The sequence below is a fragment of the Microcoleus sp. Pol12A5 genome (assembly GCF_036701435.1).
In the GTDB taxonomy this organism is placed as follows: Bacteria; Cyanobacteriota; Cyanobacteriia; order Cyanobacteriales; family Microcoleaceae; genus Microcoleus.
On sequence record NZ_JAUBQU010000032.1, the window covers coordinates 1 to 57,671 of the forward strand.

Here is a 57,671-nt window from a genome sequence, read left to right on the forward strand (position 1 = left end):
ACTCATTACCTAGCTATAACTGTTGCCTCGTTTACCTATCTTTACATACTTCAGTCTTTTCAGCCCGACCTACTTAATTAGCCCGTGTTTGTACTTAGGATTTTTGTTTTCTCTCGATGGATGAATCAGGACGGTACCTCCTGACACAGCCCCAAAATGGATCGCTGCGAAGCATAACAGTCGGGGAGAGATAACAATTTGAGACTAAAGTTCAAGCTTCCAGATTCATCTGTAAAGTAAATCTCAAATCTCATATCGACTGAAGAAGAATTTAATTATGGTTGTATAACCAGACATCATATTATCCACTTTATTAATTCACTGGCTTAGTGGAATTCGCGCAAAACTTTTCATCTACAATTGCCGAAGTAATACTGACAGGGTGCATTGATGATGACGGAATAATCAGGTCTTGCGGAACTACCACTGTCTTTTTACAAACCAGCTCGCTACTGCCTACAGAGGCAAAGTTCCAAGCATAAAATTCGGGAGTGCTGACTGTTGCATTGGCCGGATGTAAACCTAGTGCAGTCACTAATACTAATCCCAAAGTCACTAAAGCTACGATCGCGAATCTCAGCATATTCTTTGTTTGAACCCGACAACTTATCTGATTGGTATTACCTTATTATTGCCTGGGTGGATCGAGAGCGTCAACCGATTTGAGATTTTAGATTTTAGATTTTGGATTTTAGCATTGAGCCCACGGATAAATTCGGGGAATCCTTTATCGGATACAGGTTTTTTATTTCTGGACGGATGAATCCGGGGGCTTGTATCCTGGATGCTTTCGGTCAATAGCAGTTATTCCGCCGTCAGGTTCAACTCGTAAGCGATCGGCTCAGATGCTTGAGAAACTACCACGAATTCATAATAACCAGCATCATCCAGCAATCCAGACCAACTAAGCCCCTCTGCATCTTCCAGCAAAGCTCGCGCGCCCTTTGTCCGCCCCGGAGTATAAATTGACAGTAGAGTAGATTTGGGCGGTGCTTGCAAATTCACGCGCAAAGTTTGATTTTGAGCGAACCTGGCAATGTAAGCTTTCCCTTCTCCGGGTTTGAGATTGCCTGTGAGGCGTTTGCTCTTCGATAGGCGGTCAAATTCAACGCTTTCGATAGTTGCTCCAGCTTGTAAGGCTTCGAGTTCGTCGGCGGTAATTGCTTGCCAAATTTGTCCGATCGGCAAACCGATGAGATTGCGATCGCGCGGCTGTTCTGGAAACCAATAAAAGAACCTAGCATCGGCCAAATCGTACAAAGCCCGACTGCTCAAATTCAGCTTGTTAACCTCAGTTTTCCAGCGATCGATATCGGCGGTGTCGTAAGTACCCAACCGCGCTCTAGCATTGCTGCTGAGATTTTCCAGCTTATCGAGCAACTCGTCGCCGATTTTTTGCCACCTTTCGCGCCACTGGCGATCTTCCTCGCCTTCTTTTAACAATCGTCCCCCCAATTCCGGGTATTTGGCATAAAAAGTCTCGTCCACAAGGTTGACGTAACCGCTATAGAATCGATCGTCAATTTTGAGCTTGACAAAGCGATCTTGCAAAGCATCTTCTTGCTGCTGCTTCGGGTTGGGAGGCTGGGGAACTTTCTGTACTTTTGATTGCAGATTTAACAAAGAATTGCCCGCAAACCAGCCAACTCCCCCCATAGTTGAGAGCACCGCCACCACCAACAAAACCATTTTCCAAGCAGGCATTTTTTGCTGATTGCCAATAGCTGCAACTCGCACCGGAGTTCCCGGCAGTTTTGGCGCGGGGGCGGGCACGGGTATAGGGGAGAGATCCGGCGGCTGCGCGATCCCAAAATCCGGGGCGGGTGGCAAAGGTGGCTGTAAAGGCGGATTGCCGGAGAGAGCGAGCATTACCTCGCGAGCCGAGGAGTAACGCTGGCTCGGCTGTTGAGCAAGCATTTTATCCAGCACCAGGGACAAATTCGGAGACAGAGAACATTCCGCCCGCCAGTTCCAATTCAGCGTCTGACTGTCGAGCAACTGATGCGGTTCCTTCCCAGTCAGCAACACCAAAACCGTGGCCGCCAGAGCGTACAAATCGCTGTGGGGATAGACGATTCCCATCTGCATCTGTTCGACGGGAGCGTAGCCGAGCTTGCCGATGCGAGTCGCGGGGGCGGGAGCGCCGTTAGCCTCAGCGAAAAGAGACTCTACGGTAGCGGCGACTTGTTTTACTCCGCCGAAGTCGATTAGCACGGGCATCCCGTCAGAACTCCGCAGAATCAGGTTGTCCGGGGAGATGTCGCGGTGAATCACTCCCAAAGAGTGAATGTATTCGAGCAGGGGCAAAATCTGCAGCAGCAGTTGATTGATTTCTGCTTCTATAAACCGCAAACCCTGACGCTTGCGGGCGTCGAGCAAAAAGCGGTAGGTTTGACCGGGAACGTAGTCTTGGACGAGAAATAGGTAGCCTCGATCGCTGATACTGACGCGGAAGAGTTCGCGAAAGCGGGGGATTTGATTGTGTTGCAGCTTGTAGAGCACTCCCGCTTCCCGCTCGAACAGTTCCTCGGATTTTTGTAAAGCGTAACTTCCATGTACTTGGGGCGCAAATTCTTTTAAAACGCAGGGTTCGTTAAATCGGTGGGCATCTTCAGCGAGGTAGGTGCGCCCGAAGCCTCCGTGTCCCAATTCGCGGACGATGCGGTAGTGGTTGTTGAGAGTTATGCCGGGGTAGATGGGATTGTTCATTGGAACTTGCTGCGTCGGATTTTCACGCTTGACTGAGACTGAGGATTTTGGGCGATCGCTGAATTAATCTTGCCATAGTGTGTCAGTGTTTATTAGTCGATCGGCAGCTTGGCTATCCCCTGTGGTTATTGTGAAAACAGCGGTTTCGTGCTATGGAAGTTTATCCACTGCGCCATATTTTCGATCGACCTCAAAATGTGTTCAAATTTTGAGTGTCCAGCCCAATGTGCCATCCGGTCGCGCCGCGCTACTAATGGAATCTTGAGCGATCGAGGTGCAAAATACGCATTTTAAGGAGCAAATCATGCAGCCAGAACAGCGTCAGCGAGCAATTGGGGCGTTTGAAGAGTTTTTGAGGGCGCCGCTTGAGGAACGATTGCAACACCAGCAGAATCGAGTTGCCGAAGCCGGGGCGATCGCGCTTTTCCAAAAAGTCGCTGCCACAGTACCAGCTTACCAGACTTTCCTAGCTGAACATAACATCAATCCCGCCTCAATTCAAACCTTTGAAGACTTCCAAAAATTGCCCCTAATTACCAAAGAGAATTATTTACGCTGTCACCCACTACCTCAGTTGTGCCACCAAGGCAAATTAGAAACTTGCGATTTCATTGCTGTTTCATCGGGTTCGACAGGAAACCCGACATTTTGGCCGCGTTTTATCAGCGACGAGTTGCAAATTGCAACTCGTTTTGAACAAATATTTCACGACAGTTTTTACGCCGACAATTGCTCAACTTTAGCTGTCATTTGCTTTGCGTTGGGAACTTGGGTAGGCGGAATGTACACGGCAAATTGCTGCCGCTATATAGCGAGTAAGGGCTATCCCGTTACAGTTGTGACGCCTGGGAATAATAAGACTGAAATATTCAGAGTTGTGCAGGAACTTGGGGAGCATTTTGAGCAAGTAGTTTTGTTGGGATATCCGCCATTTATCAAGGATGTGATTGATAGCGGAATTTCTGGGGGTGTGGAGTGGCAAAAATACCGAATTAAGATGGTGTTTGCGGGGGAAGTGTTTAGCGAAGAATGGCGGAGTTTGGTGAGCGATCGCACTAATTCTGACAATCTATATTACAACTCTGCGAGCCTTTACGGTACTGCGGATGCCGGCGTTTTGGGCAACGAGACACCGCTGAGCATTTGCATCCGCCGCTTTTTAGCCAACAACCCGGAAGCAGCACGCAATTTATTCGGGGAATCGCGGTTGCCAACGCTGGTGCAGTACGATCCGAAAAGCCGCTTTTTTGAAGTGAATAATGACGGCACGCTGTTATTTTCTGGCGACAACGGCATCCCGCTAATACGCTATCACATCTCGGATAACGGCGGTTTAATTTGTTACGAAGCAATGCTCAATTTTTTGGCAGAATGGGGATTTAACCCTGTGGCACGTTTGCAGCAAGAAGCAGGTATGAAAGTTTCTGAGTTCCCCAGAGGAATTCGCTGCTTGCCCTTTGTCTATGTATTCGGGCGATCGCACTTTACCGTTTCCTACTTCGGTGCCAACATTTACCCGGAAAATGTCACCGTAGGTTTAGAAGTTCCCACCATTCGGGAATGGGTGACGGGAAAATTTGTACTGCAAGTCAAGGAAGATGCGGATCAAAATCGGTTTTTATCGGTGGTTGTGGAATTAGCAGCGGGGGTGGAGGGCGACGAGGAGATGCAGCAGGCGATCGCATCTTCAATTCTCGCGCAATTGCGGCGGCTAAACAGCGAATTTGCTAATTACGTTCCGCCAGAATATCAGTTACCTGTGGTGACATTAACGGAGATGGGCGATGCAGAGTATTTTCCGATTGGGGTGAAGCACCGATACACGCGGCAATAAGTAGTTTGAATTGATGAGCTATCAGTTTTCAAAAGTCTTGTGTTATTCTATAATTAGGGTAAGATTTGATGGTTAAGCTTAGAATATGCCAGCAAAAGACATCTACCACAATACTGTCAGAACAGCTCTAGAAAAAGACGGTTGGACGATAACAAACGATCCGCTAACCCTAGAAATTGGCGCTCGTTCCCTCTACGTCGATTTGGGTGCAGAAAAAATACTTGCTGCCGAAAAGCAAGGTCGCAAAATTGCTGTATAAGTAAAAAGTTTTTTGAGTATTTCACCCGTTCATGACTTAGAAGAAGCTTTGGGACAGTATATTGTCTACGAAGATATCTTAGAGCTTTCGGAACCAGAACGGAATATATATCTGGCTGTTCGGGAAGAAGTTTATCTAGATATTTTCTCTGAGCCACTGGGGCAACTTTTGTTGAAAAAAAAGACTAAAATTAATTGTTTTTGATTCATCAAAGTAGATAATTGTCAGATGGATAAACTAGATGAATATCGCCAATTTATTGAGAACATATTAGATAGTTATGCCCAGATTCCTTACCCATACGGGCAAGTAAAAAACAGCGTTATTGTTGACCGCGAACAAAACAATTTTTTACTGATACATGAAGGTTGGCAAGGGCCTCAAAGAATTCATGGGTGTATCGTTCATGTGGAAATTAGGGACGGCAAAATTTGGATTCAACAAGATGGTATAGAAACTGGAATTACCGCAGAACTTGTAGAATTAGGAGTGCCTAAAGACAAGATTGTTTTGGGGTTTCATCCCTATCACGTTCGGCAGCATACGGGATATGCGATCGCCTAAACCAGCTTACAATACAGGAAAATTGAATGAAAGGGCGATCGCTAGATTGTATCGGGATCAATATTTAATTCTCGCAGTTTCGCGGCCAGGCGATCGGCTCTTTGAGCTTCTTGTCCGGCTCGTTGAGCCTCTTCGTCGGCTCGTTCAGTCTCCCTTTCTGCAACCTCTTCAGGAGTAGAAACAAGCTCTCCTTCTGCTGTAAAGAAACGCAATTTTTCGCCACAAATTCCGAGACTCAAATCGAGCTGCTGACTCCGCAGATGCCCGAATTCGTTCGGTGCAATTGGTTCATATTCCCCGTCAACTAAATGAAACCCAGCTAATTCTAAAGTTTCTGGGTCAAACCAAAAGTAGTCGTGAGTGCGAAAAGTATCTTGATAGAGTTGTCTTTTAAAGTTTTTGTCTATATCCGCTGTTTTGGGCGACAAGATTTCAACGATGATATTGGGGTACTTTCCCTCTTCATCCCAAACTACCCAGCTTTTCCGAGTTTTACGTTCACTTCCGAGTGCCACAAAAAAGTCTGAGCCTCAGAAGTCCTTCGATTTGAGTTGCTTGGAACAGTAATAAAGGGTGAGGTTTCCAGCAGCATAGAAATCATTTCTATCTCGCCACAGCCATTCTAGACAGTTGAGGAGTAGGATTATTTGTCGGAGATCCAGTTCTGTTTCCACGGGAGGTTCGTCACTGTATAAATCGCCGGGCGGAAAGATAACATTTTCTGGTATTTCTTGTTCTAGTATCTCTTGGGTAGTAGCTAATTCTGCGGTTGCGGACATGGCTGCTGGGTGAGGAGTAAGAGGTTGTGTGTCTATTTTAGCAAGCTTTTCATATCTCTGCCCAAGACTATCATGAAACCCCGATCGCGCTTTTTGCCCAAAAACGCGATCTAGCACTCAATAATTAGTTTTTAACTATTAGCAATTAGCGTTTTATTGACCGTCAGTTTGTCTGAGAGCCGCCAGAATTTCCGGTCGCTTCATGCGCGCGTAGCCCCGCACTTTCCTGTCTTTGCCGATCGCCTTCAACCGTCTCAGCGAAAGACTTTCGTAGTCTTCTTCTGGGGACGGGGACGGAAACGGCAACTCCAACTGCAACTGCGGTAACTGAGGTTTCTGCTGTGCTTTCGACTGCTTCTTCGGCTGCGTTTTTGGCTGCTTCTTCGGCTGTGCCTCCGGCTGTCTTTCTGAGTGAGTCGCTGCGGCTCCCAGTTGGCTGCGGAGCGTTTCAATTTGATTTTTCAGGTCATTTTCTACATCTTCAATGGCGTCGGAAACAAACTGATTAATTGTTTGGACTGTGCGTTCTAGTTTTCTTGACAGCAGTTTTTCCAATTCATCCAACTGTCTCAAAGCACCTTCAAGATTTACCTCAGAAATAACAGCAGATGTCGGCGGACGGTTGCTGCTCGATTGTTCAATTTTTTTAGCCAATTTATCTACCTTTTCATGAAATGTTTTTTCAACTTGTTCAAGCAAATGCTTGATCTGTTCTATTTGGTTACGCTCAAAATTCTGCTCAGTTAGAGCTTTTATTTGCTTTTTTAGTAAATCTTCATTTTTTTTAACAGATTGTTCTATTTGTTTTGTTAGACTCTCTACCTTTTTTTGAAATGATAGCTCAAATTCTTGCAGTAGAGTCTCAATTTGTGCAGGTTTCTGAGTCGGTTGCGGAGCTAAATGTTCCATTTCTGTTTGAGCAACAGCTACCTCCTCGTCGCTCATTTCAAATACCCACGCCCACATTTGCTCGGTGCCGAGTTCTTTAGCAACAATACACCAATCTGAGCCGCAGACCACTTCATATTCTTCTTCGTTGCTGTAAGCTTCTGTAGGGCGTACAATTAAAGGAATCAAGTTGCTGCCTTGCTCGATCAAACTTCTCCTGAGAGCTTCGCGGCGTTCGCGAGGAATTTCGCCACGATGAGACTCTGGTATTGCAATTTGGGAAGTGTAAATCTGACTGTGACTAATGGGCTTAATCCGCAAATATTCAACTATTCGGTTTTGATCGGACGATCGATCCATCTTGTTACAAGTCCCCTTTTGTCATTAAAATCTGCTGTGTAGGTATTTATGTATGTTTGCACTTTACAGCCGGCGTTTTAAGGGATGCAGGACTAACCCAAGAACTCTAATTGTAGGGTGCGAGACAAACACCTTACTCAGACTCTGGTAAGTTAAAGGGTTTCTTGGGCTGAGTCTTCCCAGTCTGCGATCTAACTCGGTTATCTGGGGGAGATATGGCGTTGCTGCTGTAACTGTGCGGCTGGCTGTGCGGTGACAGCCCGGGCGATGGCGTCCCGCCCCGAAAGCTACGGCAAAAGTTACAGCAATTCCTAAAAAAAGCCACTGTGATGAGTTTAACTGCCTGCGGGACACCAAGGATACACAGCTTTACTCATCTTTACTTTTTTTGGCGTCAGGGCGATCGGGCTGGGGTTGCGAGTGGTCGCAGGAGTTGCGATTTATACGAAAGCCAGCTTTAATATCCCCTTTATTCTTTAGTCTCCAGCGAGAGGGACGGAAGTTCGTGTAGGATGGGTTTTAACCGCCGAGTCATATCGGGTTTTTCAACTTTTTTCGGGCGGGCTTTGAGCGCCCCAAAAATGCAATTGAGATGGCTGAAAGCTTATAAATATTTTTGCCACTTGTCAATAAGCTTAATCATTGTTTTCTCGCCTAACCCTTTACCTTTCATGCGTTCCAACACATTTTCAAAAGATGCAAACTGCTGCAAATCTCGCTCTTTGATGATTTGTTCTATTGTTTGAGCTTTTATGCCAGCATTTTTCAAATTTGTAGCCAATTTGAATTTATCTTGAGTGTTGAGTGCTTCCAACAGCGGAACAGGTTTGGGAATCCGACTTTCAACATCTTTAACCCTCTCTATCAACGCCTGTTTTTCCCGCGTATACTCGGCTTTCAATTCATTAATTCTGTTTTCCAATCGAGTTTCAATATTGGTCAGCCGCTGTTCAAAACTGGAGGACGGTTGCGGAACCACAGTTACACTTGGATTGTCAATGATTGCGGTTTTTCTGAGAATCTCAAGTTGTTCGAGGAGAAGTTCTTCATTTTCTTCTTCCAGGATGAATGCTCCGATTGTCTCGCCTTTGAGAGGTTCTATTTCCTTTGCTCTCGCCGCTGCGTAGTATTCAAAATTTCCGTCTACTATTTCGTAGGCATCCATACCGTTGCGGCGGACAATTATCGGATTAATCAATCCTCCTGACTCTAAAATCAGTCTCGCTAGTTTCTCCAAATCAGGCTCTGCAAAATTGGAACGGGGAACTGCGGATGTTATTTTTTTAACTGCAACCAGTGACGGAGATAATTTTTTCATTAGTTTTTACCTATTTTTTCCAAAACTTCGAGTGCTAGCATTTCAAATTCTTGGGATGCGATGCAATCAGGCTTAAAGTCTAGCACTGAAATGGGATCGGAGATTTCCATATTTCCCACGATTTGAAATTGTTCTGCACACTTTGCTAAATCGTCTCTCTCGTAAATTACGCTGTCCATGATTTCAAAGCCGTAGCGTTTGGGAATTGCCTCCCTCCGTTTGGGCAAACTGTACTGTACAAATTTACTATTAGTTGAGATTTTGCAAGAGAGTACGCCTAAAACTTCTAGAGGTTTCTTGCCAATTTGTTTTTTGAATCCATTAACTTTTTTAATAAAATCCTTGACATTAATCAGTCCTTGATTCGCAAAAGGTTTTAAGTCAGAAGGAATAATTAAATAATCAGCCGCAATTAGGGCAACTCTAGCATAAAAATTTAACGATGGTGGCGTATCGATCAGTACAATATCATATTTATCCTGTACTTCGGCTAGTTTTTGAATTAAAATCATTCGGCTGTAATCTAGTTGATTGAGTTCCGTTTCATATTGCATTAAATCAATATGGGAAGGAATCACATCAATTTCGGGATTGCAAAAATTAGACTTGCGAGCTACTTCTTCGATCGAGAAAAAGTCTTCTGATTGCAAAACTTGAAGAATATTATTATCTTTCAAATCGTCTTGTTCTTCATCCTCAAATTTTACTAAACCAGTCGCAAAGGTTGTATTTGCCTGACTGTCTAAGTCGATGACTAATACTCTGTTACCTTTCTTGCTCAGCGCTGCTGCTAAGTTGACTACTGTTGTAGTTTTACCCACGCCGCCTTTGTTATGGTAAACTGCAATGATTTTCATAGTATTTTGGCTTTTTTGGGGAACGGTTACATCGGATTTAACTTGAGGCTTAACTGGATAATTTTCAGGTATTTGTTCCGGTTCAGAGATTTGACTTGGCTCAGGTTCTGCGGGGGCGGGATTGTTGGGCTGTACTGGGACTTCGCTAACTAACTCAGGACTAACCAAACTAATTTTACTATCTTCCAGTTTGAGATTATCGGGATTTTTTATAAATTTTAAACTATCTCTGCCAATTAAAGCGATAATTTCATCAATTCTATTTTCAAGGTCTTTTCCAGCACACTTAAAGACTAGCTGAATATCATCGGCAACTCTTTGGTAAATTCTAATTTCTTTACCGTTAGTTATGAGTCCGTAGCGGATGCTCAAACTTGTTAAATAGCGATGGAGTTTTCGCAGGTGGCGGTCTAAATTTTCCTTCGGATGTTTAGCCTCCATAACTACACTCATCGGCGACTCTGCATCGACAAGTATGGGGATAACTTGGGTGGCAAATGAGAGGAAGTCTAAACGAATATTCCCAAATGCTATTTCTTGGTGCCAAGTGTCCGGCGTATAGCCTAACTTTGGTAGCAGATAGCTGACAATCAGTTTGCTTTCTACTTCGCTTTCGTTGCGACAGTTATTGGGATTGAAAGTCATTCGATTTTAGATTTTAGATTTTAGATTTTAGATTGGAAATGACTGATTTAATAATGGTAGGGATTATGATATTGACAGTAGGGCGCGCATTCCTCCCTTTACAAAGGCTACGGATTGTAATATCGAAAAACCCGGTTGTGTTTTACAAACCGGGTTTTTCTGGCCTTTATCGCGTTTAAAACTTACTTGGTTTTAGCGTTAAATTCCTGCAATGTTTGATAGCCACCAGCGGGATTGTATAGGTGACAGTTGTCGGCAATCCGCTTCATTAAAGACCAAGAAAATTCTGTTTCGTAGAGATGATCTTGCCAATTTTCCTTTAAGCTGCTGTGGGCGAGGCGCAAATTGTACCAGGGAATAGCAGTTGAAAGGTGGTGGGGAACGTGCACGTTAATGTCGTGGCACAGAAACTCTACCCAGCGGGGATAATCGCAGTGAACTGTTCCCGATAGTTGCGCTTGGGCTTCGTTCCATTCTTCGGGTTCTTTAAATGAAATGTCTGGTGCTGTGTGATGAACGATCGTAAAAGTGCTCATCCAGAAATGGTAAACCAGCCAGGGCATCAACCAAAATTTGACAAATCCCCAAATGCCTGTGGTTGCAATTAAAATCGGAAATCCGATCGCAGCACCGATTAAAACCACTAAGACAGAAAACCGCACTTGTTCTTGTTTCTGTTTTCCTGTGAACCGCCACCACATAAAGTGTACTTTTGCCCAGTGGGCGATCGAGCCGATCCACCACATCCAACCGAATATTAAACTATAAGCTACTTGTAAAGCCTTGGGCGCGCCAGCGTAGTCTGCTGCTGTCATCGGGTGCCAAGCATTATCCTCACCAAGTTTGTTGGTGTGTTTGTGGTGATAATTGTGTCCGTGCCGCCATGCGTGAAACGGATAAATTAACGGCAAGAATGCGAGATGTCCGACTAAATCGTTTACCCAGCGGCGGTTAGCAAATGACCGGTGTCCGCAGTCGTGTCCGATCACAAAAAAACCGGTTAATCCGGTGCCTGTGAAAATCCACATTAGGGGTAGTAGAAACCAAGGCGATACTGCTATGCCCCAGTAACCGACAGCAACTAAAAGAACGTTGACGATTACTTTTGTCCAAGCTTTGCGGGGATTTTTGACGAATACTTCCCGCGGCAGGGTTTTGAGAATATCTTTGAGGCGCAGGTTGGAAGTGTCACTTGCGGATGTCAAATTTAGTGGTTTTTCGATCGATGCTGTCATAAACTGATTTCGATTCTCCGTATGCCATGAGGATGGCTTAACAAATTAGCGCAATAAAAAAGCGCCATAAAATGTCAGCTCGTTGCCAGCAAGCAGCAGACGAGTTGAGCTGTAGGCAAGCGCGTTTTAGCAAAAGCTAGCGATCGCTATCCGCAGTTAGGAATTTCTAGCACTTTCGGCAAAAAACACTGCGGGTAGCAAAACCTTTGTTTTTATAACACAGGGGCAGGACAATTAGCATTAGCGACTGTTGTCTGCTAATTGCTGTTGCTGCCAGAAATGGGGTCGAGAGCCGGCAAGCCAGCGATCGAGCGTTGCTGTTTGAGGCTTTGCACTTCCAGCAGCAAGGATTCGATTTCCGCTTGCAAGTGCAGGAACTTAACTTGCTGATCGGCTTGGTAGGGGCACTTCACCGAATTTACTTTGCGGGCTAAACTGGTCGATAGCGTAGAAGAACTAGCCATTTCGGGATTGCTCGCGGTGACTTGAGGCCGGGAAAGAGTCGATGAATTATTTGACATCAGTAATTGAGTAGACATATCTACACATTCACACCATTAAGTTACTTTAACCTGAACCGATCGTATTAAACATCAAATTAACCGATCGAGCTAAAATTAGTGTAAATTCTTCGGCCATTGCCTAAAACCATTGACACCGTGACCCTGATTCTACCTGCTACTGACTCTGCTGCTAACTCCGCTGCCCGCGCAGCCGAGCCGAAACGCTACGGCTGGCCCGGCTTGATCGAAGCTTATCGCCCCTACCTGCCGGTGACGGAAACCACGCCGGTAGTGACCCTCCAAGAAGGCAATACTCCCCTGATTCCAGCACCTGCGATCGCTTCTCTCATCGGTAGAGACGTGCGCGTCTTGGTCAAATACGACGGCCTCAACCCCACTGGTAGTTTCAAAGACCGGGGGATGACAATGGCGATTTCCAAGGCGAAGGAAGCTGGTGCGGAGGCAGTAATTTGCGCCAGTACCGGCAATACTTCGGCCGCCGCCGCCGCCTACGCCCGACGCGGGGGGATGCGAGCTTTCGTGTTGATTCCCGAGGGTTACGTGGCTTTGGGCAAGTTGGCGCAAGCTTTGCTTTACGGTGCGGAAGTCATTTCGATTGGCGGAAATTTCGATCGAGCCTTAGAAATTGTCCGCGAAATGGCTGTTAACTACCCCGTGACTTTGGTAAATTCGGTGAATCCTTACCGCTTGGAAGGTCAGAAAACCGGAGCTTTTGAAGTCGTTGACGCCTTGGGCGACGCCCCCGACTGGCTGTGCATTCCCGTCGGAAATGCGGGAAATATCACAGCATACTGGATGGGTTTTTGTCAATACCACCAAGCAAAAAAATGTTCGCGCTTGCCGCAGATGATGGGATTTCAAGCCGCGGGGGCTGCGCCGTTGGTGACGGGAGAACCGGTGGCGCACCCGGACACCCTGGCGACGGCAATTCGGATTGGGAATCCGGCTAGCTGGAAACAGGCGATCGCAGCTTCCGAAGCCAGCCGCGGCAGTTTTGCCGCTGTCACCGACGCCGAAATTCTGGACGCTTACCGTTTGTTAGCATCGCAGGAAGGGATTTTCTGCGAACCGGCGAGTGCAGCTTCTGTGGCCGGCTTGCTGAAGGTAAAAGACCAAGTTCCCACTGGGGCGACGGTGGTTTGCGTGCTGACTGGTAACGGTTTGAAAGACCCGGATACCGCAATTAATCACAGCAACAATCTGTTTAAAAGCGGCATTGCTCCGACTTTGGATGCGGTAGCTGGGGCGATGGGATTTTAGAAGAAGGAAGAAGGAACAGGGAAGAAGGAAGAAGGAAGATAGAAACAGGCAAGATGCCTGTTCCACTCTTAGTTAAAATCTCTTGTGGGGAGTAGGGGTTGGGCATCTTGCCCGCCCGTAAGCCCATCGAAACAGGCAAGATGCCTGTTCCACTCTTAGTTAAAATCTCTTATGAGGTGGACTAAAATTACTCAAAGTCCCCCTTCTTAAGGGGAATTTAGGGGGATCTAGGCTCGGCGACAAGCGATATCTACAGAGGGTTTTATATAACAAGCGAGCGAGTAAAACTTTTGAATTCTAATCAAAGGAAGGGTCTGTATACCATTTCTTGACATTCTCGTACCATTGACTCGCCTGCTTGTATTCCTCAACTATCTCAGCCGGAGTATTGTCATCTAATTCCCAAGGACACAAATCACTATGCTGAAATTCACAACTAACGTAATAGCCTCGCGGTAAAGTCTTCCAATAAGTTGCTTTCCAGGGTTCCAGTACATTCCATTTTTCGGTTCCTGGGATATGTTCATACATGAAAAGCAAACGATCTAAAGCCAGTAATTGCTCTATTATTTCTCGTTGAGTACCGAGAAATCCTTCTTCATAAGGAAACTGACCAAGAAAATTTACAATGGAAAACTTATTCCAATCAGGATCAGCCATTGCTTCCCATCTAGCACCACCTTGAGGAGTTAAATAGTAGCTAGCTAGAAGTCTCCCGTCTAAGTGGTCTTGAATGCCAGCTCTTGTTAAGATAACATTTGAAGTTCCCTCGGTGTCATCTTCATCGGCAAAAACCTTTGCTTTAATGTCCCCTCTCTGAAATAAGGAATCCGCTGCAAGTGCTGTTTCAGCATGAGATAAGTGCATTGAGTATGCAACTCTTCTTAGTTCGTAGTAGTTGTCTATTACAGCAAACTCAAGAATCAAGTATTCGATTTTTGGATTCGGAGTTTGTGCTAATGCTGGGTAAGAGTTGAGATATTCATCTCCAAACAAACTTGATGGGTTTGTATCTAATTCTGGCTCCGTATACCAATGCAAAATTTCTGAGTTCCACTGCCTTGCTTGTCGATCTTTGTCAATCCACTCTTAGGGTGTATTTGAGTTGATGCACCATTCAAAATGTCGATACTGGTAAGTAACTTTGTAAGCTTTGGGTAAAGTTTTCCAGTACGTTGCCTCCCAGCACTCTATTTTCTCCCAAACACAAGTTTCTAGAAGAATAGTTTGGCTTTCTAAATGTTCGCTAAGATTTATGATTTTTTCGATTATCTGCCGAGAACAACAGGTTATTTGTGATTTAATTAAGCCAGTTATTTCATCACGTCTATAACCCATATACCATTGTCTATAATGGTTCCAATTGGGATGAGTTAAGCTTTCCCACCTTGCTCCCCCTTGAGGAGTTAAGTAGTAAAAAGCGTTGATTTTTCCATCCAAGTGTGCCTGAATTTGAGAGCGATTTAAGGTAATATCTTCAATTAATTTTTCCGTTTCAGTGCAAAATGCAGCTAAAATGTAACCTTTATGAAATAAGCGCTCGGCTGCTACTGCCACCTCAGTATGAGAGAGTCTCCAATCCGATGCCACATTTTTGAGAGTTTCATAATGTTCTATAACCGAAGAAAGAATCAGGTACTCTATTCTATGGATAGTCATATTGTGTATTCGCGAATGACCTTCGGCGATGAAAGATGATTCAAACTTCTATTTACCCCTAACCGATGCAGGCTTTCAGAAACTCAGTCGATCGCAAAAACTGGCTTTCTCTGTTTTCACTAACGATCGGCGATCGCCCGCTCGACGATAAACCCGATCCGATCGCCTAAAATAACACTTAACACTTTTGCTATTCTACCATGACTAAGCCTACTGCAACCCTGTTAATTGCCTGTCCCGATCGCAAAGGACTCGTCGCCTTACTTGCCAATTTTATAGCCTCCCACAACGGCAATATCATCCACGCAGATCACCATACAGATTTTACCGCCGGATTATTTCTGAGCCGACTCGAATGGCAATTAGATGATTTTGACTTAACCACCGAACAAATAACACCTGCTTTTAGTGAAATTGCCAAGGACTTACAAGCCAATTGGCAATTGCATTTCTCTCATAAAATTCGACGCATCGCAATCTGGGTAAGCCGTCAAGATCACTGTTTATTAGACTTGATTTGGCGACAGCGAGCGCAAGAAATCAGAGGTGAAATTCCGCTGATTATCAGCAACCATGAAAATTTAAAGCCCATTGCCACACAATACGGTATCGACTTTGAGTATATTCCCATTACTAAAGACAATAAAGCTATTCAAGAAGCACAACAGTTAGAAATCCTTAAAAAATATAAGATTGATTTAGTAGTTTTGGCTAAATATATGCAAATCTTGAGCCAAGACTTTATCATAAAGTTTCCCAATGTGATTAATATTCACCATTCATTTTTACCCGCGTTTGTGGGTGCAAATCCTTACGAAAGAGCTTATGAAAGAGGAGTAAAAATTATCGGTGCAACAGCTCACTATGTTACACCTGATTTAGATGCTGGCCCGATTATCGAACAAGATGTTGTGCGGGTGAGTCACCGCGATGAAGTGTCTGATTTGATTCGCAAAGGTAAAGATTTAGAAAGAGTTGTGTTAGCAAGAGCCGTGCGATATCATTTACAAAATCGTGTTTTAGTTTATGGCAATCGGACTGTGGTTTTTGCTTGAAAATTAGGCATCATATCAATCGGGTTTGTTACTCTTTTGATAACTCGGTGATTAATATAAATTGCAGTTGCACGATCGCAGTGCAGCGAATCCCAAAGTTTGCTCAATTTGACATTTTGCATGACTTGTGATGCGGCTAAGATTGTCCGTTGCCGTCAAGTTGCGATCGCCCAAAGGCCTGTTTTCCCACAGAGCCCCCAATAGGGCGAGGTTTCGGAACCTTGCTTTTACCCGCAGGCCATCCTTCACGCTGCTGGGAGCGATCGCCATCGGTTTCTTCTGTTTGGTCGTGAAACAAAATTTGTCGCGTGGGATAAGGCAAATCGATGCCGTTTTCCACAAGCTTTTTTTTAATAGCACAAATTACCTTGTCGCGCGATCGCATATCGTCAATTCGGCGCGGCGGAGCAATCCACCATCGAACGCGAATATTGACGGTACTTTCTGCTAGCTCAACCACCAGCACATCGGGTGCAGGATCTTTCAACACCTCATTTACGGTGTACAATCCTTCCAGCATTAACTTCTTGGCGCGGTCAATATCGTCGTTGTAACCAATACCAAAATCGTATTCCGTGCGGCGTTTATCGAAAGCGGTATTCACCGTCACCGAATTCGTAAACAATTCGGCATTGGGAATGACAATCCGGCGACCATCATAAGTTAGGATTGTTGTAGCGCGGGTCTCAATATTTTCTACCGTTCCCTCAAAGTTTTTAAACACAATTTGGTCATCGATTCGGAACGGTTCCGTCAACAGAATTAAGATACCGGCTAAGAAGTTTTGCAAGATATCCCGAAAGGCAAAACCAATCGCCACCCCGCTAATTCCCAGCAGTTGAATCAAATCCCCAGCTTTAAATGTGGGAATTACAATCGAAAGCGCAACAAACAGACCAACTAGAACGATCGCACTCTGGGTTAACCGTCCTAACACCAGCCCCAAATTTCGAGCTTGGTGGTGGTTGCGAGTAAGCCGCCTGACCACTCTCTTAATTTTCCCCCCCACAAAGTAAAAAAATGCAAAGACAATTAAGGCCAGCACAATATTAGGCAGCATGATCGTAAAGCTGTCGATCATGCTCTGAATCTTTTTCCAGACTATGGATATCTCTGCGTTCATGAAGTTTCCTCGCGCATCAGTCGTTGTCGATAGTAGTAAAATTTAGCTCGATTAAGTTCTATCTAAAGACTGTAGGTTGGTACGATGCGAGGAATATTTTTTGGATGTTTTAAAAATTTTGAATGCAGATTATAGGTTGGGATATAGTACAGTTAGATCGATTAGTAAACCATCTGTAGATGGGGAATAATAAAGAAGCGGATGAATTAATGCCCTCTAATAGCAGGAACAGCAAAAACAACGCATCGCTGACTAAATCCCACCTGCTAAGGGGACTCGCCATGCCGACAATTCCTGAATTTTTAACTCTTAATTCCCAAAGGGCGGTAAGTCGAGTAACTGATTTTTAGAAGGTGGAAGCTGGGCGGGATTTTTGCCTGGGGCGGAAGTTTGGCGGATTTCCAGGGCAGTTTCGCCAGGATTTGCAGTGCGAGTAGGTACTATCTCCAAAGAATATACTGTCTCGGTTTTTGCAGGAGCGGGATTTTGGGCTTTCGCGAGCAAGTCAACAGCATCTCCGAGGGCGCTAGTTAAATTTTTGCTAGTTTCGGCGTGACGGGCTTCTTCTTGTTTGAGGGCTTGAGTGAGTTGTTTAACTTGTTCGATCGCCCGATCGCGCTCTTCGAGAACTTCTGCTAACTTAGCTTTAAGTTCGCCTACTGTGTGCAGTTGTGCGATTTCTTGCTGGCGAGCAACCCCAGCATCATCGCCTTCGGGCACAAGGGGGGAAAAATTTTGTAATTGCTCTATTTGTGCTTCCAGAGAAGCGATGATTTGCTGAGTTAATTTAGCATCATTCCGCCGCTGCTCGGCTTCGGTATTGTAGAGTTGGCGCCACTGAGCGGCACTTTCACCGGCCTCATCGCGATCGCGCGAAACTTCTGTTAACTGCTGTTGCAGCCGCTTGATTTCATCTAACCACTGTCTGACATCCTGAGCCATATTGATTTTAGATTTTAGATTTTAGATTTTAGATTAGCAATGGCTTAATTAAGTAACGCTCCTTATTTCCAGTTGCGCGATCGTCCTGCATCCATTTTCCATTTTCGAGTTCCCCCTCTCCTGTGCGCTATGAACATTTATTACTGGTTGCGCTACCTGATTTTAGCTTTGTTTAAGGCGCTTTTAAGCTTGCTTCGAGCTCTCAAACGGAAATTTGGGGGTTTTTGGCTGTTTTGTCGGTGTTTGACTTGGGGCACGCTCAAGGAAGTCGGGGCGAAGGCGGGAGAACAGCGCTTGCCGGGGCTGTCTGCGGAAATGGCCTACAATTCTATGCTGGCGCTGTTTCCGGGGCTGTTGGCTATTTTATCTGCGATCGCTATCTTTGAACCTTTGCAGTTAACACTTTATCAAATCGCCCGTCTTTTGGGCGAAGTTATACCCGATGACGTGCGGAATTTGATTGGTGGCTTAATCAAAGAAATTATGTTAACTCGGAGTAAAGGGCTGTTTTCGGTAAGCTTTCTTGGGGCGATTTGGGCATTTTCTGGAGTAATGAGCGCGGCGATGGCTGCACTAGATCGCATCCATGAAACCCCGATCGATCGAACTAGACCATTTTGGAAAGCCAAACTTATTTCTCTGGCGCTCAGTATCGGTACAATTGTGCTGTTAATTCTAGCATCGGGAGTAGTATTTGTCAGCGACTTAATTGTACAAGCTATTGCCCGCCAGAGTTGCCTGCTGGAGTCCGTCGCCAATTGCGATTTAAAAGATGTCCAAAATTGCTTGCTCCTCGCCGGCAATTGCCCTTTAGAGTCGCAACTGTTAGGTGCTTGGCGGCTGTGGAGGTGGCCGATTTCTTTGGGAATTGTATCGCTGGCTTTTGCATTTATTTACCGCTACGGGCCTAGTCGCCGTCAACCAGATATTCCTATTGTATCAGGAGCTGTTTTTGCTGCTATTTTGTGGGCGCTATTTTCAGCTTTATTTCGGTTTTATGTTTTGCATTTGGGCAATTACACTTGGACTTACGGCACAATCGGAAGTTTTATTGTGTTGCTGCTGTGGCTGGATATTTCTTCTTTGGTAATGCTGATAGGCGCTCAGTTGAATGTGACGGTGGGAAAGGCTATAAAACAATCAAAATTAAAATAATTTGTTAATTTTGAATAGTTAATTGTTATTTGCCGGATGCTGGCTTACCTACGGAGTACAGTGCTGAGGATGCCCGCAACAAAAGACAGAAAAATCAGTATCCAAATGACACCACCGGGAATAAATGTCAAGAGGCCAACACCTCTGAGAATCCAAACTAGGAGGGTGAGGCCCAGGATAGTCAAAAAGATGCGGGTAGATAGTCGCATTTGAAATCTAGGAGAATTAGTCATGTTGAATGTTAAAGTTTTGTCTGGATCAATGATAGCTGCTTTGCTGGCGATCGGCAGTTATCTCACCTTAATTTCCACTCCCGGTTCCACTGTTGCGCTTAGGGCTACAAATGTGCTGGGAGGAGCGGCAAATGCTGCTCAAAAAACACCTTCTGCCAGTTTAACAATTTCCGATCGCACAATTGGAGCGGCGAAGGTGGGGATGACTTTCGGAGGATTGAAAAAGGCTCTCGGTTCCACAGCGCAGTTTAAAGTTCAGTCTCCTTTTATGGTAGACTTTGATGCTGTGGCTGTCAGCCAGTCGGGAAAAGTGCAATATCGGATTATCTACGCTGCGGGTACAAAGCTAAAAGATACCGATATCATTGAACTTTTGATGACTGAAAATGCTAATTATAAAACAGTTCAGGGCGTCGGGCCGGGAATGACTCTGAAACAAGCAGAGGCAATTTACGGCAAGGCGACTTTATCTTATAACGTAGATAATGAAATGAGAGAAGGGGTTGTATTTGCCAAGCAACCCACTAGAAAAATTATGTTTGTTCCCAAAGCTGAAGGGAAACAATTTGCGGGAGTTTATGGCGCTGGTCAAGGGGGATTTTATCAGACTAATAAGTATCGGCCAAATGCTGTGATTCGATCTGTTATGGTGCGGAAGTAGCCTTCAGATAATTCCCAGAAACCGGGTTTCTTCCGAGATATCTCGCCACCCAACCTAAATCATCCGAGAAACCCGGTTTCTTAGCCTAAAATTAAGGATTACCTGTAGTTACGTCCAAATACTCTTGATTGTCAAGATAAGTTTTAATATTCTCCAGTATTTGACGTAGGTATTCTATGACTTCCTCCTTAATCTCTAAAAGTTCCTCAATAGTCTGATCTCGCCCCACTTCCTCAAAAGACTTAACTCCGTGCGCTAAGTCATTCCTGTTGCGTTTAATAACTAAAAGATTTTGCCCGTCTTTTGTCTTAGTAGGTTCTGTTTTACATGAAAAGCCATATTTTTCGGCTATTTCTTTAATCAACCTAGCATCCACATTCCCGGAAAATAGTTCTTCGCGTTCAAATGTAGCTGTGATGATGTCTATAGATATTTGGTTAATTTGTAAATGAATTTTTTTAGGAGAACGGTTTTTAAGATTTTGAAGAACAATCATTTTGATTTCTGGTTTGAGTTGATCGAAGGAGATTGCTTGATTTTTAAGCTCATCAAATATGGCTTCAATGGCATTTCGCATAGTGGATTCAACTAAGTTATACAATAACAAAAAGCCAATGGCTTTAAGAGTTTTTGCCAACTCAGGATTAAGACTTTGTATTTGATATTGTCCAGCACTATCGGCGACAGCTAACTTAGTGGTTTGTTTGATTAAGCCATGTAAAAAGATGAAGTAATCATCTACCTCTTGAGCGCGTGTATTGAAATCTAAGAGTACAGTATTCATCTTTAGCCTAGCAGTCGATCGCGGACATACTCAATGCGTGAAACTACTTTATTTTTAGAACTGCTAGCATCAGATTTTGTGAAATCCTTAAATTGTTGTGAATTGAGCCATTCTGTTGACTTTGGCTCAAGATTGCTGTTTTTTCTCAAAGCAAGAGCAACACCGACAGCCAGAGACTCGAATTTAATGCGAGTTGTTGTTCTGGCGCCATTTTTACCTTGGCGAAATCCTTGAGGAAAATATTTTTCTACAAAATTCAGCATTGACTCGAATTCTTCCCGCATTTTTTCGCGATCGAATTTCGGATCTTCATTTACTTGCTTCAGATACTCATCAAGGAATATGTTTATCTTACTATTAAACTTCTCATAGTTATTTAAAAATGCAAAAAAACGCAACACAAATTCTTGCGGTTCGCGTCTGCGAATAGTAGACTCAGAAAAAGCGCATAATTTGCGGAACTTGTCATGTTTCGATAGTTCCTCAATCAGTTTGAGAAACGGGCCGGGCAGTATGCCTCGGCGCTTTTCCATCTCGTTTAGCTGGACGCTACCTGTATTAATGCGTTCAAATAAATCTCTTCGCGCTTCCTCATTTGCACTTTCAGTTAGTTGAATCATCCGAAGTGTAGTGCGGTTGAAGCGCCTCTGACGGGCCAGGGGCAAATCAGCAAATTTAAATCCATTTAAACTCTGTAATTTCTTTAATTCGATCAAGGTTAATTCGTTATTGATAAATCTACTTAAAGTCCGAATGCGTTGTGTACCATCTATTATTTCTAAACGGGCTTCATCGTTTTCGTCCTCATGGATGTCAGCAACAAAAATATAAGGTATTGGCAGACCCAAAAATATAGACTCAATCAACTTTGACTGCGTTGCTTCATCCCAAGCATCGTCACGTTGGTAGTCGGGGATGAACAACTCATTGGTATCATCATCCTTTCCTTCCATATATTTTTGAACGAGTATTTCGACTGGATACTCTTTGGTATCGTAATTAACTAGCTGCTGCTTGTCGCGGATTTCGGCTTCAGCAGCATCAACCTTTTTGTGTTGCTCGGTAATTTCTAGTTTCGATCGCATATTCTTAAATAATAATCGGAAATTGCGGAGTGAATAGACTTATCGGTACTATGATTTTACCATAAAAATTTGGGACTTACTTCGTAAAAGCGATCGCACTTATCAAAAAAAGTGCGATCCCCCAAATTAAATCAACTCAAAACAGCCGGAAAATTACAATTTATAACCGGCTGGCGAGGGAATTGGCACAGCGGCCCAACGCCGATAAACGGTTGCTGTCCCCGCTTAAATCGAACACAACCTCAAACTTAACGTGAGGTATAGTTTGTCGCAGAAACTGAAAATGCCCGTCTGCATCTGAACGACTGCGGAAGCGGGCGACAATCATCCATTGATGAGAAGGTAACAAACGGGCGATCGCCCAACAACACAAGCGGTCTTTGTATGTCAACATAGAACTCGTCTCCATTGATATTTTTGGAGCCAGAGCCAGCCCGGAACCTTGGACAGTGAGGGGCTGGCTTCTGACGTTTTAAGGCCTGAGCCTTATATACACTAATAGCATAATTTGATGCTATTGACATCAAATGACACAAAAATATATCAAATGGTGTTGGAGTGTAAAATTGAAGACAATTGAAGTAAAACCATGCCAGCCCATGCCTTCACGAATGCGAGTCACAGTTACCCTGCCAGAAGACGTTCATCAAGCCTTGTCCGAATGGGCTGAAGAAGAAGATAGAACCCTTGCAAACCTGCTATCCCATGTGGCAGCTAAAGCAGTCAGAGAGCGCCAAGAGCAGAAAAAGGAAGAATCAGAAAGCGATCGCCCTTAAGCGATGACCACGGCGTAAGATGGAGTTTGTTGAAATGTTTTGCAGTACAACGAATGGCTTCACGGGGACGAGTTACCGCATATTTGCCAGAAGAGATTCAAAAAGCTCTCGAAGAATGGGCAGAAGACGACAGCAGATCCGTTAGCAGTTTGGCAACGTACCTGCTGACGAAATCTGTTCGAGAACGCCAACAACAGAAAAAAGATAAATCAGAAAGCGATCGCCCTTAAGAACGATCGCCCGCAATCCCATCCGCCTATATCTGCAGTCAAAAAAAGAACCACCGCCTCAAAAAAATAAGGTGGGCCGCAGCCCACCCTACCCAAATTATTTCGCAGTCACCAACTGTGCCGGCAGCCGCTTAAACGCCAACCTTTCATTCTCGATATCCACAAAAATGGTATCGCCGTCAGCAAAATCTCCCCGCAAAATACCCTTCGCCATTTGCGTTTCCAACTCCCGCTGGATTCCCCGCTTCAATGGCCGTGCACCGTAAACCGGATCGTAACCAATTTCTGCTAAGAAGTCGATCGCAGATTCCGACAATTTGAGAGACATTTTGCGATCTGCTAACCGTTTTTCCAAGCGCTTAACTTGCAACAGCACAATCTGCCGCAGTTCCGTCTTACTCAAACCGTGGAAGATAATCATCTCATCAATCCGGTTCAAGAATTCTGGGCGGAAAGTTCCCCGCATCGCTTCCATCACCCGACTCCGCATTTGTTCGTTATCTCCGGCCACATCTAAGATGTATTGAGAGCCAACATTCGATGTCATAATAATCACAGAATTCTTAAAGTCTACCGTGTGACCTTGAGCATCGGTAACGCGGCCGTCATCCAGAATTTGCAGCATGATGTTGAATACATCCGGGTGCGCTTTCTCGATTTCATCGAATAGAATCACTGAGTAAGGACGGCGGCGCACAGCCTCCGTTAATTGTCCGCCTTCATCGTAGCCAACGTATCCCGGAGGCGCACCAATTAACCGCGAAACCGCGTGTTTCTCCATGTATTCCGACATATCAATTCGCACGATCGCTTCTTCCGTGTCGAACAGATAAGCCGCTAATGCTTTAGCTAACTCAGTTTTCCCTACACCCGTGGGGCCGAGGAAGATAAAACTCGCAACCGGACGATTGGGATCGGCTAAACCTGCGCGCGATCGCTGAATTGCATCTGCAACCGCCGTCACTGCTTCATCCTGTCCGATTACCCGCTTGTGCAGTTCATCTTCCAAGTGCAGAAGTTTCTGCATTTCCGATTCAACCAACTTGCTAATCGGAATTCCCGTCCACTTGGAAATAATCTCGGCAATGTCACCTTCTGTGACTTCTTCCCGCAGCAAAGTTTTACCTGTGGTTTGAGTTGCTGACAGTTGAGATTCAGCTTCTTGCAGTTGTTTTTGCAATTCGGTTAACTTGCTATATTTCAACTCAGCAGCACGGTTCAGGTCATATTTTAATTCAGCTTGCTGAATTTCAATATTCACCTTATCAATCTGTTCTTTAATCTTTTGAATGCTGCCGATGACACCTTTTTCCGATTGCCACTGGGCATTCAAAGCGCTTTGCTGTTCCTTGAGGTTTGCTAAATCTTTTTCCAGTCTTTCCAAGCGTTCGATCGAAGCAACGTTACTTTCTTTTTGCAGCGACAGTCTTTCCATTTCTAGCTGCAAAATCCTGCGGTCAATTTCGTCTAGTTCTTCCGGCTTGGAGGTAATCTCCATTTTGAGTTTAGCCGCTGCTTCGTCCACTAAGTCAATGGCTTTGTCTGGAAGGAAGCGATCGCTAATATATCGAGTAGACAAAGTAGCCGCCGCCACTAGGGCGCTGTCGGAAATTTTTACCCCGTGGTGAACTTCGTACCGTTCTTTCAAGCCCCGCAAAATCGAGACAGTATCTTCAACTGTCGGTTGGTCAACATAAACTTGTTGAAAACGGCGTTCTAGTGCCGCATCTTTTTCGAGGTACTTGCGGTATTCGTCGAGAGTTGTAGCGCCGATACAGCGCAATTCTCCCCTAGCTAACATGGGTTTAAGTAAATTGCCGGCATCCATCGAGCCTTGAGTTGCGCCAGCACCGACAACGGTGTGAATTTCATCGATAAATAAGATGACTTTGCCGTTGCTGTCGGTAACTTCTTTGAGTACCGCTTTCAAGCGTTCTTCAAATTCTCCCCGGAATTTTGCACCGGCAATTAAAGCGCCCATATCTAGGCTAATTAATTGTCTGTCTTTGAGAGATTGCGGCACATCTCCGGTGATAATTCGCTGGGCGAGTCCTTCGGCGATCGCAGTTTTGCCGACTCCCGGTTCCCCAATCAATACCGGATTATTTTTGGTGCGACGGCTCAAAATTTGAATCGTGCGGCGGATTTCGTCATCGCGTCCGATTACCGGATCGAGTTTGCCTTGACGCGCTGCTTCAGTCAAATCTCGGCCGTATTTTTCCAGCGCTTCGTATTTGCCTTCTGGATTTTGATCTGTCACTTTGTTGTTCCCCCGGACTTGGGCAATGATATCTTTGAGCTTGGCTTCATCTAGTTTAAATTCTTGCAGTAGATTTTTGCCAAAGCGATCGTCCTTAACGTAACCTAGTATCAAATGCTCGATCGAAATAAATTCATCGCCGTACTCTTTGCGATAAGTTTCGGCGCGATCGAGCAAAGTGTCGAGAGAACGACCTAGATAAACGTTGCCGCCGCTTCCAGTAATTTTTGGCTGGCGACTGATAAACTCATCAGTGCGATCGCGCAATTTTGCTACAGAAACTCCAGCTTTGTTAAATAAGCTGCTAGCAAGCCCTGATTCTTGTTCCAGCAAAGCTTTCATCAAGTGTTCGCTTTCTAGCTGCTGCTGCTGACCTGCTTTGACGATTTCGGGGGTGCGGGCGAGGGCTTCCCAGGCTTTTTCTGTAAATTGGTTTGGATTATTCGGTTGCATAAATTTTAATTCCCTGAATTCAAAATGATGACTGCTGTAGAGGCAATTGCTCGATCGCCCGTACAATTGTCATTGTAGGGAGTTGCGGAGGGCGATCGGATCGGTGTTCCCCTATCTTGAGATAGGTATTTCCGTCCTGTGTAGCAGTCCCTCGCAAGCAAAAGCAAACTGTCGCGCCTAAAAGTTGGACTCTTGGATAAGACCAACTCTCACATTAAAAATGCTTTCTACTGCCACTTGAAAAAACGGCACATTCTTAAACAGTCTCCTGCTGCGGAAAATGGAGAAACACTCATGTAAATAGGAGAGAGGACTCGAGAAGCGTCACAGTCCTATAGCTAAACCCAAAGCGTTATTGTTTTACTCATCAATAACAGCCGCTATAACTCTCACACCTGGAAAATATAGCTATGAAAATTTTACCTTTAATTTCGTTAGGTATTATAGCAAGTGCCGCGATCGCAGTAGCCCCTGAAGCTTTGGCAAATACCTGGCGTGCCGCACACCGGATGTCTGGTTTTTCCGCCGACAGCAATTACTACTTGTATCTAGAAAGTTCCAGAGATACAGGAGCGGGAATTCCCAAAGCAAAATTGCAAATTGTCCAAGTTGCTGCAAATTCCTGCATCAAAAATGGGTGTATCCAAACTAAATATGGGGAGCCAGACTCGAATAAAAGCACTAAAATGGCAGAAGATGATTTGCTTCAAAAAAGTTGGAATAGCAGGCAAACTTTGAAGTTAACTCCTCCTCAAGCTGGAACTAAACTAAACATTATTTCTCGTACTCCCGGAGCCAATGGAAGCGAGACAGTCGCCGTCAAAGTCAATACAGCAAAGCTTTTACAAATTCGCCTAGAACAGCGGCAAAAAAATGCTTCTGCTGGCAAAGAAAGCGCGGCAATGCGTCTTGTAATTAATCATAACGGTCGGCAGCGTGTCCTCGGATCGCTGAACAATTTTCAAGATTGGGTGTTCTCTTATTCAATCCGAGAAGTTCGTTTGTCTCCGAACGGGCGGAATGCCGTTGTCTTGGTGGACAAGACAGAACGCACTTTTGAAGGAGTCTTGAAAACTACTGTTGTACAAGGCTTTGTTCTGTAGGCTTGCTATATTCCCAGGTCTTAACCTGGGAATTATCAAAACTTACGCAGAACTTCTATATGTAAGGTACAGACGGCGCACCTACAGATAGAGCCTGTGCGTTAGTCCCGATCGGGTTGTTAATTATTCTTTATTTTGATAATTGATATATCAATACATTTTAAAATTTCCCTCTTCCTTCCTCCCTCTTTCTTTTTCCTTGAACATCTGCCTCCTGACTATTGAAGAATGCTCAATCCTTAATCCGTGTATCCCTGTCCAAATCCATATTTTGCCTGACTTCATGCCTGCATTACCACCCGTTCCGGGAGACTGACAATAAAAGTTGAACCTTTACCGTCTTCGCTTTCGACGCTAATTTCGCCGCCGAGAATTTGACACAAACGCTGGCTAATTGTCAATCCCAAACCCGTACCTCCATACTTGCGGGTAGTCGAGGCATCAGCTTGGGTAAAAGGTTTAAATATCTGCTCTAATTGCTCGTCCGTCATGCCGATGCCGGTGTCGCTGACTCGAAACATTAAAACTTGAGAAGTATAGTTTGAACCCGATTGAAAATCATTATTTTTATTTGGTTTCGTCGGTCGTGATTTTTCAATTTTCATTCTTTCGACGCCGATAGTAATGACGCCTTTTTCGGTAAATTTGGCAGCATTGCTGAGCAAATTGAGGAGAATTTGCCGTACTTTCGGTTGGTCGGCGTACATTGTGCCGAGTTCGCCTTTTGTTTTCAGTGCTAAAGCATTACCTTTTTTTTCTACTAGCGGTTGAGCAGTAGTCATCACTTCTTCAATCATCGTTGCTACGTCGAAGTTTTCCAAATAAAGGGTGACGTGACCGGCTTCTATTTTGGAAATATCGAGGATGTCGCTAATCATATCCAGCAGGTGTTTGCCTGCGGTTTGAATTTTTTCTAAGTCGGGGAGAAAATCTTCGGAACCGGAATCTTGAGCATCTTCTTGCAGCATTTCGCTGTAGTTGATGATGGCATTGAGGGGGGTGCGGAGTTCGTGGCTCATGTTGGCGAGAAATGCACTTTTCGAGCGGTTGGCAGCTTCGGCTGCTACTTTTGCTTCGTGCAAGTCTTCTGTATATTCTGCTACGCGCTGAATGAGTTCGTTGAGCGAAACTGCCAGCATTCCCACTTCGTCGGAAGTAGTGACGGGTACTTGCAAATCAAAGTTTGATTCTTCGGTAACTCGCTGGGCGATGAGGGTGGTGGCTTCTAAGGGGCGGGCGATCGCCCGGCTGGTGTATGCTGCAAGTAGGGCTGCGATACCGGCGGATACTGCTAGAGAGCAAACCAGAATCAGAGTTCCAAGTTTTTCTGCTTCCTCGTAGGTTCTAAATGCCTCATCTGCTTTATCGCGAAAGTTGCCGGCCATTTGGGCTGAATCTTCGGAAAACTGTTTGAGTTTCAAAGCAGTTTCGCCCGTCACAAAATTGTTCAAGTTCTGCCCCAATGCCTGCTGCTGCTTCGGAATCAAAGCAGATAATTTCGCAGTAGCCAACAATTTTTGTACTTGTTGAAAGTATGATTCTACGGTTTTGCCGTTGACTTGAGCGAACTGTTGAAGCTGTTGGTAGTCTTTGGCAATCTCGGGATTCTTCGTCTGCAACGGGGTTTGCAGTTGTTCGAGGATGCCGCTCATCTGAGCAACGCGAGTCAGGAATTCCGAGCGTTGGCGATCGAAAATTTGCGGTTTGGCCGTCAGACTCGCCAGCTCTTGCTGCTGAATTCTGACTTCCTGCACCGTGTTATTGAGGTTTGTCAGGATTTCCGCTTTATCTCGGTCGATCGCTAGTTTTTCTCTAACTTGCTGTTTGTGATAGGATTCTACTCCCCGTCCCGCCACAGCACCCAAAACGGCAATACCAATGACCAAGGCGTATCCGCAGCCGATTTTCTGCCTGATACCTAAGCGGCCCAACAGACTTTTCAACCCTATTTGAGGACGGTTATGCAGTTGATTTTTCAAAGCTAAGGTTAAAGACATGGGCAATGTACTCGTCACCTTTGAGAGGCACCATCTATATTCTAATTGATGCCTGCCGGAGGGTAAATAAAGTTCTGGCTTCGGACTAGGTTTCGGTAGTTGTAGGGTCTTTGCAGGGTTCCACAGCTCGATCGGCTTGACAGTTTGCAGCAGTTATGCGTAAAAAATTATAGCAGAAGGAAGAAGGATCTTCGGCTGCATTCAGCTTTCTTCCCTTCAGCGATGCGAGCAGGCAAGTCGCGGTTCCTGAGCGAAGTCAAAGGGTAGTGCAAGTCGCTCAGAATAAAAAAAAGCAAGAAGGAAGAACCAGTCAAAGGCATGGTTTCAGTAATTAAGAACATCCTCACCGTTTTGGTGGTTGCGATATAAGTGGTGAGTTATAAGTTGCAAGTTATGAGTTAGATTTCTCATTTAAAACTCTACTCTACTCGCAACCCACAACTCTATCGCTGTTCTCCTACTGGCAAAGTCGAAATTGTGCTATCTCAGCAGGAATTTTGGAAGCATTAGGTACGTTTGCACTTGCTGGAACGAAGATTCCCAGGCCATAACTGCAACCCTCTGCCGTCGTGCATTCCCCAGGCTTAGCAGTGATTTGATATTCGCCTTGGGATGGGGGAGTAAAAGAGATTGACGCCAGTTCGCCTGTTTTTTGACTCACAGCGATTTCCTGACCGCTTGCATCCTTGAGAGATAAGTTTAAATCCTGACAATTTCCGTCGCAAGTGGCAACAAAAACATACTCCACATTAGGATGCAACGTCGCTCTAAAAGGAGATGAAACTTGCTTGCGAACTTGGCCCAGCAACGGCACAAATACTAATTTTTGACCGTTACCTTTCCGCTGGTCAACTTCTGTTTTCAAGCGACAAATAACCGTTTTTTGGTTTTCCGTCAGTTCTTGAGCAATCGCATTTCCTACAATTGCAGTACCGAGGATCAGCGCAAGGCCGGAAATAACCAGATGTTTGAAATTCATTGATGTCCCTTAAAGTTAATTTTGGGTGATTGCAATAGACCGCTTTTGTCAGCAGTCTATTAGTTTATCTGGAGCCTATCACATTTGTTGACTTTTCCGAAAAAACAGGTCGGAGAAAAGTGCGATCGAACTCATGTCTGGTTTTAGATGAATCTGGCGTCAGCTATCGCCGAAAATCCACAGATTGCAGACGGTAGGAGCAGAACCCCGTCCTGATTGTATTGTACTAAATTAGGGCGATCGCCATCAGTATCTAGAAACCCGGTTTCTGGGCGGATGCCTCGCAGCTCAACCTACGATTTATAGTAGAGACCGGGTTTAACAAGACCTGAATCTGTCCAAGACTGTAAATCTCTGATACAGGTTCCCAGATTCCCTGTCAACAACATAATACAAATTTAAAAAAGTCTTGCTACCATCCTAAATCTTATACCAATTATTAAAAGTCAAAGCGAACCGTAAGGAACGCCAATCCCGTTTCCCTAGTCAAAATACCTCCGTTAAATCCGTTAAATCCCTTCTACAATCCATTGCCTAACTTCCTTCTTCCGATCATTTATCACTCTTCCGAAATTTCCACGCAGGAACAAACTTGGAATCTCCCCAAACGCCGCGGCGATTTTTCTTAGCTTCGGCTTCCGCTTGTTCCAGAACACTGGCACTGGGACAGTTTTTCAAGTAAGGACGGTAAACCATTGCTAATCCTTCGCGGGTCAAAACTTCTTGGGCAAATGTGCCGTTTGGCAAACGAACTTCGCTAACTTTGCGGCCGTAGCGGTCAGTATCGGTGACGGTCAAGACAACGCGACCCCCCCCTTGTTTGACGAGCTGCTGCATTCTTTGGTGCGCTAAATTGCCCCACTTAAATTGATTTTTTAGTGCTGATGCTTTGCTATTTTTCTCAGCATTTGTGTGCGCGACTTCCGGTGCATCTACACAGGCAAAACGCACTTTGATATCTTTTCCGGCGCTATCGCTAGCGACAAGGGTGTCGCCGTCGCTGACTCGCTTGACAGCATAGTTGTTGGGCGCTAACTTTTGTGGACACCCGAATAGTAGCAATAGCAGAGCAACTGCACTTAAGGTTTTTATTGTTGGGAAAAGGGGGATTTTTGTTGGGCTCATATTTCTCTGTTTTATTTAGTTTCCATCCAATTTTGCCCAGCGTGGATGTCAACTATCAGCGGTACGCTAAGTGGCAGAGCATTTTCCATCGCAGTTCTAATTTTCGGTTGCAATTCTTCCCATTCATCGGGGGGTACTTCAAAGATTAATTCATCGTGAACTTGCAGCAGCAGCCGCGCCTGATAGTTTTGCAAAATTTTGTGTACCTCAATCATGGCAAGTTTAATGATATCAGCACTAGAGCCTTGAATGGGAGCGTTGGCTGCCGCCCGCAAAGATTGGGCGTCATCTCTGCTGACAGATTTAAGTCTATCGGAGTGAATGTCTTGGGGATTGCGGCCTTTTAAGTCCAGGAGGCTTTCGCTCTCGAATTTTAAATAGCGGCGGCGGCCGAGTATTGTGGTGACGTATCCGAGGGCGATCGCCTCTTTTTTTACTTTCTCCAAATATTCAAAAACTTTACTGTAACGCTGGTTAAATCGTTCAATAAACTTTTTACCGTCTGCTGAAGTTTTGCCCATCGAACGACCAAACTTAATCGCCCCCATACCGTAAATTACCCCAAAATTAATCGTTTTGCCAAACCGTCTTTCGTCTGGGGTTACTTCCTCTTTTTCAAACAGCAGTTGAGCGGTTACGGTATGCACATCTCGGTTATTTTGATAAGCTTCAATTAACACAGGTTCTTGACTCAAGTGAGCCAAAATTCGCAGTTCAATTTGAGAATAGTCAGCCGACACCATCAGCCAACCTTCTTCTGGTAAAAAAGCTTTGCGAATTTGCCGTGAAAACTCGGTGCGGATGGGAATATTTTGTAAATTTGGATTGGAAGAAGAAAGCCTTCCCGTACCAGTTGCAGTTTGGTTGAAATCTGTATGCACTCGCCCGGTTTCTGCACGCACTAACTGCGGCAAAGCATCGACATAAGTTGATTTCAACTTGGATAATGTTCGGTGTTCTAATAAATCGTCTACAATCGGGTGATCTCCTTGCAATTTATCCAAAACAGCGGCGTCTGTAGAGTATCCAGTCTTAGTTTTGCGAGACTTTTTCTGAAACTCATCCGGAATTTTTTCTAACAAGATTTCGCTGAGTTGTTTCGGCGAACCTAAATTAAACTTTCTCCCCGCTGCTTGATAAGTCTTTTCTTCTATTTCTTTTAAGCTCTTTTCTAGCTGTTGCGAGAGTTCTTGCAGGTAAGCTGAATCAATGCGAATTCCACAGTATTCCATTTCAGCTAAAACTGGTTCTAGGGGCTGTTCTACTTCCAGCAGCAACTTGTGCAAAGACTTATCGGGAAAGTTATGTTCATCAGCTTTATCTAATTCAGTTCTCAGTTTACCTACTAACTGAAATGTTGTGTGAACATCCATGCCGCAGTAGTCGGCTACCGCCGGAATACTGATGTCAGCAATTGTTTTGTTTTTGGGTACTAATTCATTGTAACTTTTGGCGACAATGCCTAAGTATTTCCTTGACAATTCGCTGAGGCTGTGGGTGGTTTCGGGATTGAGTACGTAACTGGCTAGCATGGTGTCGAAGACGACTCCGGCTAGTTTGATTCCCTGACAGCGCAGGATCGATCGATCGAATTTAGCATTTTGCAGCGCTTTAAGATAATTCTCGCTTTCCAAAATCGGACGCAAAGCATTTAAAACTGTGGCTTTATCCAAGTTTTTGCCCGTTTTATGTCCCGTGGGAATGTAAGCAACATCCTCTTCGCCGATTCCCCAACAGCAGCCAATTCCGACTAATTCGGCGTCTCGTGGTTCGATGGCGGTGGTTTCGGTATCCCACGCCACGGGTGAGGCTTTGTCGGTGAAGGTTTGCAGCAGTTCGACTAATTCGTTTAACTGTTCGGTTGTTTGAATTATTCGGGGTTTAATTGGCAGTTTGTTTTCCTGCTGGGCGGCTAGGGTTTCTGCGGGACTAAAAAACCACAACGCATCGTCTTCTGAACTTTCAGAAGTTGCAGGTGACTTATCTATTGGGGGGTGGACATCGGGTTCGCCCACAGAAACAGGCAAGATGCCTGTTCCACTCTCCATTAAATTGATTGTGGGGAGTAGGGGTTGGGCATCTTGCCCGCCCTTTGCCAATAGTTGTTCAACACCGCCAAAACGCTTTTGAATTTGTTTAACTTTGCTTAAAAATGTTTTAAATTCCAACTTTTCCAGCATTGGAATCAAGGCTGATTCGTCAAAACCTATAAGCTGGCAATCTTCTAAGTTGATATCTAAGGGAACGTCTTGGACTATTGTCGCCATGCGTTGAGAATGATAAGCAGCTTCTTTGCCTTCTTCTAGCTTTTTCTTGGTTGCCCCTTTAATTTCATCTATAGCAGCATAAATGCCGTCGAGGGAGTTGTAAGCTTCCAGCAATTGCAGGGCGGTTTTGTCGCCGATGCCTTTAACTCCGGGGATGTTGTCGGATTTGTCGCCGCAGAGGGCTTTGTAATCTACTACTTGTTCGGGCAAAATACCGAGTTTGGCTTTGACTTCTTCCGGGCCGTATTCTTGGGATTTGCCTTTGCCCGATCGCCTGAGCTCATCGGTACTCAAATATAATACGCTGATGTGTTTGTCGGTTTCTACTAATTGAAACAAATCGCGATCGCCCGTGAGGATTTTGACCTGATAACCGGCCGCGCTGGCTTTGTTTGCCAAAGTTCCCAAAACATCGTCCGCCTCGTAGCCCGGAGCAGTTATTGCAGGTAAATTCAAATAGGTGAGCAATTCTTGCAGGTTTTTGATATCCGGCTTAAAATCTTCCGGTGTTTCTGCTCGACCCGCTTTGTAGGTGTCGTCTGCTTCGTGGCGAAAAGTGGGCGTGGCGAGGTCAAAGGCGATCGCCATGTACTGGGGGTCGTGGGCCGCCATGACTTCCAGCAGCGACTTGAGAAAGCCAAAACAGACGCTGGTGGGAATGCCCGTCGTAGTTCGCAAGCCTCCGTCTCGACTTTTGGCAAAGGCGAAGTAGGAGCGGAAGGCCAGGGAGTGACCGTCAACTAAGATGAAGGTGGGTGCTTGATTTTCCGACACAGACACAGATCCCGATCGCACGAAAGTATTTTCTCATTGTAGCTATAGCAGAAGGATGTCTGATGTTTTGAAGTAGCTCATCTTTGCACCAATTCTTGTAATGCCAAAAAACAGTAGAGTATGGAGTAGATATCTGGGTAAGTCAGACCAACTGCAACGATTCTTGCTATTGTGCGTCGATTTTACTCGCTCGCCTAAAATATCTCAAAAGGTTTCTCTACAAGGTCTTTGGGATGATAAATTTTTAAAACCCCTGATTGCCCCCCTCTCCCCGAAAACAATCGCTCTCCTTCTAAGTCGTTTTCTGAACGGACTTGCGTAAACACGCAATATTATTTGCGCTTACTCCTCTATCAACCGGAATACTTGAAGGACAGAATAAAACTATCAACTTTACAAACAGGTCTGAATTATGAACAAGGTAATGGTTACACTCATCTCTATAGCTACCCTTGGGCTAGGCATTGCTGTTCCCCTCCAAGCCAATGCTCAGCCTATGAAGCAAACAACAAAAGTTGCGCTTGAATCCCAACATCGCCATGAATACCGCGTCCAGTATCACCGCCCCAATCAAAAAAAATGGATCAATGCTGGCACTTTCCGAGATCGTGTAGCTGCTAACAAAGAGGTTCAAAAACTAGAGCATAAAGGTTATAAAGCCAAAATTGTAACGCTGTAGGCTTACACAGTAGAATAGGGAGAGAAAAGGCGAGTGTTGCTCGCCTTTTCTCTCCCTCACGATTATCATTATCAGTAAAAGCACAGGTTATATAGCAAGTCTAAATAGTCGTGAAAACGAGTCTGCTGAAGAACTTATAAAATAGTTATGGCGGTAAAACTATGAGTTATCAAACACAACGCTTTCTGGTCATTGAGGATCACCCTGAAGTGGGTCAAAATAATTGTGATTTTTTGAGGATGATAGACCCTCAGTGTTCCTGCATTATTCAGGAAACCCCTGAAGAGGGGATTGAGAAACTCAAGCAAGAGAACATAGATTTAGTAGTAGTTGACTTACAATTTGGGACTTTGACAGGCGAGGAGTCAGCCAAGCCAGGTTTAGCGCTACTCAACCACATTTTTGAGCATCACCCTCTGTTAAATGTTCTCGTCTATACCAGCGAACCAAGCTATTTAAGGCAAGTCGTGAAGCAAATATTTGAACATCAAGGGGGATTTGCTGTCGTTAATAAAATGGAAAGACGGAATGCTTTTCTAGAAGGAGGTCGTAATGCTTTAACTGGACAGTGTAAGATTCCTCGTAATTTAATGAACGAAATGCCATTGACTGATAAGGATAGAACGGTATTGGACTTGTTATGCAACCAAGCCCTTACCGATCAGGCAATTGCAGATCGGATGCATATATCCCTCAAAACAGCTCAGAACTACGTCCAGAGTCTCAAAGCAAAACTGAATGTCGATCAGCTTGATGGTCAACTTACTAATACCAGAATCGCAGTTTGCATGGAGGCAATTAAACGTAGGTTAATCGGGTAGTTCTACCCTTCTTTGTTATCATATTATGGGGTGTCCATCGTCCATTCAAGTGTTACCTGCATCCCACCTCCTTCTAATGGAACCCTTTGCCAAGCCCCATTTGGTATCTCAGCGGCAATAGTTTTCATCAGTTTAGTGCCATATCCACCACTACGACGTTTTTTGTGAGGAATATCTAATAAGATAGGTGTTAGGCTAGTTCCATTATTCTCGATCGCTAATCGGCACTGACGATCTTTTTGAGTAAGCGAGACTGAAACTTGCGTTGCCGATCCGTTTGGAGGTTGGGCATGGCGAATCACATTAGCGATCGCTTCTCGAAAAAAGCGAAAGATATCTTCTCTCGAATCAATCCAAGCACTATCAGATTTGGGTTCTCGCAAGGGTTGTAGATGCTCTTTGACAGTCAAGGTTAATTCTCTTGAGTCAATCAGTTTTTGGAGCCATTGGTGTATCCCCCGATCCAGTCCAGATTGCAGCTCTGGTGTAATCTCTAGCTTTTCTGCAATTGTGCGTGTGCTGCTGAGCTGATTGCGAAGTGCAAGCCCAACTGCTTCTAATCTATCTAAGATTGAGTTAATCATGGGAGATGGATGACTGAGGGCTAGAAGCTCAATACTATCCATTGCCAATTTTAGTTCTTGAAGTGGGCCATCATGAATGTCTGTTGCGACTCGATGGAGGAGTTTCCGCGATTGCAAAAGAACAGCCTGTCGCTCAGCTAATTTCTGCTGTTGTTGGATAGACTGCCTGAGAATTGAATAAATGGCTACACCTGAAGCTGTTCCAACCCAACCTAAGATTGGGATGGATAATGGAAGAATTAACCCTTGATAGAACAAGATAAAACTTAAAGCTACATAGCTTCCTACCAAGATCGGAAGAAGCCAGCCAACCAGCAGATGAACAGGTATAAGTTTATGCTTTTTGTCTTGGCTAAGTATATATAGGCTTATGAAGTCAAGACCCAAATTTGTGATGATGTAGTCATACCAATTCGGGATTCTTGTCAGAAATGAATGGGTCATCAAACTAGCTATTTGATTAGCTTCTACTTCTGCAACAGACATCTCCCCAAATGGAGATAGTTCTCGATAGGTTTCAAATCCTTTCCCTTCGGGAAGATCGATTAATACAAGTTTATCCTGGAGCTTCTGAAGAGATTGGGGGTCAAAGGAAGGATTGCAGTGTTCTATCTCTAGCTGAGAGGAAGGACAGTGAAAATGAATATCAATACTAGGAAATGTATCAGCAGGACCCCAAAAATTAATTTGAAAAGATAAAAGAGTTTGTAAATTAGTAATATTTTGAAAACCTTTGATATTTCCTGAGTTCATATAGAATTTTTCTAAGGCCATCGTTGCCACAGATTTAACCTTATGATGTATATTAATATCGGGATCATCTTCATAGCTAAAATAGGAGAATAACTCGGCTTTGCGAGCTGGGCTTTCTAAGCTTTGTGGATGTGCTGCATATCTGAAGTAACTTACTATCTGCTCTGGGGGAATAGAGGGATTTATACTTTCATTATCTAAAGGAAATAAATTATGATAATCATTTATTACTGAATTTTCTGAGGGTAAGTTACTTGGACGAGCGACCAAAACAATCTGCTTTGAATATTTACTAATCAACTCTTGAAAGGGATGTTCTAACTGAGTATCTGTATCAAGCTCAATGTACTGGCTCATTTGAGTAGGCAAATTTATGACTACAAGCTTTGCACCACTGTTGATTAATTTTTTCACTAAAATTGCATAGAAATTATTCAGTTTATATAAGTTATGAAAGTTATATCCTAAAATGGCAGGCTGCTTGATCTTAAGCAGTAGAATTTCTTTGGGCATAAGCCCTGGTTTATGCAGTCGTATTAGATGATCCTGGATGTCGAGTTCCATTTTATTGAGCATAGGTAAGTTGCTAGATACTGCACAGTAAAACAAGCTCCAAGCAGTTACTAAGCCAATACCTATTGCGGGACGATATCTGATAGTGTTCATTCGATATTTCTATTATTGATTTGTTCGGGGCAGTCAATATAAAATTGTTAGATTGAGTGGGATTCGGTTTAAAGTTACACACAAATCTTGTGAACACTGTCTCAACCGCCAAGGAGCAAAATTTGTACTAATCGTTCCCTCATAGATAGTACCATTCAGATGAAACCAGTCTATTGAGCGGACATTATTGCCGTCACTTTATAGTTTCAGTTTAACCGAGCCTCCTTGTCCAATACCATCAGTAATTCGTCCAGCCCCAATCCAGGCTTAGGTTGCTGTGGCTGGGATATCTAACAGACTCAATAAAAGTAAAGTTTGGCATACAATACGAGATGCAAAAGGAAGCATGAGCCATTTATTCTTAGTTCAATAGTGCAATTGTGACATTGGCATTTGAGGGCGAATTGTCTTCTCCAGTATATAGCAATTCACGGTTTGGTGAGGTACACCTAAATAGCTGTAAAGCTTATAGAACCCATTGGGTATCTCTGATGATGAGCTAAGATCAGAAAAAAATGTCGTACTCCGGCAGCTTAACCGATAAAGAGTGGGAACTCATCGAGCCATTATTACCACGGAACAAGAAAACCTGAGCGCCTACTCAATCAAAGAGAGAAATCTTGGATGTGATCTTCTATGACTCGCAAGCGGTAAACCCACGGGTGGTCAGAAACCGGGCTTGTTGCATCATAGTGCGTTACACCTCGCAGAAACGGTAAAAAACCCGGTTTCAGAAGGTTGTGATGCGTAAGTCCCAATCTCAAATCTCAAATATCAAATCGCTTGACTGTGCAGCTTGGCTGAGAATAGTAGAAGATGTTAAGTACGATTCCCTGCGGGATAGCTTCGCTTCACGCAAATTTACCAACAACTGCCGATCGAAGCCTATGGGTGACATTAACCGATGCTACGAAATCCTCGAAATTGATCCGGGAGCTTCCTTAGAAGAAATTAAGCGCGCTTACAGGGATTTAGCGTTTGTGTGGCATCCCGATCGGTTTGCCAACAACGATCGCCTGCAACAAAAAGCTCAACAAAGATTAACAGAAATTAATCAAGCTTACCAGCAGTTGCTGTCGTTTCTGAGTCAGCCTGAATCGAGGTCGATCGAAAAACAGTTTCCGCAGCCACCGCCCCCTGCGCCGGAAAAGCCGCTGAGAAGGCGTTCTCGAAAATCAGTCGCTAGGCCTAGTTCCCAGCGCCGTCAAACCCGCCCAAAAGCCACCTCGAAAAAATTTCAAACTCAAAAGAACTCTTCAAGCAAGAAACGATTTACAACTCAAAATCGCCAAGCGCGGCGGGGAAGAAAGCAACCAGGGCAAAGGGTTGCGAGGGAAGCGCCGCCATCTCAAAACTATCCAAAGATTATCTCGAAAAGGAAAAAAGAATTTTCCACTCAATACTCAAAACTGCGAAGCGCGCCGAGGGAAGTGCGGCCATCTCAACACTATTCAAGCTTCCCTTGGTGGCCGCTGGCAATCGCCGTGGCTAGTTACGCTTTGACCGGTTGGATTTTGACTGTATCAGCCGCCCCCCTGTGGATGTGGGCTTTAATCTGCGGTGCAGATTGGCTGTGGGCCGCGATTTTGCTGGCGGAGGGTTCAGCAACGCCTAGAGTGTGGCTGGCGGCATTAGTTTTGGCTGGGGCGGTGGGGGGGTCGATCGCCGGTTTTCAGGCGGGAGGAAGGGTAACAGGGGCGGCTTGGGGCGCTGTGGGATCTGGTTTGGGGGCGATCGCCAGTTCCGAGGCCGAGTCGCGGGCTGTGGCTGCTGTTTTGGCGGTAGCGGGAGTGCTGACAGTGGTGGGATTGATGGCTGGAACTGGTTCTGGGAATTGGGTCAAGGTGTTGGTGGCGGCCCTCTGTTGGGGGGTTGTGGGCTTGATGTGCGGGCTGGCGGCGGAAGTAGGTGGGAATTCTGGGGGCCCCGTCGGGCTCTCTGGTGCGATCGGGCTGGGGATTGGGGCGTGGGCTGGGGCTTTTGCTGGGGCGGGATCGGGGGATCTCGTCCAAGCCTTAGCTATCGCCGGGTCTAAGACTGTTTATGGGGCTTGGGCTGCGATCGGCATTATTGCTGGAGTTGTGGCGCAGATGGTAGCTGCAGAAAGGTTGATCCACACTAGCAGCGGGCTTTACACGGTTATCCTGTTGGTGGCTACTTCGGGTTTCGGGCTGTGGCTGGGAAGTTGGTTGGGCGATCGTATCTTTTAACTTAGTCATCAGTCATCAGTCATTAGTCATGAGGGAAAATTACCAATTATCAATTACCAACTACCACTTCCCCATTATTCTCTTGTCTAGCAACAACTAACACAATTAGGATGTTATTAATTGCTGACACCCTTCCTTCTTCCTTCTTCTTTCTTCCTGACATCCGTTACATCCCGTACAGTGCTCGTTGCCGAACTTCCTTATTCCTGACATCCGTTACATCCCGTACAGTGCTCGTTGCCGAACTTCCTTCTTCCCCTAGCGAATCCGTTGCCGAACTTCCTGCTTCCTCCAGCATAAATCCCAGGACTTATCGCTTTTCAGTAGCGCTTCAAACTCAGCCCTTGGCAAAGCCTGACTGAAAAGATAGCCTTGAATTTCGTCGCATTCGTGTTCGCACAAAAAATCAAGTTCTTGCTTATTTTCTACCCCCTCAGCAACCACTGTCATGTTCATGCAGTGTGCCATTTGAATAATCGCTATTGTTATCGCTGCATTTTGGCGATCGTCTGCAATATCGCGAATAAAACTCTTGTCTATTTTGATCGCATCAAACGGAAAGAGTTTGGGATAACTCAAAGAAGAATATCCCATTCCAAAATCATCAATTGCTATCCTAATTCCCAGATCTTTCCACACCGTAAAAGCTTTAGCTGCTGCCATTTCGTCTTGCAAAACCAGACTTTCCGTCAGTTCTAATTCCAAACACTTGGGATCGAGGCCAGTTTCTGTTAATATCTCCCTGACTCTTTCCGTGAAATTTTTGCGCTCGAATTGACGGGCGGATACGTTAACTGCCACTCGGAGGGGCGGTAAACCTTCTCTTTGCCATGTTTTAGCTTGCCTGCAAGCAGTCTCTAATACCCATTCACCCAACGGTGCAATCAAGCCCATTTCTTCAGCCAGGGGAATAAATTCCCCTGGGGAAACTCGCCCCCGTTCTGGATGATTCCAGCGGAGCAAAGCTTCAGCCCCAATAATTTTACCTGTTTTAATTTCTATTTGCGGCTGATAGTAAATTTCAAACTCTGAGCTTTTTAAAGCATGGCGCAAGCAAGTTTCTTGAAGAAGTGTATTGATAAAATAATTAGCATTTTTTGCCGTATAAAAATGATAAGTATTGCCGCCTTTTTGCTGAGATTGATACATTGCTATATAAGCATTTTTCAGCATTTCATCTCCGTCGATGCCGTCACCGGGATACAAGCAGACACCCATACTAGCAGTGACATACACTTCACAATCTTTGACAATCATACCTTGGGAGACAAGATCTAAAATGTTTTGAGCAATCTTTGCCACATCCTGTTTTTCTGCAACTGGTTTAAGAATCAGCGCGAATTCTGCCGCTTCCAAACGAGCAACAATATTAATGTTTTCCATGCAGTTATTTAGCCGCTGGGCGATGGTGCAAAGCACTGAGTCGCCGATATCGTGTCCCCAGGTACTGTTAATGCGGTTGATTTTATCTAAGCTAAGCGTGACAACTGGAACGAATCCTGACAGTTCTTTTTGACCATCTAATACTCGACTTAAATTTTCTCGCAAAAATGAACGATTCGGCAGGTTCGTCAAGCTGTCATACTGATGTCGGTAGAGTGCCAGTTGAATAGTTGTGTGCAAGTTTTTTTCTTCAAATGGCTTGACAATATAGCCGAACGGTTTTGTACTATTAACTCGTCGCAAAGTAGTTTCATCGGCATAAGCTGTCAGATAAACTACGGGAATTTGAAAGCGCAAGCGAATTTCTTCGGCTGCTGTAATGCCGTCGATTTCTCCTTGCAGGTTAAGATCCATTAAAACTAAATCCGGGCGCAACTTGGCTGCCGATTCAATCGCTTCTTCTCCCGAATAGACCATGCCAGTTATTCTATATCCTAGAGATATCAAACTGTCGGAAATGTCTTCCGCAATGATGCTCTCGTCTTCAACTATCAGAATTTTTTTGTTAGACACTAATTTTTTTCCTCAGAGTGCAATTTAGGTTGACAAAAGGTTATTCTAAAAGTTGTGCCAGCAGTTTCTAACAGTTCTATTCCCCCCCGGATCTGCTTGACTAAAGACCCGACGAGTCGCAAACCCAACGTTCGGGCTTTTCGATAATCTAAGTCTTGAGGAAAACCAATTCCGCTGTCGCTCACGGTTAGCACGCAAAGTCGATTTTTTTCCAAAGAGAAATCTATGTTAATTTTACCTTTAATTTGTCCTTTAAAAGCATATTTGAGAGCATTTGTCACAAGCTCGTTGATAATTAACCCGCAAGGAACTGCCGTATCAATATTAAGAGAACACGGCGCAATATTTGTTTGCAACTTAACGCCTTCTGCATGATTTTCATAAGCTTGGAATAAATTGTGTGCGAGATTTTGGATATATTCAGCAAAATCAATGTTTGACCAGTCTTTGGAGTGATATAATTGTTCGTGAACCAGAGCCATCGATCTGACTCGGTTTTGACTTTCTTTTAACATTTCACTAACGTGGCTGTCTTGAATGTAGCGAGACTGAAGTTTCAGCAGGCTAGAAATAACTTGGAGGTTGTTTTTGACGCGGTGGTGAATTTCTTGGAGAAGGACTTCTTTTTCGGCGAGGGAGGCTTTGATTTGATCCTCATCCCGTTTGCGCTCTGTAATGTCGCGTACTACAGCTTGGAGAAATTTTTGTCCGTTAATTTCCATTGCGTTTAACAGAACTTCTGCGGAAAATTCTGAACCGTCAAGTCGTTTGTGTACCCACTCAAAGCGACAGCTACCTGTTTGCAATGCTGCCGATATTCTCTGTATTGCTAGACTGGATGAGTCTTGTCCGCTCGGCTGAAATTGTGGGGAAAAGTCGCTCAATCTCTTGCCGTAAAATTCTTTGGTGTTGCTACAGCCAAATATTTTTAAGGTAGCGGGGTTGCAGTCAAAGAACTCCTTTTCGTCAAGCAACATTACTGCGTCGCTGGTGGCTTCATAAAGGCTACGAAATTTGTGTTCTGATTCTTGCAGCGAGCATATCAATTGGTTTTTTAGAGCTTCTGCACGCTTGCGGTAGGTAATGTCTATTCCTACGGAAACCGCAGCAGTTCCCTGATGATATTTCTGAGCTACTATCAAATAGTTGCGGACGAAACCGTTAATTTCAATGTCTATTTCTTGCCAGGTTTGCTGAGATGAACTCTCAAAAAAATTTCGGATCAGTTCTCCAAAAGTCGAGCCTTTCTCGAGAAAGTTTATTTCTTGACCGACAAAGCTTTCAGGAGACAGGTTGAATGAGGTTGCTAAGTGCTGGTTGACTCCAATATACCGCAAATCTGAACTGATCCAAGAAATCAGTCCCGGTACCGCATCCAAAACGGCGCGAAGTTGGTCTGTAGCTTCTTGGAGTGCTTGTTCCGATCGCTTGCGATCGCTAATATCTGTCGCCGTTCCGAACAAGCCTAAAATAGCGCCGTTTTCAGCTTGGTTGACGATGCTGTTGACGCGCAGGTGGACGGGAGTACCGTCTTTACGAATCTGTACTGTTTCGTAAAGAGAATTAGCGGTTTGTGGCTGAATTTTGGTTCTTGCTAAAAGTTGAGCAAATATTTCTCTTGGTCTACTTGCTTGATCTGGAACTAAAAAATCGGTGAAGTGGCGTCCGATCATTTCTGGCGGTTCGTAACCGTAGATGCGTTTGGCGGCGGAATTGACAAAAGTCAAGAGGCCTTCAGTATCGATCGACCAAATCAATTCTTGGGAGGTTTCTACGAGGTTGCGGTACTTTTTTTCGCTTTCGGCAAGTGCTGCATTGAAAAATTTCGTCTGCTTCTGAAGTCTCTCTTCTAATTCTTGATTTGCCGTCTCCAGAGTTGCGATCGACTGCTCGCGCTCGCTAATTTCAGTAGAAACACCCACTGCCCCAACCACTTCGCCGTTTCCATCTCGCAGCGCTGCCGATCGAATTTCGTGAATAAAATGCCTCTCTCGGACGTTCCAAGTGCGATCGTTTCCTGCTAACACCTCGGCAATATTTTCTAAGATATCTGGCTGGCTGCTGTAAACTTCAAAAATCGAAAGCCCGACAGTTGCACCGGGTTTGAGTCCCAATTTTTCTAATCCTTTTCCTGCTGCAAGGGTCAACTTGCCTTCTCTGTCTGTTGCCCACAGGAAAATTGGCGCACAACTGACAGCGGCGTGAAGGGTTTCGTTGGCTTGTTTGAGCCGATCGATTTCTGCGTGAAGCCGATCCTGGGTGGTGTTTAATTCTACCGTTAGTCGATCGGCTTTTTGCTGCCAACTGGCAGCAGCATCGCACATTTCTGCGAAATGGCGAGAACGACAGATGGATTGGTTGCAGTGTGACATGGTTACTCTAGGGCGCACTGTATATTTAACCCCAGCCTATCTTTTAAGCATAAACTTTTTAAGTCAAATATTACAATTAGCAGGAATACTCATCCGACCAAGATGCGATATATTAAAGATACTTTAAATGATTCAGAAATTACTGCTAGATTGGGCTTTTGGGCGACTGTTTAGAAATTTATAATAAGCTGAATAATGCCTGCCAGTCGGTATTTTTACGGTTACTATTTGTAGTATTGGAAAAAAAAGTTCCGCATTCCTCGGCTTGCACAAGAACTGAAATTGTAAATTTATTATATTTGTTTGCGTAGATTCACGCACCGAGGAAGAGAGAATCGGGAAAATTGAAATATAGGCAGCCCCTGAATGGTTAGGACGTACTTAATTTGTGAAAATCATGAGGTCGATTCCTTCTTCTTTCTGCCTTCTGCCTTCTTCCCTATTCCCTATTCTCTATTTCTTCCATCCGCTACATCCGTGGAGCGAATCCGTTGCCGAACTTCCTTCAATTAACTCCCCAAATTTTGATAGTTTTGTCTATACTGCCACTGATAATAGTTTCACCATCGCTGCTAAAAGTAAGACAAGTAACAGAGATTTGATGTCCGCTGATAGTGTAAAAATTTTCGCCCGTACTGGCATTCCAAAATTTGATATTACCATCTGCACTAGCGCTGACAACAGTGCGTCCGTCGGGACTAAAGGCGATCGCATTTATCGAGTTAAAATGCCCTGCCAATGTGATTGAACTATCTGGATTCGATAGCTGTCGCAGTTGAATGTTTCTGTCCCAGCCGCCAGTAGCCAAAGTCTGCCCGTCTGGGCTCAGAGCCAGACAATTCGCATAACCCTTAATTGTTTGAGAGCACTCTCTGCTGCGGAGGTTCCACAGCTTAATTGTACCATCAGAACTGCTGCTAGCGAGAGTTTGTGCGATCGGGCTAAAAGCCAGACTAATAATTCCTGCTTTATGAGCTCCCCAAGTTAAAAGATTGCCAAAGGTACAGATTAACTTTCCCGTCTCTAAATTCCAAATTTTGATAGTAGTATCTGCCGAACCGGTGGCGATAACTTGACTGTCGGGACTGATGACAATTGCGCTAATTTCCCCTTCATGTCCGAGGGAAGTATGCCGCAATTCTCCTTCTTGCCAAATTTCGATCGCACGATGTTTTGGAGTATTTCTGCTCCTCACAAACACTTCACTTTCTTGGCTCAGGACAAAAGTTTCTTGAGCGCGGGGATACTTGTCAACAGTATAGAGTATTTCTCCTGTATCTACATCGCAAATTCTAATTATTTTCCCGTGCAAACTCGCGGTGCGAGATCCTCCGGGACTAATCGCAAGATTTGTTCCAGTTTTCACAGTGCGGATGCAGTCAAAAAGCTTGTAAGGCACGAAGTCTTTTAAAGCTTGGCGCACTAGAGGTTCTGTCCTCGATCGCAAAATTAAATAAGCAACTCGCTGCACTTCTGCTGCGGGGTCAAGCAGCGCCTCAATTGCTAAATTTAAACCAGCGCCTCCGTATTTAGGAGCATCTTTAACGGCGGCAATCCGCGACTCGATACTAGGACTGTTGAAGCGCTGCTTTACCCCCGCGATGCCTCCCAAAACAGCGCCGGCGATCGGGATTTGACTTTGACCGCCGAGGACGGCATCATATTCTCTAGGTTGGTTAGGATTGTCGGGCATCATACGATTTTTGATTTTTGATTTTTGATTTCAGAATTGGATGACTAAAAAAAGCAAACTTACGCACGGATAAATCGGGGGAATTGTTATCGGATACTCAGTTGTAATTTTCTGAGCCTATGAATCCGGGGGCTTGTAACCTGGCTGCTTTTGGTGACGCTAAAACCGCGTTTAAGAGCGCAACTTCTAACTTATTGACGGTTGGAGTTTATAGTATTATAATCAAATCAGCGTTTCACACAAAAATCCGAAAGTGATATGTCACACTTCACAACGATCAAGGTTCAGATCAAGAACGGCGAACTGCTGCATCAAGTGTTGGAAGAGTTGGGTTATCAAGTAGAGTGCAATGTGCAGGTGCGGGGTTATCGGGGTGACAAAACTAATGCCGAGTACGTGATTCGGCAATCCAACGGTTACGATTTGGGTTTTCGCCGCAGCGGAGAGGATTACGAATTGGTAGCGGATTTTTGGGGCGCTCGAATTAATCAGCAGGAATTTGTCAATTCAATTAGTCAAAAATACGCGCGAAAAAGTTTGATGGCGGCGGTACAATCAGAGGGTTTTAATGTTGAAGAAGAGGAAACTTTGGCAGATGGAACGCTGAGAGTTGTAGTGGGTAGATGGGTTTAAGACTCGCACTTGATTAACTCGTTTTTAGGTATCAAGAGGAATCACCATGTGGCGATCGGCGATCGTACTAATCATCTTGGCGCTGGTAGTGGGCATTGTGGGCGCGATCGCCCTTGGAGCATACCGCTGGCATCTCGGTACCAAGGAACTGCGAGCCAATCTGGAAACTGCACGCTTGCCGATTAAACCTCTGACATTTGATGCGCGGGAAATCGCCGATTTACCCCAGCCAGTGCAGCGCTACTTTCGCGCGGTGATCGAGGATGGACAACCGCTAATTGCAGCAGCGCGGGTTTCCCACGAAGGCACGTTTAACATGAGCGAAACCGCAGAAAAATGGAGCGCCTTCACCTCAACTCAACTCGTAATTACTCAGCGCCCTGGCTTTGACTGGGACGGGCGAATTGCCATGATGCCCGGTATCAATGCGTTCGTTCATGATGCCTACATTTCTGGCGAAGGCATCCTCCATGCAGCGCTGCTGGGCCTGGTGACTCTGGCGGATATCCGCGGCACTCCAGAAGCTGCACAAGGGGAACTGATGCGCTTTTTCGCGGAAGCGGCTTGGTATCCGACGAGACTGCTGCCGAGTCAGGGTGTTCGCTGGGAGGCGATCGACAATTCTTCCGCCAGAGCAACACTACAGGATGGCGACACCGCTGTTTCCCTGGATTTCCGCTTTGATGAAGCAGGGCTAATCGCCACTGTCCGCGCCGAGGCCCGCGCCCGTACAGTTAACGGGGGACTGGTGTTTGCGCCCTGGCAAGGCCGCTTCTGGGACTACGAATTGCGAGACGGTATGCGGATTCCCCTCTCCGGTGAGGTGGCGTGGCAACTGCCTGATGGCTCGCTATTGCCCTACTGGCGCGGCCGCATCACGAATGTTGCCTATGAGTTTGCACGATGATTCTAGTTTGTGTTGTAGGGTGCCCCGGTTTCAACTGCCTCCTTCATAAAGAGGGTACCTTTCCCCAAAAAACCCTACCTCAAAAACAACTTATAAGCCGGATTTTGACTCTCATCCCCATACTGATAGCCCAGCGTATCCAAAAAAGCCTGCCATTCCTGCATCTCATCGGGCGGCACTTGAATTCCCACCACAATTCGCCCGTAATCAGCCCCATTATTTCGATAGTGAAAAACGCTGATATTCCAGTTAGGGCTCATCGAACCGACAAACTTCATCAACGCACCCGGACGTTCGGGAAATTCAAAGCGATAAAACAATTCATGATCTGCCAGCATCGAACGCCCGCCCACCATATGCCGGACGTGCAATTTCGTTAATTCATCATCAGTTAAATCCAAAGTCTTGAAGCCACAATCTTCAAAACTTGCCGCTATCTTCACCGCATCGGCACGGTTTTGAATTTGTACACCTATAAAAATATGTGCTTCTTTTTCATCCGCAATTCGATAGCTAAATTCAGTTAAATTGCGCTTTCCAAGACACTCGCAAAACCTGCGGAGACTGCCAGCTTGTTCGGGAATTGTGACTGCAAAAATGGCTTCGCGGCGTTCGCCAAACTCGGCTCTTTCTGCTACAAAACGCAGCCGATCGAAATTCATGTTCGCGCCGCAAGCAACAGCAATTAATGTTTGTCCTGCGATTTGTTCCCGTTCCACGTAAGCTTTCGCACCAGCGATCGCCAAAGCGCCTGCAGGTTCTAAGATCGATCGCGTATCTTCAAAAACATCCTTAATCGCCGCGCAAACATCATCCGTATCCACCAAAATAATCTCATCCACATACTCCTGACACAACCGAAAAGTTTCCTCCCCCACTTCCCGCACAGCAACGCCGTCAGCAAATAAACCCACCTGCGACAAACGCACCCGTTTACCCGCTTTCAGCGATTGATTCATTGCATCGGAATCGATAGGTTCGACGCCAATAATCTTAATTTCCGGCCGCAACCGCTTGACATAGGCCGCAATTCCCGAAATCAATCCGCCGCCGCCAATTGCCACAAAAATCGCGTGAATTGGTTTTTGATGTTGCCGCAGAATTTCCATGCCGATCGTACCCTGTCCAGCAATCACGTAGGGGTCATCAAAAGGGTGAATAAAAGTCATACCTTTTTCCGCCTCTAATTGGCGCGCAAAGGCGTAGGCATCATCGTAAGCATCCCCATGCAAGACTACCTCTCCACCACGGGCTATCACCGCATTTACCTTCACCTGCGGCGTCGTTACGGGCATGACTATAATCGCGCGAGTCCCCAAGTGGCGGGCGGCGAGGGCGACTCCTTGGGCGTGGTTGCCGGCGGAAGCTGCAATCACACCTTGTGCTAGCAAATCCGGCGACAGTTGCGCCATTTTGTTGTACGCACCCCGCAGTTTGAAGGAAAACACCGACTGCATATCCTCTCGCTTCAGCAAAAGTTTATTGTTGAGCCGTGCTGATAGATTCGGGGCGCATTCTAAAACTGTTTCTTGAGCAACATCGTAGACGCGGGCAGTGAGAATTTGTACCAGGTAATCGCAAAGCATGGGGTTAGCAGGTTGGTTGATGCCGGATGGTGGGATAATTGTAGGACACTTGTGTTAGTATTTTGCGGGGAATTGGCGATCCTTTTCGAGGGCTTCGCTAACGGGCGATTCCCTGCGGGATAGCTTCGCTTCACGGAAGTTATCAATGATAACTTTTCCGTTTGGGAAAATACTGAAAACGCGCGATCGAACTTATTTCGTCGAGTCAGGGGGGAAGTTGAGTCGCACTCAGGTGGAGTACGATTACAATAAAAGCAGCGTTAGATAGCAAAAGCGCGAAAATATATAAAACATACAATCAGGGTATGGAATTTGAATGGGACGAAATCAAAGCAGCTATCAATCTCAACAAGCACGGTGTAAATTTTGAAGAAGCAAAGACAGTTTTCTACAATCCGCTTGCCGTAATTTTTGATGATGAAAAACATTCCCCAAATGAGCGCCGTGAAATTATCATCGGTCACTCTCAAAACAATCAGTTGCTGCTAGTCAGCTATACTGAACGTGCAAATACAATCCGTATCATTAATGCCCGTATAGCCACTAGAAAGGAGCGTGAAGACTATGAAGAAAACGCCTTTTAATGAATCTTCAAACTCGGAAGATGACCTTTTGTCAGAGTACCGCTTCGACTACAAAAAAGCCAAACCCAACCGTTTTGCAAATCGTAGTGGAAAGCAACAAATGACAGTCGTTGTTTTGGATGAGGATATTGCCCGGATTTTCTCAACACCAGAGGCAGTCAACAAGGTGCTTCGGGCACTGATTGAAGCGATGCCTCAAGCAAGTAGTGGGGATACAGTTTAAAGTCCTAAAATACGGTAATGTTTGGGAACTGCACCCGCTGGTAGTGAGAACAGAATTTCGCGGACAAGGAATTGGTCGAGCGCTCGTAGCTGATTTAGCAGCAGAAGCTAAAAACCGGGGAGGGATCGTGCTCTGGGTGGGTACCGACGACGAAGACAATCAAACCACTCTTTCAGGCATCAATCTTTATCCTAACGTTTGGGAACACATCGCCAAAATTAGAAATTTGCGCGGTCATCCCTACGAATTTTATCAAAAAATGGGTTTTGCGATCGTGGGAGTGATGCCCGACGCCAACGGAATTGGCAAGCCAGATATTTACATGGCAAAGCGGTTGTAAAGTTTAATGTAGCTTCTAAATTTACTGACCGATGGCTTGCGAATCCAACACTTAGCAAAATTAGTTGTTGAAAGTTTCCCAGAAAATCGGTCTAGTCTGGACGTGCGAACCCCGTTCGAGGGTCGCTAATAAACAAACCCAGAACTAACGAATCCATCACCGTATCCCAGACAGGAGTCAAACGCTCTGCATCGTCAACCCAGTAATCAAAAGTAATCAAACACTGAACATTAGAACCCAATCCAATACAGATTCGCGAAAAAGCTTCCCGCTGTTCTGGAGGGTCGATAAACTTAAATTCCGTCCAAACAATACGGGCAGTTTGCCGCTTCAATTGGATAATTTCCCCAAAAGCGATCGGATTCCGCGTATCATCTTCAACCACCTTCTGTAATAGCGGCACCAGCGGAAACTCTCCCCAGTTACCAGGTGGTAGCAAATTAAACGAAACCTCCAAACGACAATCATCATCGGGCGGCTTTTTATCCGTAAATCGGAACGAGTTAGTATCCGGTTCAAAATGCCAATCTTCCGGAACATCAAAGCGGACTGCACCTCTTCCTGCTACAAAAATTCTAGTTCCAGGCTTAGACTTCCAATTGTGGTCTTCTTTGAGTTCTAGGGTTTCCTTGAGCCATTCTTGCTTTTTGCGCTTAGACATAAACAGAACACCAAATTGCTGCTAATGTGTAGTTTTAGACCTTGCAAACACATTTTAACTCTATTTTGCTCGCCGTTTGCTCAAATATAACAATCCTTACAAAAATTATGAATTCCTCTCTTCTCTATTCCTCTGTGTTCTCTGCGCCTCTGCGGTAAAAAAGAATTCCTTTCACAATTGGCTAACTTTTATTTTCACTCTTCGGAATCACATACCTAATTCCGCCTTTATTCCCAGCCGCATCGCCATTGTAACGGGGGATAACATGAATAGCCGCGTGACTGCGACTTTGACCAGCCTGTTTATTAATATTGATTCCCACATTAAAACCGTCGGGCTGAAACTCTTTACTTAACATTTTTTGCACCTTATTAGCCATAAACCAGCAAGCCGATTGCTCTCGAAACGGCAGTTCAAAATAATTGGCAACGTGACGCTTGGGGATGATTAAAACATGACCTTTGCTGGCGGGATAACCATCAAACATCGCATAAGCTGTTGCTGATTCAGTTAGCAAAATTAGGTTTTTATACGGATTGCAGAATATGCAGTTATTAGTAGAATTTCTTTGATGGTTGTAATGCACGTATTTGTAAATTTCGCAATACTCATCTAAGTGCACTGGCTTAAATGGAAGTTTGACAATGCACTGATATGTAGGTTTTTTGTGGACATAATGTTCTCGGAAGCCTTCTTTTTTTATATCCCTTCTCACCGCAAAATACGCCTGTCCTCCCGGTTTCAAAAGGTGCGACACTTCCATCAGGACATTAGCTTGTTCTTCAGGAAACAAAACATTCAAAACATAAAAGCAAATGATTATGTCGAATTTATATTCTGGGAATTCCGGGAAGTAATAAGGGTCATAACCCGTAATATCGAAGCCTTTTTGCTGCAACAATCTCACATCGCTGCCGAAGCCGCACCCAAAATCTAAGACTTTGCCTTGCAGCAAGTTTTTATCCAATAAAAATCTTGCCGGAAATGACAGATAAATTCTTTCGATTGCCGTCAAGTGGCTGAATTTATTTTGTTGCTTTTTCATGGCAGCATAAATTTGATTTAAATAAATATTCTTCCGTCCGCGCAGCATCCGGACAAGAGTTTGTGTAGTACCGATTTCAATATCCGAATGTTATCTAAAAATTTTACCATTATTGCAGTTTGGCGATCGCCCCTTTTTCCACCAACACCTTACCAGTCACCAAATCCCGCACCGTCGCCAACAAAACCCGTTTCTCATCCACCTCAAAACTCACCGAAACCCTGTCAATTCCCAATACCCCGGGCGGATCCAAATGCGCTACGCAAACCTGCTGGTGGTGGCTTTCCAGAGACCGAAAATCCGTTTTTTTGTTGAGCAAGCTGCTCGTCATTTGCCCTTTTTCGTTAAAAATAACCTCCGCTTGCGATACCTCCGCAACTTCCCCAATATCTAACCGAATTTCCCTTTGCCCTTCCATTGCCACTTGCAGCGTCAACTCTTCGGAACTTTGACAGGGATACTTCATTTCCTTGCTAAATATCGGCGAATAAGCATAAGCTTTAGCATAAGGTTCCCAGAGGCGAATGGCATAGCTGTGGCGCAAATAATCGTCAACACTCGCTAATTGTGTCAACGCTAAAGCACCGTGTGCCACTGCTTCAAAAGGCTTGTCTCTTTGGACTTTTTGCCGCCCAAAATACGAAACCACTAAATTAGATACAGCCGGGATTAAAGAAGTTCCTCCTACCAGCAAAACCTGTTCGATATCTGCTTTGCCGATACCTTTTCCCTGTGCAATACTCAGCACTTCATCTAAACTTTCCCGCAACTGTTCTAACAACTGCCTAGATTCCAGAATTTCCTCAAGCTTGTCTCGGTTTAGCTGCAACTCGTAAGACATAAAATTTTCATCGTCAAACCAGCTTTCCTTCGCCTCATTAACTTGAGAAAGTTGAATTTTTAATTTTTCCGCTATTTCTAATAAATTTTGCCAGCCAACTGGGCCGACTTCTGCCCGCGACGAACCAATTTGCCGCAAATAATCTTCGACAATCCAGATGTCAATATCTTCGCCGCCTACATAAGCATCTGATTTTGCCAATACTTCGGCACGCACCCCCCCCAGCCCGCCCTTGGTAAGGGGGGGTAAGGGGGGGGTAAGAGCAGTGCGGACTAAACTTAAATCTAAAGTTCCGCCGCCAAAATCAACTACTAAAACTAGAGATCCGGGGCGTTGTACTGCATATCCCAGGGCTGCGGCTGTGGATTCATCTATTACCTGAACTTCTGCAACTCCCAAATTTTCTCCTAAGTCGCGAAACCAATCTAGATATCGCTCAAATGCTCCAACGGGGACTGTAAAAATTACTTTGTTGGGCTGTATATTTTGTAAATATAATTGTTTCCAAATAGTTTTTATAAACTGTTCTGCTACGGATTCGGCTGTGTAGGTTTCGCCGTCGATATTGCGGGGCGGCGGCTGAAAGTCGGCAGCTAAATTGCGTTTAAAAGCTTGGAAAAAGCGGTCGGGCTGGGATTGTCCCAAACGCTGCGATCGCACTTTTTCTCCCAACACCAATTCTCCGGCATTTTTCACAAACACTAAAGTCGGCACTACAGATACTTCTCGCACATCTCCGCTCGAATTCTTAGTTTTAAAAATGCGGGACATCTCGCCCAATCTCAAAGTTTCTGGTGTTTGCGTATCCGGGTTAAGAATGCAGACAACCGTATTGCTGGTGCCGAAGTCAATGGCAACTGTAGTCATGTTAATTTTAGATTTTAAATTTAATTTTTCATTCCTGCTGGCAGGGTGCGACTAACTTTAGCAGGAGTAAGAATTCGTTCTCCCTCCCGATAGCCGACAAACCGAATATAAACTAATTCTCCTTCTCTTATATCCTCAACATCCGGCTGGTGCAACTGCGGATTGTAAGCAGTTTGTTCCCACGCAGAACCGATTGTTTGAAAATTCCAGCTTGATAACAGGTTTTCTAAGGGAGTAAACAAAGCTGAGAGATTTTTGGCAGGCATATCCGGCTTGGCTTCAGCCATTTTGCGGGCGGCGGGATAGTTGGTTAACAAAGTTTGCAACTGTTCAAAGGTAGCGCGGCGGAAATCGGCAGTTAGTTGAGCTTTTTGCTGCTGCAATTCTTCTCGCAGCCGGAAACACTGCTGCCTCAATTCTTCAATTTCGGTGGGATTAGTTGTGATTGTAGCCGACATTGGCAGCGCGCTCAAAGTGCGATCGAATTCTTGAAAATTCAAATTCAGCACTGTTGCCAGCCGTCTCAGTTGGTCTAGCGTGAGTTTTCCCACGTCTCCCTGCCGCACTAAGCGCACTCCAAAGCGACTTAAACCTGCTTTTTCGCCTAAGTCTTGCCAATCGAGAATGTCTAGCTGATTCATGCGTTCCCGCAGAATTTTATCGTACTTAAACTCGATCGCATCTCCAGCCTCAGATGCAGCATAAAGGTAGACTAAAATGAGAAAAATGCCCCCGACAGCCAGCGCGAAGCTGAAGGCAGGCACTGTTGTTACATCAACTGTTGCACCGAGGATCTCAAACATCTTTAACTCTTCTAAACCTGTTTTAAAGTCTGCGTTTGTTCAACGCTCAAATTTTCTTCGCCTTCGTAGTATTCTGGCAGCAAGTCTTGAGATTCTATTTTTCCGAGGGCTTTTTCAATTTCGGCGGTGGTCTCAGTGCAACTCGAACCAGTGGCGTTGAGGACGGTTTCGGTAATTTTGCCGTCTTTGCCGATGCGGTATTCTATTTGGCGGTATTCTGCCATAATTCTGCCTCTTGGTTTAATGCTTGAGTGTTGACTGCTGAGGATTGAGTTATATTATAGATTCTATTTACCAATTATTCTAATGAATTTTTGTAGCGACAATGCAACCGGGGTTTCGCCGGAGATTATGGCGGCGATTGCAGCGGCTAATTCCGGTGCTGTGATGTCTTACGGAGATGATGAATATACGCAGCGTTTGCAAGTTAAATTTTCGGATTTATTCGAGACATCGGTGACTGTTTTTCCAGTAGCAACAGGTTCTGCTGCTAATGCTCTTGCCCTTGCAGTTGTTACTCCTTCTTACGGCGCTGTTTACTGTCACGCAGCATCTCATATTAATGTGGATGAATGCGGCGCGCCGGAGTTTTTTACAGGCGGTGCAAAGTTAGTTACAGTAACAGGAAATCATGGTAAAATAGAGGCAGAGACTTTAGGAAAAATACTCGATCGTGCTGGTGCAGGTGTCGTCCACCACGTACAGCCCGCAGCCGTCAGCATCACTCAAGCAACGGAAGCCGGCACAGTCTACAATCCAGCAGAAATTTCCCACATTTCGGAAGTAGTTCGCGCTCACAATTTGCACCTGCACATGGATGGAGCTCGCTTTGCCAATGCTGTCGCCAGTCTTGGCTGTTCTCCGGCTGATGTCACTTGGCGCGCAGGTGTGGATATTCTATCGTTTGGAGGGACAAAAAACGGCGCGATGGGTGCGGAAGCTGTGGTTTTTTTTAATCTAGAATTAGCAAAGACTTTCCCTTTTTACCGCAAACGCAGCGGGCATCTTTTCTCGAAAATGCGGTTTTTGTCGGCGCAGTTGGAAGCGTATGTAACTGATAATTTGTGGCTGAAGAATGCGGCTCATGCAAATAATATGGCAGCCAAATTAGCCCAAGGTTTGGCGGAAGTTGAGGGAGCGAAGTTTTGCCATCAAGTTGAAGCCAACGAGATTTTTATTCAACTTCCCGAATCTGTAATTACAGGGGTTTTAGCTGAGGGCTTTCTGTTTTATAGGTGGGATGAATGTACTGTTAGACTGGTAACGGCTTTTAATACTTTGGAAGCGGATGTTATTGCTTTCGTGGAAGCGGTTAAACGACATCAATGATTAAAATGTAGGGGCGGGTTTTACAAATAATACCGGCCAGCTATGAACAATCTAAGAAACCCGCCCCCACTTAACAAATAATTCACATCAACCTTGATTTATATAAATGCAAAAATAGGCGCGGGGATTTCTCGTTTGATGGGGCGGGTTTGAGAGATTGTTGGTTATTTACAATTATTGTTTGTGAACCCGCCCCTACATTTTAAATGCGAAAAATAGGCGCGGGATTTTTAGTGTGATGGGCGGGTTTGAGAGATTGTTGGTTATTTACAATTATTGTTTGTGAAATTCGTACCTACAATTTAATAGATTGAGGAACAGGTTCGGCAACTGCGGCTAGTTCTGGTTCAGATTCTTCGAGGTGTGCTTCTAAAAGCGCCAGATTTCTCATGTTTGATTTATAAAAAGCATCGAAGATATCTCCTACTAAAGGTACTGAACCAACTACGGCTTCTAGACCGATATTGTAAATCATTTTCCCTAGAGTTTTTTGGGGAATGTTGAATCGAGTTGCTAAATAAATTAGGTAGGCGGAAAACGCAGTATCTACGATATCCCCAGCACCCGGAACTAAACCGATAATCGGGTCTAAACCAATGCGAAATTTGGTGCCGGGGATGCCAATGGCGGTATCCATCAGGCGGCTGAGTTTGCGGATGCGGTTGAGGGTGGCGAGACGCTCTATGTTGTTCATATTATTATTGTTGAACTAGGTTGAAAGTTTGAAATCTGTCGGAAGACGGAAAAAAAATCTAGAAACTGCTCATTTTCCATCTTCGCTAATATGCTGAATTCCCCATTCGTGCATGGCATTAATAATCGGTTTGAGACTTTCGCCCAAAGGCGTTAGCGAATATTCAACTTTTGGCGGCACTTGCAGGTAAATTTCCCGGTGTAGAATCCCGTCTGATTCCATTTCCCGCAGTTGCTGCGTCAGCATCTTCTGAGTAATGCCGTTGACAGCTCGTTGCAGCTCGTTAAAGCGCTTCACTCCTTGAAACAACTCCCGCAGAATCAAGACTTTCCAGCGCCCGCCAATCACCTCTAGAGTGCGTTCTACAGGGCAATTTGCTCGATCGACCTTTGCTTCTGTGACTTGCATAGTATCTTTTTGGTAAGTACCGCACTTTTAAGTGCGTACTATCCATAATAGCTTAACTAGGTTTAAAATAAAAACATCAAAGAAATACCCGATAAATTTCACTGAGGATTCAGAAGATGATTACCGTTAGAAAAAGTGAAGCAAGAGGACACGCTAATCATGGTTGGCTAGACAGTTACCATACATTTTCTTTTGCCGGCTATTACGATCCAAATTATATGAACTTTCGCTCTTTGCGGGTAATTAATGAGGATTTCGTTAGCCCCGGCAGAGGTTTCGGCACTCACGGGCACAGCGACATGGAAATCATTACTTATGTATTAGAAGGAGCATTAGAACACAAGGACAGTTTGGGTACTGGTGCAGTGATTAAACCCGGTGAAGTGCAGCGGATGAGTGCAGGTACTGGTATCCAGCACAGCGAGTTCAATAACTCGCAAACAGACCCGGTTCATTTGCTGCAAATCTGGCTGTTACCAGATACAAAAGGCTTGCAGCCGAGTTACGAGCAGCGGGAGTTTCCCCTAGCAGAAAGGCACGGAAAACTGCGCTTAGTGGCGGCACGAGATGCGAGAGATGGTGCTGTGAAAGTGCATCAAGATGTGGATTTGTATGCGGCTGTTTTGGATAAAGATTCGCGGGTTTCTCATACTTTGCAGCCAAATCGTCATGCTTGGGTGCAAGTTGCTAGCGGGTCGATTTTGCTTAACGGTTTACCTTTGAAAAATGGCGACGCTGCGGCGGTTAGCGGCGAGTCTGAATTGGCGATTGAAGCTACGGAAGATGCTGAATTTTTGCTGTTTGATTTGGCATAGAATTGGGCAGCATATATACTAAGTAAGGTGCATAATTCGCACCCTACTTAGTGATATATAATGTGCGTATTTCCCACCCTACTGAGGGTTGGTTACTACTTAGGAAATAAGTAAATAGGAGGAAGACAGTAAATTTTATTTATGGTACTTCTAGTAAGGGATAAGTCTTTAGGATAAATTTTTATGCAACAAAACCAGATCGCCAGAAAGCATCTTATTTGGAGCCTGATCACTGGTTTAGCAGTCGGCGCGATCGCGGGCGCACCCCTCGGCTGGATGGCTAATGGGTATTATTCCGAGCAGCGTTT

General features: G+C 44.9%; 51 protein-coding genes and 2 pseudogenes (1 of these 53 running past the window's edge). 21 read left to right on the top strand and 32 right to left on the bottom strand.

The genetic code is table 11. From position 1 onward, the window contains the following. Positions 1 to 313: 313 nt before the first annotated feature. Complete coding sequence (locus tag QUA45_RS11300) at positions 314 to 583, bottom strand: hypothetical protein (protein ID WP_333094641.1); 270 nt, start codon at positions 581 to 583, stop codon at positions 314 to 316. A gap of 221 nt (positions 584 to 804) precedes the next feature. After that, positions 805 to 2,709 (bottom strand): serine/threonine-protein kinase, encoded by a 1,905-nt coding sequence (locus QUA45_RS11305; protein WP_333220732.1) that lies wholly within the window; start codon positions 2,707 to 2,709, stop codon positions 805 to 807. 304 nt (positions 2,710 to 3,013) lie between these two features. On the opposite strand from QUA45_RS11305, the gene QUA45_RS11310 reads away from it, so the two are divergent. The 3 genes and pseudogenes from QUA45_RS11310 (at position 3,014) to QUA45_RS11320 (ending at position 5,366) form a co-directional block, all read left to right on the top strand. Further along, positions 3,014 to 4,543: a phenylacetate--CoA ligase family protein gene (locus QUA45_RS11310; protein WP_333094638.1), complete on the top strand. Its 1,530-nt coding sequence runs from the start codon at positions 3,014 to 3,016 to the stop codon at positions 4,541 to 4,543. Between the two features lie 85 nt (positions 4,544 to 4,628). After that, positions 4,629 to 5,006: pseudogene (locus QUA45_RS11315) on the top strand (XisH family protein). Positions 5,007 to 5,030: 24 nt separating this feature from the next. Next, entirely contained in the window at positions 5,031 to 5,366 is a 336-nt protein-coding gene (locus QUA45_RS11320; protein WP_333094637.1) for a XisI protein, read from the top strand. A 41-nt stretch (positions 5,367 to 5,407) separates the two neighbouring features. Here the strand turns inward: QUA45_RS11320 and QUA45_RS11325 are convergent. The 6 genes and pseudogenes from QUA45_RS11325 to QUA45_RS11350 all read right to left on the bottom strand — a co-directional run bounded on the left by QUA45_RS11325 (position 5,408) and on the right by QUA45_RS11350 (position 11,987). After that, positions 5,408 to 6,145 (bottom strand): annotated as a pseudogene (locus tag QUA45_RS11325) (Uma2 family endonuclease). Positions 6,146 to 6,298: 153 nt separating this feature from the next. After that, positions 6,299 to 7,393, bottom strand: coding sequence for a Rho termination factor (modular protein) (locus QUA45_RS11330; protein ID WP_333220734.1), 1,095 nt, complete (start codon positions 7,391 to 7,393; stop codon positions 6,299 to 6,301). Between the two features lie 604 nt (positions 7,394 to 7,997). Further along, positions 7,998 to 8,711 carry a ParB N-terminal domain-containing protein gene (locus tag QUA45_RS11335; RefSeq protein ID WP_333094635.1) on the bottom strand — a complete coding sequence of 238 codons (714 nt, stop codon included), beginning with the start codon at positions 8,709 to 8,711 and terminating at the stop codon, positions 7,998 to 8,000. Further along, a complete protein-coding gene (locus QUA45_RS11340; protein WP_333094634.1) occupies positions 8,711 to 10,213 on the bottom strand; it encodes an AAA family ATPase in 1,503 nt (500 codons plus the stop codon). The genes QUA45_RS11335 and QUA45_RS11340 overlap by 1 nt, the downstream gene beginning before the upstream one ends. A 182-nt stretch (positions 10,214 to 10,395) precedes the next feature. Next, positions 10,396 to 11,448: a fatty acid desaturase gene (locus QUA45_RS11345; protein WP_333094633.1), complete on the bottom strand. Its 1,053-nt coding sequence runs from the start codon at positions 11,446 to 11,448 to the stop codon at positions 10,396 to 10,398. 257 nt (positions 11,449 to 11,705) lie between these two features. Continuing rightward, positions 11,706 to 11,987: a hypothetical protein gene (locus QUA45_RS11350; protein ID WP_333094632.1), complete on the bottom strand. Its 282-nt coding sequence runs from the start codon at positions 11,985 to 11,987 to the stop codon at positions 11,706 to 11,708. A 120-nt stretch (positions 11,988 to 12,107) separates the two neighbouring features. On the opposite strand from QUA45_RS11350, the gene thrC reads away from it, so the two are divergent. Continuing rightward, entirely contained in the window at positions 12,108 to 13,232 is a 1,125-nt protein-coding gene (gene thrC / locus QUA45_RS11355; RefSeq protein ID WP_445304911.1) for a threonine synthase, read from the top strand. A gap of 297 nt (positions 13,233 to 13,529) precedes the next feature. On the opposite strand, the gene QUA45_RS11360 is transcribed toward thrC, so the two are convergent. Beyond that, positions 13,530 to 14,228 carry a hypothetical protein gene (locus tag QUA45_RS11360; RefSeq protein ID WP_333220736.1) on the bottom strand — a complete coding sequence of 233 codons (699 nt, stop codon included), beginning with the start codon at positions 14,226 to 14,228 and terminating at the stop codon, positions 13,530 to 13,532. A 93-nt stretch (positions 14,229 to 14,321) separates the two neighbouring features. Next, complete coding sequence (locus QUA45_RS11365) at positions 14,322 to 14,891, bottom strand: hypothetical protein (protein WP_333220738.1); 570 nt, start codon at positions 14,889 to 14,891, stop codon at positions 14,322 to 14,324. Positions 14,892 to 15,091: 200 nt separating this feature from the next. Here QUA45_RS11365 and purU point away from each other — a divergent pair, with 200 nt between their 5' ends. Further along, the gene (gene purU, locus QUA45_RS11370; RefSeq protein ID WP_333220739.1) at positions 15,092 to 15,946 is read left to right on the top strand and encodes a formyltetrahydrofolate deformylase; all 855 of its coding nucleotides are present in this window, start codon (positions 15,092 to 15,094) and stop codon (positions 15,944 to 15,946) included. A 136-nt stretch (positions 15,947 to 16,082) separates the two neighbouring features. Here purU and QUA45_RS11375 read toward each other — a convergent pair whose 3' ends face one another. Together QUA45_RS11375 and QUA45_RS11380 are read right to left on the bottom strand one after the other, a co-directional pair. Continuing rightward, entirely contained in the window at positions 16,083 to 17,069 is a 987-nt protein-coding gene (locus QUA45_RS11375) for a mechanosensitive ion channel family protein (RefSeq protein WP_333220741.1), read from the bottom strand. A 309-nt stretch (positions 17,070 to 17,378) separates the two neighbouring features. Beyond that, complete coding sequence (locus tag QUA45_RS11380; protein WP_333220743.1) at positions 17,379 to 18,011, bottom strand: hypothetical protein; 633 nt, start codon at positions 18,009 to 18,011, stop codon at positions 17,379 to 17,381. A gap of 129 nt (positions 18,012 to 18,140) precedes the next feature. Between QUA45_RS11380 and QUA45_RS11385 the strand changes: the two genes are divergently transcribed. Both QUA45_RS11385 and QUA45_RS11390 read left to right on the top strand, forming a co-directional pair. Next, the gene (locus tag QUA45_RS11385) at positions 18,141 to 19,166 is read left to right on the top strand and encodes a YihY/virulence factor BrkB family protein (RefSeq protein ID WP_333220745.1); all 1,026 of its coding nucleotides are present in this window, start codon (positions 18,141 to 18,143) and stop codon (positions 19,164 to 19,166) included. 231 nt (positions 19,167 to 19,397) lie between these two features. Then, positions 19,398 to 20,060: a hypothetical protein gene (locus tag QUA45_RS11390; protein WP_333220747.1), complete on the top strand. Its 663-nt coding sequence runs from the start codon at positions 19,398 to 19,400 to the stop codon at positions 20,058 to 20,060. A 91-nt stretch (positions 20,061 to 20,151) separates the two neighbouring features. Here the strand turns inward: QUA45_RS11390 and QUA45_RS11395 are convergent, their stop codons facing one another. The 3 genes from QUA45_RS11395 to QUA45_RS11405 all read right to left on the bottom strand — a co-directional run bounded on the left by QUA45_RS11395 (position 20,152) and on the right by QUA45_RS11405 (position 22,323). Beyond that, positions 20,152 to 20,844 carry an MAE_28990/MAE_18760 family HEPN-like nuclease gene (locus tag QUA45_RS11395; RefSeq protein WP_333220748.1) on the bottom strand — a complete coding sequence of 231 codons (693 nt, stop codon included), beginning with the start codon at positions 20,842 to 20,844 and terminating at the stop codon, positions 20,152 to 20,154. Positions 20,845 to 20,846: 2 nt separating this feature from the next. After that, the gene (locus tag QUA45_RS11400) at positions 20,847 to 21,929 is read right to left on the bottom strand and encodes a DUF262 domain-containing protein (protein WP_333220750.1); all 1,083 of its coding nucleotides are present in this window, start codon (positions 21,927 to 21,929) and stop codon (positions 20,847 to 20,849) included. 160 nt (positions 21,930 to 22,089) lie between these two features. Then, positions 22,090 to 22,323: a hypothetical protein gene (locus tag QUA45_RS11405; RefSeq protein ID WP_333182733.1), complete on the bottom strand. Its 234-nt coding sequence runs from the start codon at positions 22,321 to 22,323 to the stop codon at positions 22,090 to 22,092. A 205-nt stretch (positions 22,324 to 22,528) separates the two neighbouring features. Between QUA45_RS11405 and QUA45_RS11410 the strand changes: the two genes are divergently transcribed. Continuing rightward, positions 22,529 to 22,705 carry a ribbon-helix-helix domain-containing protein gene (locus tag QUA45_RS11410; protein ID WP_333029546.1) on the top strand — a complete coding sequence of 59 codons (177 nt, stop codon included), beginning with the start codon at positions 22,529 to 22,531 and terminating at the stop codon, positions 22,703 to 22,705. A 53-nt stretch (positions 22,706 to 22,758) separates the two neighbouring features. Next, the gene (locus tag QUA45_RS11415) at positions 22,759 to 22,935 is read left to right on the top strand and encodes a ribbon-helix-helix domain-containing protein (protein WP_333146406.1); all 177 of its coding nucleotides are present in this window, start codon (positions 22,759 to 22,761) and stop codon (positions 22,933 to 22,935) included. 97 nt (positions 22,936 to 23,032) lie between these two features. Here the strand turns inward: QUA45_RS11415 and clpB are convergent, their stop codons facing one another. Beyond that, the gene (gene clpB / locus QUA45_RS11420) at positions 23,033 to 25,648 is read right to left on the bottom strand and encodes an ATP-dependent chaperone ClpB (protein ID WP_333101197.1); all 2,616 of its coding nucleotides are present in this window, start codon (positions 25,646 to 25,648) and stop codon (positions 23,033 to 23,035) included. A gap of 410 nt (positions 25,649 to 26,058) precedes the next feature. Between clpB and QUA45_RS11425 the strand changes: the two genes are divergently transcribed. Beyond that, positions 26,059 to 26,751, top strand: a complete 693-nt coding sequence (locus QUA45_RS11425; RefSeq protein WP_333220751.1) for a DUF2259 domain-containing protein — start codon at positions 26,059 to 26,061, stop codon at positions 26,749 to 26,751. 281 nt (positions 26,752 to 27,032) lie between these two features. Here QUA45_RS11425 and QUA45_RS11430 read toward each other — a convergent pair whose 3' ends face one another. The 4 genes from QUA45_RS11430 to polA all read right to left on the bottom strand — a co-directional run bounded on the left by QUA45_RS11430 (position 27,033) and on the right by polA (position 33,914). After that, positions 27,033 to 28,748, bottom strand: coding sequence for an ATP-binding protein (locus tag QUA45_RS11430; RefSeq protein WP_333220752.1), 1,716 nt, complete (start codon positions 28,746 to 28,748; stop codon positions 27,033 to 27,035). 457 nt (positions 28,749 to 29,205) lie between these two features. Next, positions 29,206 to 29,727, bottom strand: coding sequence for a hypothetical protein (locus QUA45_RS11435; protein WP_333094610.1), 522 nt, complete (start codon positions 29,725 to 29,727; stop codon positions 29,206 to 29,208). A gap of 552 nt (positions 29,728 to 30,279) precedes the next feature. Then, complete coding sequence (locus tag QUA45_RS11440) at positions 30,280 to 30,852, bottom strand: thermonuclease family protein (protein ID WP_333094609.1); 573 nt, start codon at positions 30,850 to 30,852, stop codon at positions 30,280 to 30,282. 11 nt (positions 30,853 to 30,863) lie between these two features. Further along, entirely contained in the window at positions 30,864 to 33,914 is a 3,051-nt protein-coding gene (gene polA, locus QUA45_RS11445) for a DNA polymerase I (RefSeq protein ID WP_333220754.1), read from the bottom strand. Between the two features lie 391 nt (positions 33,915 to 34,305). Between polA and QUA45_RS11450 the strand changes: the two genes are divergently transcribed. Both QUA45_RS11450 and QUA45_RS11455 read left to right on the top strand, forming a co-directional pair. After that, positions 34,306 to 34,572, top strand: a complete 267-nt coding sequence (locus QUA45_RS11450; protein WP_333094607.1) for a hypothetical protein — start codon at positions 34,306 to 34,308, stop codon at positions 34,570 to 34,572. 161 nt (positions 34,573 to 34,733) lie between these two features. Continuing rightward, positions 34,734 to 35,393, top strand: coding sequence for a LuxR C-terminal-related transcriptional regulator (locus QUA45_RS11455; protein ID WP_333094606.1), 660 nt, complete (start codon positions 34,734 to 34,736; stop codon positions 35,391 to 35,393). Positions 35,394 to 35,416: 23 nt separating this feature from the next. On the opposite strand, the gene QUA45_RS11460 is transcribed toward QUA45_RS11455, so the two are convergent. Then, positions 35,417 to 37,396, bottom strand: coding sequence for a CHASE2 domain-containing protein (locus QUA45_RS11460; RefSeq protein ID WP_333220756.1), 1,980 nt, complete (start codon positions 37,394 to 37,396; stop codon positions 35,417 to 35,419). Positions 37,397 to 38,139: 743 nt separating this feature from the next. Here QUA45_RS11460 and QUA45_RS11465 point away from each other — a divergent pair. Next, positions 38,140 to 39,606 carry a DnaJ domain-containing protein gene (locus tag QUA45_RS11465; RefSeq protein ID WP_333220758.1) on the top strand — a complete coding sequence of 489 codons (1,467 nt, stop codon included), beginning with the start codon at positions 38,140 to 38,142 and terminating at the stop codon, positions 39,604 to 39,606. Positions 39,607 to 39,864: 258 nt separating this feature from the next. On the opposite strand, the gene QUA45_RS11470 is transcribed toward QUA45_RS11465, so the two are convergent. The 3 genes from QUA45_RS11470 to QUA45_RS11480 form a co-directional block, all read right to left on the bottom strand. After that, a complete protein-coding gene (locus tag QUA45_RS11470; RefSeq protein ID WP_333220760.1) occupies positions 39,865 to 41,562 on the bottom strand; it encodes an EAL domain-containing protein in 1,698 nt (565 codons plus the stop codon). Beyond that, positions 41,562 to 43,934, bottom strand: a complete 2,373-nt coding sequence (locus tag QUA45_RS11475; RefSeq protein ID WP_333220762.1) for a PAS domain S-box protein — start codon at positions 43,932 to 43,934, stop codon at positions 41,562 to 41,564. Before QUA45_RS11475 ends, QUA45_RS11470 begins: the two co-directional genes overlap by 1 nt. A gap of 505 nt (positions 43,935 to 44,439) precedes the next feature. After that, positions 44,440 to 45,630, bottom strand: a complete 1,191-nt coding sequence (locus QUA45_RS11480) for a WD40 repeat domain-containing protein (RefSeq protein WP_333220764.1) — start codon at positions 45,628 to 45,630, stop codon at positions 44,440 to 44,442. Between the two features lie 255 nt (positions 45,631 to 45,885). Here QUA45_RS11480 and QUA45_RS11485 point away from each other — a divergent pair, with 255 nt between their 5' ends. Beyond that, complete coding sequence (locus QUA45_RS11485) at positions 45,886 to 46,260, top strand: DUF1257 domain-containing protein (RefSeq protein ID WP_242724949.1); 375 nt, start codon at positions 45,886 to 45,888, stop codon at positions 46,258 to 46,260. Between the two features lie 46 nt (positions 46,261 to 46,306). Then, a complete protein-coding gene (locus tag QUA45_RS11490; RefSeq protein ID WP_333220766.1) occupies positions 46,307 to 47,167 on the top strand; it encodes a DUF6920 family protein in 861 nt (286 codons plus the stop codon). Between the two features lie 74 nt (positions 47,168 to 47,241). On the opposite strand, the gene ilvA is transcribed toward QUA45_RS11490, so the two are convergent. After that, complete coding sequence (gene ilvA / locus QUA45_RS11495) at positions 47,242 to 48,774, bottom strand: threonine ammonia-lyase, biosynthetic (protein ID WP_333094622.1); 1,533 nt, start codon at positions 48,772 to 48,774, stop codon at positions 47,242 to 47,244. A gap of 284 nt (positions 48,775 to 49,058) precedes the next feature. Here ilvA and QUA45_RS11500 point away from each other — a divergent pair, with 284 nt between their 5' ends. The 3 genes from QUA45_RS11500 to QUA45_RS11510 are packed head-to-tail and all read left to right on the top strand — an operon-like array spanning position 49,059 to position 49,900. Further along, positions 49,059 to 49,337, top strand: a complete 279-nt coding sequence (locus tag QUA45_RS11500) for a BrnT family toxin (protein WP_333220768.1) — start codon at positions 49,059 to 49,061, stop codon at positions 49,335 to 49,337. Continuing rightward, positions 49,318 to 49,560, top strand: coding sequence for a hypothetical protein (locus tag QUA45_RS11505; protein WP_333052754.1), 243 nt, complete (start codon positions 49,318 to 49,320; stop codon positions 49,558 to 49,560). Before QUA45_RS11500 ends, QUA45_RS11505 begins: the two co-directional genes overlap by 20 nt. After that, on the top strand, positions 49,544 to 49,900 hold the full coding sequence (locus tag QUA45_RS11510; RefSeq protein ID WP_333220770.1) for a GNAT family N-acetyltransferase: 357 nt from the start codon (positions 49,544 to 49,546) through the stop codon (positions 49,898 to 49,900). The genes QUA45_RS11505 and QUA45_RS11510 overlap by 17 nt, the downstream gene beginning before the upstream one ends. A gap of 91 nt (positions 49,901 to 49,991) precedes the next feature. Here the strand turns inward: QUA45_RS11510 and QUA45_RS11515 are convergent, their stop codons facing one another. The 5 genes from QUA45_RS11515 to QUA45_RS11535 all read right to left on the bottom strand — a co-directional run bounded on the left by QUA45_RS11515 (position 49,992) and on the right by QUA45_RS11535 (position 54,341). Next, on the bottom strand, positions 49,992 to 50,561 hold the full coding sequence (locus QUA45_RS11515; RefSeq protein WP_333220772.1) for a hypothetical protein: 570 nt from the start codon (positions 50,559 to 50,561) through the stop codon (positions 49,992 to 49,994). A 181-nt stretch (positions 50,562 to 50,742) separates the two neighbouring features. Further along, on the bottom strand, positions 50,743 to 51,606 hold the full coding sequence (locus QUA45_RS11520) for a bifunctional class I SAM-dependent methyltransferase/HIT family protein (RefSeq protein WP_333220774.1): 864 nt from the start codon (positions 51,604 to 51,606) through the stop codon (positions 50,743 to 50,745). Between the two features lie 109 nt (positions 51,607 to 51,715). Further along, positions 51,716 to 53,314 carry an Hsp70 family protein gene (locus tag QUA45_RS11525; protein ID WP_333220775.1) on the bottom strand — a complete coding sequence of 533 codons (1,599 nt, stop codon included), beginning with the start codon at positions 53,312 to 53,314 and terminating at the stop codon, positions 51,716 to 51,718. A gap of 20 nt (positions 53,315 to 53,334) precedes the next feature. Continuing rightward, positions 53,335 to 54,117: an XRE family transcriptional regulator gene (locus QUA45_RS11530; RefSeq protein ID WP_333220777.1), complete on the bottom strand. Its 783-nt coding sequence runs from the start codon at positions 54,115 to 54,117 to the stop codon at positions 53,335 to 53,337. Between the two features lie 11 nt (positions 54,118 to 54,128). Next, positions 54,129 to 54,341: a DUF2997 domain-containing protein gene (locus QUA45_RS11535; protein ID WP_333094589.1), complete on the bottom strand. Its 213-nt coding sequence runs from the start codon at positions 54,339 to 54,341 to the stop codon at positions 54,129 to 54,131. A gap of 82 nt (positions 54,342 to 54,423) precedes the next feature. On the opposite strand from QUA45_RS11535, the gene QUA45_RS11540 reads away from it, so the two are divergent. Next, a complete protein-coding gene (locus QUA45_RS11540; protein WP_333220780.1) occupies positions 54,424 to 55,446 on the top strand; it encodes a low specificity L-threonine aldolase in 1,023 nt (340 codons plus the stop codon). 295 nt (positions 55,447 to 55,741) lie between these two features. Here the strand turns inward: QUA45_RS11540 and QUA45_RS11545 are convergent, their stop codons facing one another. Both QUA45_RS11545 and QUA45_RS11550 read right to left on the bottom strand, forming a co-directional pair. Continuing rightward, positions 55,742 to 56,140 (bottom strand): DUF4112 domain-containing protein, encoded by a 399-nt coding sequence (locus tag QUA45_RS11545; RefSeq protein ID WP_333220782.1) that lies wholly within the window; start codon positions 56,138 to 56,140, stop codon positions 55,742 to 55,744. Positions 56,141 to 56,209: 69 nt separating this feature from the next. Further along, entirely contained in the window at positions 56,210 to 56,548 is a 339-nt protein-coding gene (locus QUA45_RS11550) for a helix-turn-helix domain-containing protein (protein ID WP_333220784.1), read from the bottom strand. A 116-nt stretch (positions 56,549 to 56,664) separates the two neighbouring features. Between QUA45_RS11550 and QUA45_RS11555 the strand changes: the two genes are divergently transcribed. Both QUA45_RS11555 and QUA45_RS11560 read left to right on the top strand, forming a co-directional pair. Next, positions 56,665 to 57,363 carry a pirin family protein gene (locus tag QUA45_RS11555; protein WP_333094583.1) on the top strand — a complete coding sequence of 233 codons (699 nt, stop codon included), beginning with the start codon at positions 56,665 to 56,667 and terminating at the stop codon, positions 57,361 to 57,363. A gap of 183 nt (positions 57,364 to 57,546) precedes the next feature. After that, on the top strand, positions 57,547 to 57,671 hold the 5' portion of the coding sequence (locus tag QUA45_RS11560; RefSeq protein WP_333094582.1) for a hypothetical protein. It continues 82 nt past the right edge of the window; the window shows 125 of its 207 coding nt (coding positions 1-125); it begins with the start codon at positions 57,547 to 57,549; the stop codon falls past the right edge of the window.

Bases quoted from the DNA above. Each gene is read 5' to 3' on its own strand.
- QUA45_RS11300 (WP_333094641.1), bottom strand. From the start codon at position 583: ATGCTGAGATTCGCGATCGTAGCTTTAGTGACTTTGGGATTAGTATTA.
- QUA45_RS11305 (WP_333220732.1), bottom strand. From the start codon at position 2,709: ATGAACAATCCCATCTACCCCGGCATAACTCTCAACAACCACTACCGC.
- QUA45_RS11310 (WP_333094638.1), top strand. From the start codon at position 3,014: ATGCAGCCAGAACAGCGTCAGCGAGCAATTGGGGCGTTTGAAGAGTTT.
- QUA45_RS11320 (WP_333094637.1), top strand. From the start codon at position 5,031: ATGGATAAACTAGATGAATATCGCCAATTTATTGAGAACATATTAGAT.
- QUA45_RS11330 (WP_333220734.1), bottom strand. From the start codon at position 7,393: ATGGATCGATCGTCCGATCAAAACCGAATAGTTGAATATTTGCGGATT.
- QUA45_RS11335 (WP_333094635.1), bottom strand. From the start codon at position 8,711: ATGAAAAAATTATCTCCGTCACTGGTTGCAGTTAAAAAAATAACATCC.
- QUA45_RS11340 (WP_333094634.1), bottom strand. From the start codon at position 10,213: ATGACTTTCAATCCCAATAACTGTCGCAACGAAAGCGAAGTAGAAAGC.
- QUA45_RS11345 (WP_333094633.1), bottom strand. From the start codon at position 11,448: ATGACAGCATCGATCGAAAAACCACTAAATTTGACATCCGCAAGTGAC.
- QUA45_RS11350 (WP_333094632.1), bottom strand. From the start codon at position 11,987: ATGTCTACTCAATTACTGATGTCAAATAATTCATCGACTCTTTCCCGG.
- QUA45_RS11365 (WP_333220738.1), bottom strand. From the start codon at position 14,891: ATGACTATCCATAGAATAGAGTACCTGATTCTTTCTTCGGTTATAGAA.
- purU (WP_333220739.1), top strand. From the start codon at position 15,092: ATGACTAAGCCTACTGCAACCCTGTTAATTGCCTGTCCCGATCGCAAA.
- QUA45_RS11375 (WP_333220741.1), bottom strand. From the start codon at position 17,069: ATGAACGCAGAGATATCCATAGTCTGGAAAAAGATTCAGAGCATGATC.
- QUA45_RS11380 (WP_333220743.1), bottom strand. From the start codon at position 18,011: ATGGCTCAGGATGTCAGACAGTGGTTAGATGAAATCAAGCGGCTGCAA.
- QUA45_RS11385 (WP_333220745.1), top strand. From the start codon at position 18,141: ATGAACATTTATTACTGGTTGCGCTACCTGATTTTAGCTTTGTTTAAG.
- QUA45_RS11390 (WP_333220747.1), top strand. From the start codon at position 19,398: ATGTTGAATGTTAAAGTTTTGTCTGGATCAATGATAGCTGCTTTGCTG.
- QUA45_RS11395 (WP_333220748.1), bottom strand. From the start codon at position 20,844: ATGAATACTGTACTCTTAGATTTCAATACACGCGCTCAAGAGGTAGAT.
- QUA45_RS11400 (WP_333220750.1), bottom strand. From the start codon at position 21,929: ATGCGATCGAAACTAGAAATTACCGAGCAACACAAAAAGGTTGATGCT.
- QUA45_RS11405 (WP_333182733.1), bottom strand. From the start codon at position 22,323: ATGTTGACATACAAAGACCGCTTGTGTTGTTGGGCGATCGCCCGTTTG.
- QUA45_RS11410 (WP_333029546.1), top strand. From the start codon at position 22,529: ATGCCTTCACGAATGCGAGTCACAGTTACCCTGCCAGAAGACGTTCAT.
- QUA45_RS11415 (WP_333146406.1), top strand. From the start codon at position 22,759: ATGGCTTCACGGGGACGAGTTACCGCATATTTGCCAGAAGAGATTCAA.
- clpB (WP_333101197.1), bottom strand. From the start codon at position 25,648: ATGCAACCGAATAATCCAAACCAATTTACAGAAAAAGCCTGGGAAGCC.
- QUA45_RS11425 (WP_333220751.1), top strand. From the start codon at position 26,059: ATGAAAATTTTACCTTTAATTTCGTTAGGTATTATAGCAAGTGCCGCG.
- QUA45_RS11430 (WP_333220752.1), bottom strand. From the start codon at position 28,748: ATGTCTTTAACCTTAGCTTTGAAAAATCAACTGCATAACCGTCCTCAA.
- QUA45_RS11435 (WP_333094610.1), bottom strand. From the start codon at position 29,727: ATGAATTTCAAACATCTGGTTATTTCCGGCCTTGCGCTGATCCTCGGT.
- QUA45_RS11440 (WP_333094609.1), bottom strand. From the start codon at position 30,852: ATGAGCCCAACAAAAATCCCCCTTTTCCCAACAATAAAAACCTTAAGT.
- QUA45_RS11450 (WP_333094607.1), top strand. From the start codon at position 34,306: ATGAACAAGGTAATGGTTACACTCATCTCTATAGCTACCCTTGGGCTA.
- QUA45_RS11455 (WP_333094606.1), top strand. From the start codon at position 34,734: ATGAGTTATCAAACACAACGCTTTCTGGTCATTGAGGATCACCCTGAA.
- QUA45_RS11460 (WP_333220756.1), bottom strand. From the start codon at position 37,396: ATGAACACTATCAGATATCGTCCCGCAATAGGTATTGGCTTAGTAACT.
- QUA45_RS11465 (WP_333220758.1), top strand. From the start codon at position 38,140: ATGCGTAAGTCCCAATCTCAAATCTCAAATATCAAATCGCTTGACTGT.
- QUA45_RS11475 (WP_333220762.1), bottom strand. From the start codon at position 43,934: ATGTCACACTGCAACCAATCCATCTGTCGTTCTCGCCATTTCGCAGAA.
- QUA45_RS11480 (WP_333220764.1), bottom strand. From the start codon at position 45,630: ATGATGCCCGACAATCCTAACCAACCTAGAGAATATGATGCCGTCCTC.
- QUA45_RS11485 (WP_242724949.1), top strand. From the start codon at position 45,886: ATGTCACACTTCACAACGATCAAGGTTCAGATCAAGAACGGCGAACTG.
- QUA45_RS11490 (WP_333220766.1), top strand. From the start codon at position 46,307: ATGTGGCGATCGGCGATCGTACTAATCATCTTGGCGCTGGTAGTGGGC.
- QUA45_RS11500 (WP_333220768.1), top strand. From the start codon at position 49,059: ATGGAATTTGAATGGGACGAAATCAAAGCAGCTATCAATCTCAACAAG.
- QUA45_RS11505 (WP_333052754.1), top strand. From the start codon at position 49,318: ATGAAGAAAACGCCTTTTAATGAATCTTCAAACTCGGAAGATGACCTT.
- QUA45_RS11515 (WP_333220772.1), bottom strand. From the start codon at position 50,561: ATGTCTAAGCGCAAAAAGCAAGAATGGCTCAAGGAAACCCTAGAACTC.
- QUA45_RS11520 (WP_333220774.1), bottom strand. From the start codon at position 51,606: ATGAAAAAGCAACAAAATAAATTCAGCCACTTGACGGCAATCGAAAGA.
- QUA45_RS11525 (WP_333220775.1), bottom strand. From the start codon at position 53,314: ATGACTACAGTTGCCATTGACTTCGGCACCAGCAATACGGTTGTCTGC.
- QUA45_RS11530 (WP_333220777.1), bottom strand. From the start codon at position 54,117: ATGTTTGAGATCCTCGGTGCAACAGTTGATGTAACAACAGTGCCTGCC.
- QUA45_RS11535 (WP_333094589.1), bottom strand. From the start codon at position 54,341: ATGGCAGAATACCGCCAAATAGAATACCGCATCGGCAAAGACGGCAAA.
- QUA45_RS11540 (WP_333220780.1), top strand. From the start codon at position 54,424: ATGAATTTTTGTAGCGACAATGCAACCGGGGTTTCGCCGGAGATTATG.
- QUA45_RS11545 (WP_333220782.1), bottom strand. From the start codon at position 56,140: ATGAACAACATAGAGCGTCTCGCCACCCTCAACCGCATCCGCAAACTC.
- QUA45_RS11550 (WP_333220784.1), bottom strand. From the start codon at position 56,548: ATGCAAGTCACAGAAGCAAAGGTCGATCGAGCAAATTGCCCTGTAGAA.
- QUA45_RS11555 (WP_333094583.1), top strand. From the start codon at position 56,665: ATGATTACCGTTAGAAAAAGTGAAGCAAGAGGACACGCTAATCATGGT.